Raw genomic sequence first — 57,671 nt, forward strand, 5'->3', positions numbered from 1 at the left:
GACAAGTTCGACCGTGGCCACAACCTGTGTATCTACATGCTGGGTGCGGATCACCACGGCTACATTGCTCGCCTGCGTGCGGCGGCAGCCGCTATGGGCTATGACCCGGAGCAGGTGGAGGTTCTCATCGGCCAGCTGGTGAACCTAGTCAAGGACGGTAAGGCTGTGCGCATGTCGAAGCGCGCCGGCACCGTCATCACTCTGGACGACCTGGTGGAGGCCATCGGCGTGGACGCTGCCCGCTACGCCATGATCCGCAGCTCCGTGGATTCCTCCCTGGATATCGACATGGATCTCTGGGCCTCCCAGTCCAACGACAACCCGGTCTTCTACGTCCAGTACGCGCACGCTCGCCTGAGTTCCCTGGGGCGCAAGGCCGCTGACCTTGGCGTCACTCGTGAGGGTGCCGATCTATCCCTGCTGACTCACGACCGCGAAGGCGACCTGATCCGCACCCTCGGCGAGTTCCCGGCCGTGGTGAAGACCGCGGCTGAGCTGCGCGAACCTCACCGCGTTGCCCGCTACGCCGAGTCTCTGGCCGGCACCTTCCACCGTTTCTACGACGCCTGCCAGGTCCTGCCGAAGCCCAGTGACGACGAGCAGACTGTGGCGGAGAGCAAGGCTCTCTTCGCCGCCCGCCTGTCCCTGGCCGCCGCCGCCCGCCAGACCCTGGCCAACGCGCTGGAGCTGTTGGGCGTGACCGCCCCGGAGCGTATGTAGTTGTCGCTTTTTTGGGGACGCCCACACGTTCCCGCCCCCTGCACACCACACTCACCTAGGAGGTTCCCTTGGATCCGGAGACTCACCTGAACTCCACACCCTTGCGCCGTCGCACGGCTAACACCGCGGAGTTCAATGCGATCCCCGCGCATGTCTACCCGCAGACCCTTCGCCGTGAGACAGCAGGGGAGCACCGGGGTGAGGTCACCATCGCTGGCGTGCCGCTGACCGAGATCGCCGAGACCTTCGGCACTCCCGCCTTCGTGATGGACGAGGAGGACTTCCGCACCCGTTGTCGTCGCCTGGCCAAGGCCTTCGGCGGTGGGCACTTTGTGCACTACGCCTCCAAGGCTTTTCTGTCGAAGACGGTTGCCCGCTGGGTGATGGATGAGGGTCTGTCCCTGGATGTTGCGTCCCTCGGCGAGCTGCAGGTCGCTTTGGCCGCGGGATTCCCGGCCGAGCGCATCACCGTCCATGGAAATAACAAGTCCCCGGAGTTCCTCCGTCTGGCGGTTTCCGAGGGTGCGGAGCTGATCGTCGTCGACTCGCTGCAGGAAATCGAGGCGCTCTCCACCGTTGCTGGCGAGCTCGGCAAGACCCAGGATGTGCTGGTGCGCGTGACCCCCGGTGTGCACGTTGATACCCACGAGTTCATCGCCACCAGCCACGAGGACCAAAAGTTCGGCTTCTCTCTGGCCTCCGGTGCAGCTCACCATGCGGCCATGGCATGCCACACCGCCGACGGCGTGCGTCTGCGCGGCCTGCACTGCCACGTCGGCTCCCAGGTGTTCGAGGCCGCCGGCTTCGCCCTGGCCGCCGAGCGCCTGCTGGGCCTGTGGAAGCAGCTGCTGGACTCCATCGCGACGCTCACGGACGAGCACGCTGTTGACCCGTCTCAAGGTGTTGGTTCGGACGCCCCCACGTTGCTGGATACCCTCGATCTCGGTGGTGGGTACGGTATCGCCTACATGCCGGATCAGGAGGCTCTGGACGTGGAAGAGGTGGCGTCCGAACTAAAAAGCAAGGTGCGCAAGGCAGCAGAGTCGGCCGGCGTTCCCGAGCCGACGCTCAACGTCGAGCCGGGCCGCGCGATCGCCGGTCCGTCGATGATCACGCTGTACCGTGTCGGCACGGTGAAGGACGTCGAGGTTGCCGATGGCATTTCCCGCCGATACATTTCCGTCGACGGTGGCATGAGCGACAACATTCGACCCGCCCTCTACCAGGCGGAATACGACTGCCGCGTGGCTAACCGCGAGGTAGCTGGTGAGCTGCTGCCGACCCGCATCGTGGGCTCGCACTGTGAGTCGGGCGACGTGCTGGTGAACGACGCGCTCGTGCCAGAGGATGTGCGCCCCGGCGACCTGCTGATGATCGGTGCGACGGGCGCCTACTGCTATGCGATGGCCTCCCGTTACAACATGATGACCCGACCCCCGGTGGTGCGCGTAGCGGATGGCGAAGCGCGGTTGATGATTCGCCGCGAAACCATTGACGACGTGTTGGCTTTGGAGGAGTAACCTCCCCGCTAAAGGGCTAAAACAGGGGTAATGGACAGCTTTGTCTAGTCGCGGGGTAGATTGGTGCGATAACCTAAGAAAACGATATCGACAATCCTCTCATCGAGACCCCACAAAGGAGCGACATGACCGAGCAGAAATTTAAGCCAGGCAAGGGAATTGGCCAGACCGTTGGTGTGGCTCTGCTGGGCATGGGTACCGTCGGCGCGGAGGTTCTGCGTCTGCTGGAGGAGCGCAGCGAGGAATTCGCCGCCCGCATCGGTGGCCCGCTGGAGGTTCGAGGAATCGCCGTCAGCAACCTATCCAAGCCCCGCCCGGGCGTGGATCAGGAAAAGCTGACGGATGATGCGCTTTCCCTGGTGAGGCGCGATGACATCGATCTGGTGATCGAGGTTATCGGTGGCATCGACTACCCGCGCGAGGTCGTCCTGGCTGCTTTGCGCTCCGGCAAGTCCGTGGTTACCGCTAACAAGGCACTCATCGCCGCCCACGCTGACGAGTTGTCTGCTGCTGCCGACGAGTCCGGTGTGGACCTGTTCTTCGAGGCCGCCGTCGCAGCAGCCATCCCGGTGGTCGGCCCGCTGCGCCGCTCCCTGGCTGGCGACAAGGTCAACCAGGTGATGGGCATCGTCAACGGCACCACCAACTTCATCCTCGACGCAATGTATAGCCGAGGCGCCAGCTACGACGAGATGCTGGCAGAGGCCACCGAGCTGGGCTACGCCGAGGCCGACCCATCCGCCGACGTCGACGGCTTCGACGCCGCCAGCAAGGCCGCCATCCTGGCTTCCCTGGCTTTCCACACTCGCGTCTCCGGCGAGGACGTGCACACCGAGGGCATCCGCGACATCACTGTCGCCGACATCGAGGCAGCCAAGGCCGCAAACTCCACCATCAAGTTGCTGGCCATCTGTGAGCGCCTGGTCGATGAGCAGGGTAAGGAGTCCGTCTCCGCCCGCGTGTACCCCGCCTTGATCCCTGTTTCGCACCCGCTGTCCAGCGTGTCCGAGTCCTATAACGCAGTCTTCGTCGAGGCCGAGTCCGCCGGTCGCCTGATGTTCTACGGCAACGGTGCCGGTGGCGGCCCGACGGCCTCCGCCGTGCTGGGCGACGTGGTAGCTGTGGCTCGCAACATCGTCCTGGGTGGCCGTGGCCCAGGGGAGTCCACCTACGCTTCTCTGCCTATCGCCAGCTTCGGGGAGATCCGCACTCGCTACCACGTTGACATGCAGGTGGATGACCGCCTGGGCGTGCTGGCCGAGGTTGCGTCCGTGTTCTCTGAGCAGGGTGTTTCGTTGAAGACGGTGCGTCAAGAAGGGTTGAACGACGGTGCCCGCCTGGTCGTGATCACCCACAGTGCGAAGGAACAAGACCTGGAGGAGACGGTAGAGAAGCTCAAGCAGCTCGACGCTGTGAAGCGCATCGACTCCGTCATCCGCATGGAAGGCTAACCCCGGTAGTCGGCTAACTGCGGGCTAAAAACTGAAGGCGCGTTTAAGCGTGCCGGGGAAGCACTACAATAGTGCTTCTACAAAGAACCAACGACTGGGAAGAAACGACAGGGAATAATGACTAACAAGGTTCTGAACCATTGGACCGGCCTGATCAACATGTACCGCGAGCGGATGCCTTTCGCGAAGGACTGGGAGCCGGTGACTCTTAACGAGGGCGGCACCCCGCTGCTGCGTGCGAACCACCTGTCGGAGCTCACCGGCTGCGATGTTTACCTGAAGATCGAGGGCGCCAACCCCACCGGTTCCTTCAAGGACCGTGGCATGACCGTTGCTGTGACCGACGCGTACCACAAGGGCCAGAAGGTTCTGATGTGCGCGTCGACCGGTAACACCTCCGCCTCCGCGGCTGCCTATGCTGCCCGCGCTGGTCTGAAGTCCGCCGTCCTGATCCCGGAGGGCAAGATCGCCCAGGGCAAGCTCGCGCAGGCCGTCATGCACGGCGCGCAGATCATTCAGATCCGCGGCAACTTCGATGACTGCCTCGAGCTGGTGCGCAAGACCACCACCGAGTTCCCGGAAATTGCCCTGGTCAACTCCGTGAACCCGATGCGCATTGAGGGACAAAAGACCGCCGCGTTCGAGATTGTGGATTGTCTTGGTGACGCCCCCGATGTTCACTTCCTGCCAGTCGGCAACGCGGGCAACATCACGGCATATTGGAAGGGCTACTCCGAGTATGCCGAAGATGGCGTGTCCACCCACCGCCCAGTCATGAAGGGCGTGCAGGCTGCCGGAGCCGCTCCGCTGGTGAAGGGGGAGCCGGTCCTGGATCCCGAGACGATCGCCACCGCGATCCGCATCGGTAACCCGGCTTCCTGGCAGCAGGCCGTTGCCGCAAAGGAGGAATCTGGTGGCGACTTCCGTGCTCAGACCGACGAACAAATCCTGGAGGCTTACCGCCTGATCGCAGGTCGTGAAGGCATCTTCGTCGAGCCGGCCTCTGCCTCCTCCGTCGCGGGCCTGCTGGATGCGCACGCCAACGGTGAGCTTTCCGCCGGGCAGCGCATCGTCTGCACCGTCACCGGCCACGGCCTGAAGGATCCGACGACCGCCCTGTCGCAGATGCCGGATCCCACCGTCACCGACGTAGATCCGCACGCCGTTGCAGACGCGTTGGGGCTGAACTAATGGGCGTCGAAATACCTGTTGGGCGCAAGGCGACCGTCAAGGTACCGGCTTCGACCGCGAACCTTGGGCCGGGTTTCGACACCCTAGGGTTGGCGCTGGGTTTGTATGACTACGTGACCGCCGAGGTCATTGATTCGGGCCTGGTTGTCGAGGTTACGGGCGAGGGCGAAGGCGAAGTGCCGCTGGATGAGCGCCACCTGGTTGTTCGGGCACTGCGCACGACGCTGAAGGAAGCCGACGTGACGGTTCCGGGGCTGCGCGTGAGCTGCACGAACTCCATCCCGCAGTCCCGTGGCCTGGGGTCTTCCGCAGCAGCCGCGACGGCGGGTGTGGCCGCGGGCAATGGCCTGGCAGGGTTCACGCTGGATGATCAGGCACAAGTGCAGATCGCCTCGACTTTCGAAGGTCACCCAGACAACGCCGGTGCGTCCGTGCTGGGTTCGGGCGTGGTTTCTTGGACCAACGTCCCGATCGACGGAGTGTCCGCGCCGGACTACTTTGCCCGGCGCATCGACGTTCACCCGGACATCAAGGCCACCGCGTTTATCCCGGATTTCCACGCGTCGACGGAGGCAATTCGCCGCGTCCTGCCATCCGACATCAGCCACCTGGATGCCCGTTTCAACGTCTCCCGCACGGCAGTGATGACTGTCGCGCTGCGGGATGACCCGGAGCTGCTGTGGGAGGGCACCCGCGACCGCATGCACCAGACCTATCGTGCGGAGGTCCTACCGGTTACCGCGGAGTGGGTTAACCGCCTGCGAAACTTGGGTTACCCTGCGTTCCTGTCGGGTGCGGGACCGACCATCATGGTGCTTAGCACCAACCCGGTGGAAGAGTCGTTGATCGAGGAAGCCCGTGGGCGCGGGATGAAGGTTCTGGAGTTGGGGATCGCCGGGCCTGTAGAGGTGGATGTCACCGGATAAGACCGGAAACTAATCCTGGGCGCTAGCCGGAGCGGGATTCTTCTTCTGGCTCCGGCTTTTCTGTATCACTCCGAATAGCATCGGGACGACGGAGAAGGCGACGAGACCGAGGAAGATGGCCTCGATATTGTTGCGCACGAACTCTACACCGCCGAGCAGCGATCCCAGGTAGACGATGCCGCTGGCCCATAGCACGCCACCGATGACGTTAAAGACAATGAACGTGCGGTAGCGCATGCCGGACATTCCAGCTACTAGCGGGGCATAGGTGCGCACAAAGGGTACGAAACGGCACAGGATGATTGTGATCGAACCGTACTTCGCGAAGAACTCCTCGGATCGGTGCAGGTGCTCTTGCTTGAAGAATCGACCGTCCTTTCGGTTGCGTAGCGCGGGGTGGAAACGATGGCCAATCCAGTAGCCCACCTGGTCACCCAGGATCGCCGCGATCGGGGTGATCAGCAGCACCTGCCACAGCGGTGCGAAGCCATCTGGTTGGCTGGCCAGCAAACCTGCTGTGAAGAGCATGGAATCGCCGGGCAGGAAAGGGAAGAATAGTCCGGATTCGATGAAGATTATCGCAAAAATGGCGGGCAGGATCGCCGCTCCGAAGGGGCCAGAACCCGAAAGCAGATAAATTGGGTCGAACCATTGTGGCCCGAGGGCCAGCACAGTTACGTCGGTCATGCAGGAAAACGCTACTCTACTTTGCCCGGTAGTAGTTAGAGCGGCACCTGTTAAAAGCTAGTGATTTTACCCTCAACCAGCCTGGAGTAACTCTTGCACGCACTCTAGGCGCGCATCCTAGACCGTGATGATCTCGAACTTCCCCTCGCGGAAGTGCTGGCGCAGGTCCTTCTTGTCGAACTTATCCACGCTGGTCTTGTCGATATGATCCACGAAGGTCCAGTTCTCCGGCACCATCCAACCGGGCACGCGCTCGCGTAGCTCGTCGGCCAGCTTCCGTGCAGTTTCCGCGGTCCATGCGGTTCCTTCGGCCACAACTACCACTGCCAGTGGGCGTTGCCCCCATTTTTCTGATGGGATGCCTATCACGGCGGCTTCGATGACGGCTGCTGGTTCCAACAAGTAGTTTTCCAGCGCCGCGGAATAAATCCATTCCCCGCCGGAGCGGATGATATCGGACTTGCGGTCGTGAATCGTTAGGTAGCCATCCTTGTTGACGGTCGCGATGTCGCCGGTGCGCAGCCACCCGTCGGGGGTGAAGCGCGAGGCGTCGTCTTCAAAATAGGAGCCTGTCACAGTGTTGCCGCGGACTTGGAGCTCGCCCTCGTTGCGGTCATTGGTATCCAACACATTGTCGTTGTCGTCGACGATGCGATAGCGCATGCCGGCGTGGAAGCGCCCCTGGCTTTCGCGGTACTTCGCACGCGCCGCGCCAGCCACGCCTGCAGGCGGATGGGCAACTGTTCCGACCGGCCCGGTTTCTGTCATTCCCCAGGCGTGGATGATATCCACGCCGAAGCGTTCCTCCCAGGCGTCGATCATGGCGGGGGAGACCTGGGAGCCGCCGACGTAGATTTCCTGCAAGCTCATCTTTTTTGGATGCTGCTTGGCATAGTGCACCAGCAGTCCAGTCCACACGGCGGGTGAACCGTGCGCCTGGCGTGGCATGGCATCGGCAATCACGTGGGCAAGGTGTTCTGGCTCGGCGCTGTGCCCGGTGAACACGATGGGCGCGCCGGCCATAAAAGCCGCCAGCGGCACGCCCCAGCTCAGTACGTGATAGATGGGCACGCAGCATAAGAAGCTGGTGCCGTTGCGGATGCTGAAGCTATCGGCGGCGCGGAGCTGCATGGAGTGCAGCCACAGCGCGCGGTGCGAGTAGACCACGCCCTTCGGCGGACCTTCGGTCCCGGTGGAAAAGCAGATTGCTGCCGGGGCGGTCTCCTCCAGATCCGGCCAGTCGAAGTCGGCGCTGCGTCCGTCCAGGCAGGTTTCCAGGTTGAATACGCGCAAGTTCTCCAGGTGTTCGTCCACCAGCTTCTGCACTGCGTCCGTATGTTCCTGGGCGGCGCCGATCACCAGCACCGCCTCGACACACGGGCAGTCGGCGAGCAGCGGGATGATCTGTTCGCCACATGTCGCGTCGATAACCAGGACCTTGGGTGCTGCCTTGTTGATGATGTGGGTGATCTGCTTGCCCATCAGGTGCCGGTTGATGGGGTTAAATACCGCGCCCATCGAAGCTACGGCGAGCATCACTTCCAGATGTTCTGTGCAGTTCGGCAGCACGGTGCCTACTCGGTCGCCGCGACCAATGCCAAACTCGTCTGTGAACATGTTGGCCATGGCCCCGGCCCGGATACCGATGTGCAGGAAGCTGGTCTGCTCTGCTGTTTCGTCAAAATACGTGGTCACGGTCGTATTTCGGTGAACGCTGGCGCCGTATTCCAGGATCCTTGCTACGGAAAGTGGGATCTCCTGCATCGTCGACTTCATGGTTTTCAGCCTAGCCGTTAGGTAATGGTCGCGCGTGTGGTGCTATGGTTAGCTACGGAAGCCGGTTGCGAGGCTCGTTTTTCCTTTCTTTTCTTTCTTTACGACGCCACCCCGCGCTACACCCGCCACCAGTCGCATCGTGGGACTTTAAGGTGGCAATCTTTCTGGAAGATTCCCGCAATCTTTGGGTTAATTTAAAAACTGTTGTCGAATACGCATGTCTGGCCGATCCTGGGGCTTCGCAGGCTCTTGAAGGGTCATTAAAGGCACAAGACGTGAAAGGACTTTTGTGAGCCTGTCCGATATTTTGGCTCGTGGCCAAGCCAATGGCCTCGCCTCGTTGAAATTGCCGGAGCTGCGCCAGATCGCAGCAGCGCAGGGGCTGAAAGGCACCTCCGGTCTACGCAAGGGTGATCTGATCGCCGCTATCGAATCTGCCGGTACCGGTGGGGGCGGGGGAGCCGCCCCCAAGTCGCGACCGGAAAAGGCACCTGCTTCGCAGGAGGCGCCGGTAGCTGGGGCGCGGGAGGGGCGTCCAGAAGAAAGCGACCGCGAGCGAGGCAACGACCGCGCCGATAACGAGCGCGGTGACAACAACCGCGGTGACAGCAACCGCGGTGAGGATAGCCGCGGTGACAACGAGCGCGGTGACAACGAGCGCGGTGACGACAACCGCGGCAACCGCCGTAATCGTCGCAACCGCCGAAACCGCCGTAACCGTGGGCGCGATAACAACCGCGACAACCGCAATAACAATGGCGGCGACAACAACGGGGATAACCGGGACAACCGGGAAAACCAGAACCAGAAGCCGGAGGAACTGACTCCGGTCGCAGGAATCCTCGACTTCGCCGACGCGAACACCGCCTTCATTCGCACCACCGGATACCACGCTGGCCCGACCGACGTGTACGTGCCGATCAACACGGTGCGCAAGTACGGCATGCGCCACGGTGACGCGATTACCGGCACCATCCGCCCGAAGAACAACAACAATAACGGCGGTGGCCGCGGGCGTAACCGCCAGAAGTACACGCCGATTCACCAGGTAGAGACCGTGAACGGGCTGACCCCGGAGCAGGCGGCGGCGCGACCTCACTTTGCCAAGCTCACCCCGCTGTACCCGAACCAGCGCCTGCGCCTGGAAACCGACCCGAAGACGCTGACCACGCGCGTCATCGACCTCATTATGCCGATCGGTAAGGGTCAGCGCGCGCTGATCGTCTCCCCGCCGAAGGCCGGTAAGACGACGATCCTGCAGGACATCGCCAACGCGATTACCACGAACAACCCCGAGTGCTACCTCATGGTTGTGCTGGTCGACGAGCGTCCGGAAGAAGTGACGGACATGCAGCGCTCCGTCAAGGGCGAGGTCATCGCCTCCACGTTCGACCGCCCGCCGGGGGAGCACACCAACGTCGCCGAGCTGGCCGTCGAGCGAGCAAAGCGCCTGGTGGAGCAGGGCAAGGATGTTGTTCTGCTGCTGGATTCCATTACCCGTCTGGGCCGTGCGTACAACAACTCCTCGCCGGCCTCCGGCCGCATCCTGTCCGGTGGTGTGGATTCCAACGCGCTGTACCCGCCGAAGCGCTTCCTGGGCGCCGCCCGCAACATCGAAAACGGCGGTTCGCTGACGATCATCGCCACCGCGATGGTGGAAACCGGCTCCGCTGGCGACACGGTGATCTTCGAGGAATTCAAGGGCACCGGCAACGCGGAGCTGAAGCTGGACCGCAAGATCGCCGAGCGTCGCGTGTTCCCGGCCGTGGACGTCAACCCGTCCGGTACCCGCAAGGACGAGCTGCTGCTCAGCCCGGAGGAGGCGCGGATCATGCACAAGCTCCGCCGCATCCTGTCCGCCCTAGATCCGCAGGCCGCCATCGACCTGCTAATCAAGCAGCTGCGTAAGAACAAGACCAACCGGGAGTTCATGCTGCAGGTTGCCAGCTCCGCGCCTTTGGCGGGCGAGGACGAGGAGGATTAAACCATGAGTCAATCACCATCAGTCATCGACGATATTCTGGCCGAATACCAGGGCCTGGAGATGCAGCTGGGCGACCCGGAACTGCACAACGACCCGGCCGCCGCCCGCAAGGTCGGAAAGCGTTTCTCCGAGCTGCAGCCGATCATCCAGACCCACGAGAAGCTGCAGCAGGCCCGTGAAGACCACGAGGCTGCGGCGGAGATGGCGTCTGAGGACAAGGAATTCGCCGAGGAAGCCAAGCGCCTGGAGCAGGAGATCAGCGAGCTGGAGGAGCAGCTGACCGACCTGCTGGCCCCGCGCGATCCGCACGACGGCGATGACATCGTCATGGAGATTAAGTCCGGTGCAGGCGGCGAGGAGGCCGCTCTGTTCGCCGGCGAGCTGGCGCGTATGTACCAGCGCTACGCAGAACGCCACGGCTTTAGCACCGAGATCCTGGGGCTGAACGAAACCGACCTGGGCGGCGTGAAGGACATGACCTTGTCTATTCGCTCCAAGCAGCCGTCCCGCGACGGTGCCTGGTCGGAGTTCAAGTTCGAGGGTGGAGTGCACCGCGTGCAGCGCATCCCCGTCACTGAGTCGCAGGGCCGTATTCAGACCTCCGCCGCGGGCGTGCTGGTCTACCCGGAGCCCGACGAGGTCGAGGACGTGCAGATCGACGACAAGGACATCCGCGTGGACGTTTACCGTTCCTCCGGTAAGGGTGGCCAGGGCGTGAACACCACGGACTCCGCCGTGCGCATCACGCACCTGCCGACCAACATCGTGGTGACCTGTCAGAAGGAGCGATCCCAGATCCAGAACCGCGCCCGCGCGATGCAGGTTCTGGCCGCGCGCCTGCAGCAGTTGAAGGAAGAAGAGGCCGAGGCTGAGGCAGCCGAGGGACGCGCAGCGCAGATCCGCACCATGGATCGTTCCGAGCGCATCCGCACCTACAACTTCCCGGAGTCTCGCGTTTCTGATCACCGCATTGGCTACAAGGCCAACAACCTGGACGCCGTCCTCGGCGGCGACCTGGAGGCTCTGTTCGCCGCGCTGAAGGAAGCCGACCGCGCTCGTCGCCTCGAGGCAGAAGGCTAGCTTCCGCTGCTCGGGGCAGAGGCAGGGTAGAACGTTGACCATCAACCAGGCAGTCCGCGAGGCCACTGCGCAGCTGGCCGCGGCGGGCATTGATTCCGCCGCGGTCGAAGCGCGCCTGCTGATGCGTTACCTGCTGGCGGAGCCAGGCGCTGCCGAGGCCGCTGGTGCCGGTGAAGCCACCGAGGCCGCCGCGTCCGCGCCCCGCGCCGCCGTGGATCCCGGCACCCTGTTCCTGCGCGCCGACGATCCCGCCCCGGCCGAATACGGCGCTTGGATCGCCCGCCGCGTCGCGCGCGAGCCCCTGCAACACATCGTCGGCTCCGCCCCCTTCTGCGGTATGGACCTCTTCGTCGAGCCCGGCTGCTTCGTTCCCCGCCCCGAAACCGAATTGCTCGCCGAATGGGCCGCGCGGTTCCTCGCCGGTCGCCCCACGCCGCGCGTGGTCGATCTGTGCTGTGGACCCGGCACGTTGGGGCTCGGGGTGTCTTTTCTTTTTGACGCCCCCATCTCCCTCATCGGCATCGACATCTCTCGCGCAGCGCTTCAGCTGGCCGAGAAGAACGCGGGGCTCGTTCCGCAGGCTAAAGCCAGGTTCATTCAAGCCGACCTGTCTGCCGATGGTCCCGTAGAGTTGTCAGCGATACCCGGTGCAGTCACCGCTAACCTCGAACCCGCGGACGTGGTTGTGTGCAACCCTCCCTATGTCCCGGAATCCACCGAAATTTCCCCAGAGGTCGCCGCGGACCCGCACGCTGCGGTCTTTTCCGGGGCAGACGGGCTGGAACTTATGCCACGGGTGCTGCAGTGGGCTGAGGCGCTGGGGCGCCGAGGTGCTGGCGTCGGTATCGAACACGACGATTCGAACGGCGCGCAGGTAGCGGCGATGATGCAGGAACGCGGGTGGAAAGAAGTGATTCAACACCGCGACCTGGCAGGTCGACCGCGCTTCGTGACCGCCCTGCTGCCGCAGTAATTCGGGCGTTGGGGTTAAGGTAGAGCACGTAATTAGAAAGCAAGGAAGGGCCGCTATGTCGAGAACCGTAGACGCAACCGATCCGCAGAACCGCGAGGCCGCGCTAGACGCCGCGGCGAACGCGGTATCCGGTGGGCGTCTGGTCGTGCTGCCTACAGATACGGTCTACGGCATCGGCTGCGATGCCTTCGACAACGAAGCCGTCGCCGCGCTACTGCGCGCCAAGGGGCGGGGCCCCGACATGCCCGTGCCGGTGCTTGTGCCGAGCTGGTCCACGATCGAGGGGCTCGTGCGCGAGTACACCTACAACATGCGCAAGCTCGTCGAGGCCTTTTGGCCGGGCGGACTATCCATGGTCGTCCACCAGGCTCCCAGCCTGCCGTGGAACCTGGGCGATACCAGAGGCACCGTGATGCTGCGCATGCCCAACCAGCCCATTGCGCTGGAACTGCTGGAGCGCACGGGGCCCATGGCCGTATCTAGCGCAAATATTTCCGGCCAGCCGCCGGCGACGAATGTGCAGATGGCCGAAGACCAGTTGGGTGCGGATGTGACGACCTATATCGACGGTGGGGAAGCGCACCACGGCGTGGCTTCCACCATCGTGGACCTTTCCTCCGGGCGGCCGCGCATCCTGCGTGAGGGCGCTGCGACCACCGAGCGGGTAGCAGAGGTACTGGGCATGAGCAGCGCGGAGCTGCGGGGAGACGTCTAATGGACGTACTTGCCCAGCCGACCATCGGCGCAGGAATTCCCCTGCGCGAGTTGGTGCTGGTGCTATTCGTCGCGTGCTCCGTGACCTACCTGGTCACGGGTGTGGTGCGATCGCTGATCTTGCGTTACGGGCGGATGGCCGCACCGCGCGAGCGTGACATGCACACGGTGCCCATGCCGCGCCTCGGCGGGGTGGCGATGTTCACGGGACTGGTGGTCGCGGTTGTTGTAGCCAACCAGCTGCCCGCATTGACGCGCGGATTTCCGCCGGTCACGCCAGATATGACGGCGGTCATCATAGCTGCCTTTGTCATCGTGGTTGTGGGCGTGGTGGATGACCTTTACGACATCTCCTGGGTGTTGAAACTCGGCGGGCAGGTCGTGGGTGCAGTGGTGATGAGCCTCATGGGTCTGAGCTGGTACCTGATCTACCTCCCCTTCGGGGACGGCACTACGTTGATCCTGGATCAAGTGCAGTCCACCATCCTGACCGCGCTGTTGACCGTGACGATCGTCAACGCCATGAACTTCGTCGACGGGCTGGATGGGCTGGCCGCGGGACTGGGAGCAATCGCGGCGGGCACGATCCTGATTTACTCGCTGACGATTCTGCACGACCAAGGCGGCACGGTAGCCGCCTATCCGCCGGCTATTATTTCCGCCGCGTTGGTGGGCATTTGCCTAGGATTCCTGCCACATAACTTCTCGCCCGCGCGCATCTTCATGGGGGATAGCGGTGCGATGCTGATCGGTGTGTTGTTGTCCGCGGCCTGCACGTCAGCTTCCGGGCGCATTAACGCCGCACTGTACGGTCCGGCGGACATGCTGGCACTACTGTCGCCCATGATCGTGGTGCTGGCCGCCCTGTCTATCCCGCTGCTGGATCTGGTGATGGCAGTGGTGCGACGCGTGTCCCAGGGCAAGAGCCCCTTTTCGCCAGACAAGATGCACCTGCACCACCGGCTGCTGCGCATTGGCCACACCCAGAAGCGCGTGGTTTTGGTTTTGTACACCTGGGTTGGGGTAGTGGCCTTTGGCGCAGTGGGACTGACCGTGCTGCCCCTGCACGTAATGGCAATCTCCTTCGGGGTGCTGGTTGTCCTGGCTACTGTGGCGACGATCGTGCCGCTGTGGCGGGAGAATCGGAAGTCAGACACGGCTCAGGTAAGCTAATCGCCATGAGTGACGCGACTGAGAACAACGGGGCCGCAGAGTTGCCCGAGCTCAACGACGTATCCGGGGCCGCCGACCACGCGGCTCCGCTAAAGGCAGCAATGCGCGCTGGCGCGCTCGCGCTGATTGTGCTGGGAGTGCTTTCGCTGCTGGTGTGGTGGTTGATTAGCGGCACCGCCGGTCTGTGGGGAGCCGGAATTGGCTGGTTAGTCGGCGGCGGATTCATGCTGCTGACTGTGGTGATTGTGCTGTTTAGCTCCAATACTTCGCCCACCGCCACGATGGGGCTGATCCTTGGCAGCTGGATCGTCAAAGCTGCGCTGCTGTTGGGAATTCTGTTCTTCTTGAAGGACAGGACTTTCTACGACACCCCGGCCCTGACCGTGACCGTTATGCTGAGTATGCTGGCCGTGCTGGTCATCGAAACCCTGGCCGTCACCCGTACGCAGAAGCTCTACATCAGCTAGCCAGTAGATAGCTGGTTGATAGTCGGTCGAGAGCCGGTAGTCAATCTTTGGCGCTGCTCGGAGGCACTGGCAGGAAGCAAAACATTGTTCAACCAAAAAGGTTGGATAACACGACCAAGTGGGGGGACCCACGGCGCGTCTCGCTTAGCGATTAGTGAATCAATACTGATATTGTTTTAGCGGGCCTTTTATTGGCACACGTATGTGTGAACAGTAGATACGGCACCGGCTGATTATGTAGGGACGTGCGACGGAGTCCCTCAATATCGGCCTAACTCTTCGAAAAGAGACCTCCATCGCACCGCAGTGATTCAATGCAATCTTGCGGCCCAATCACGGGAGAGAACGCTGAGCGTAACAACCTTGGCCATGAAGGGCGAATTCCACGTACCTTCATTGGAACACGAATTCTTCCCGGGGCAAGTGGATAGCGACCACCTGTGGTTCAGTGAGTTTGCTGGTGGAGCGTTTGCGCTCGACCGCCTCATGGTCATCCGTATTGTGATGATTCTTCTGGTCTCCGCATTCTTCTTCTTTGCAATGCGGAAGCCGAAGCTGATTCCGAGCGGCGTGCAAAACGTTGCTGAGTACTTTTTGGACTTCGTTCGGATTCACATTGCGGAGGATGTCTTGGGCAAGAAGGAGGGGCGCCGGTTCCTACCGATCATCGCCGCAATCTTCTTCACCGTCCTTGCCGTCAACATGTCGACGATCATTCCGTTCATGAACATTTCAGCCAGCGCTCGAGTGGGTCTGCCACTGGTGCTGGCTGTTGTTGCGTATATCGCATTCATTTACGCGGGTGTGAAGCGCTATGGCTTCGGCAAGTACATCAAGTCCTCGCTGATCATTCCTGGTTTGCCTTCTTGGCTCCACTTCATCGTGGCGCCGATCGAGGCATTCTCCACATTCGTCCTCCGTCCGGTAACGCTGACGATTCGTCTGATGGCGAACATGTTGGCTGGACACATCATCCTCGTCATGCTGTTCAGTGCCACGAACTTCTTCTTCTGGCAGATGAGCGGTTGGACTGCGGCTGCTGGCGGCACGATTATCTTCGCGATCGCCTTCACCCTGTTCGAGCTCATGGTGATCTTCCTGCAGGCGTACATCTTCGCCCTGCTGACCTCCGTGTACATCGAGCTGTCCCTCCACGCAGACGAGCACTAATTCGCCCCTTTTAAGTACTCAAAATGACTAAGCCGGACAACAATAGAAAAGCTGCAACCGGCTGGTTCTCAGAAAGGTAATGGAAACCAAATGAACGACATCTTCCTCATCGCGCAGGACACCACCACCAAGTTCCAGGGCTTCGGCACCATCGGCTACGGCCTGGCTGCTATCGGCTCCGCCATTGGTGTGGGTAACGTTGCAGGTAAGACCGCTGAGGCTATGGCTCGCCAGCCCGAGATGGCCGGCCAGCTGCGCACCACCATGTTCCTGGGTATCGCTTTCGCCGAGGCTCTGGCTCTGATCGGCTTCGTCGCCGGCTTCCTGTTCTAATTTCAGTGCGATTGGCCGCTCGTTAAGAGCACTTTCTAACCACCGCACCAGAATCGAAAGCTGGAGACTATGACGAACACCTTTTTGTTAGCAGCTGAGAAGCTGCCGATGGAGGAGTCGGTAAACCCGCTGCTTCCTCCGCTGTACGACATCGTCTGGTCCATCATTCCTTTTGCAGTCATCCTGTTTGTCTTCTGGAAGTTCGTACTTCCGAAGTTCCAGGAAGTGCTGAATCAGCGCGAGGATCAGATCGAGGGTGGCATTCGGCGCGCCGAATCCGCCCAGGCAGAGGCTAAGGCTGCCTTGGAGAAGTACAACGCTCAGCTTGCTGAGGCCCGCACTGAGGCCGCCCAGATTCGCGATGACGCCCGTTCCCAGGGCCAGAAGATCATTGCGGACATGAAGGCTCAGGCAACCGAAGAGTCCAACCGTATCGTCGAGTCGGGACACAAGCAGCTCGAGGCACAGCGTTCCGCTGTTGTTTCCGATCTGCGCAAGGAGATGGGCGAGAACTCCATCAACTTGGCTGAGCGCCTGCTGGGCGAGCAGCTGTCGGACGACGTAAAGCGCTCGGGCACCATCGATAACTTCCTCGCCGGACTGGATAACGTCGGCGCATCCGGGAAGTGATCGGTATGCACGCAGCGAGCCGAGAGGCAATTGAGCGCCTCGAAAAGACCCTGGACCAGGGTCTGAACGAGACCTCCGACAAAGTGGGCACCGGTGTAACCACCGGCACCGAGCTTTTCGACGTTGTCGATCTGCTCGACAGTGACCGCGGCCTGCGTGTCGCGCTGATCGATCCGGCGAGGGATGCCAACACCCGCGCGCAGCTGGCCAAGAGCCTGCTCGGCGGCAAGGTATCTGCCTCGACGGAAGAAATCGTGTCTGCTGCTGTATCCCAGACGTGGTCCAACACTCGCGATCTGCGCGACGGACTAGTCAAGCTGGGCCGCCTGGCCCTGCTGCGATCCGCCGACGCCCAGGGGCAGCAGGACCGCGTCGAAGAAGAACTGTTCCAGCTGGCTCGAGTCATCGAGCGCGAGCCGGAGCTGGAGCTGAAGCTGGCCGACCGCGCCGCATCCCCGGATGCTCGCCGCGACCTGCTGGCCAAGGTTCTGTACGGAAAGGTCACCTCTACGACCGAGGCTCTAGCGCTGCAGGCCATTGGCCGACTGCGCCAGCGTCCAGTCGAGGAGCTTGACTCTTTGACGGAAGAGGTAGCCGCACTGGAAGGGCGCACCGTAGCGCGCGTCCGTTCCGCAGCTGCCTTGGGTGAACAGCAGAAGTCGACTCTGTCGGACAAGCTGGAAAAGATTTACGGTCGCAAGATTGCGGTCCACTCCGAGGTTGATACCAGCCTCCTCGGCGGTGCCGTGATCCGCGTTGGGCACGAAGTTATCGACGGAAGCACTGCAGGTAACCTGCGGCGCCTCCGCGCGTCGATCGCTTAGGGCGTCAATAAAAAGACGTCACGGGCACAGCGAAACAGTCAGAATTAAAGACTAAAAAGACCGAGCAAGATAGTAAATGCTGGAAGACGAAACCGAGAGCAGGAAGAACATGGCGGAGCTGACGATCTCCTCCGACGAGATCCGTAGCGCGATTGCGAACTACACCTCGAGCTACTCCCCGGAGGCCTCCCGCGAGGAGGTCGGCGTGGTCACGGCGGCTGCAGACGGTATTGCCCAGGTAAGCGGCATGCCCTCTGTGATGGCTAACGAGCTACTCGAGTTCCCAGGCGGCGTGATTGGCGTCGCACAGAACCTCGACACCGACACCGTCGGCGTCGTGATCCTGGGTAACTTCGAGACCCTCAAGGAGGGCGACGAGGTCAAGAGGACCGGCGAGGTCCTGTCCATCCCGGTCGGGGAGAAGTTCCTCGGCCGCGTTATCAACCCACTGGGTCAGGCCATCGACGGCCTGGGCGACATCGAGTCCGAGGAAGAACGCGCCCTCGAACTCCAGGCGCCCTCCGTCCTGATGCGTCAGCCCGTCGAGGAGCCGATGCAGACCGGCATCAAGGCTATCGACGCAATGACCCCGATTGGCCGTGGTCAGCGCCAGCTGATCATTGGCGACCGCAAGACCGGTAAGACCTCGGTCTGCATCGACACCATCCTGAACCAGCGCGACAACTGGGCAACCGGCGACCCGAAGCAGCAGGTTCGCTGCATCTACGTTGCCGTCGGCCAGAAGGGCTCCACGATCGCTTCGATCCGGAAGACCCTGGAGGACCACGGCGCGCTGGAATACACCACCATCGTGGCAGCACCGGCATCCGACTCCGCCGGCTTCAAGTGGCTGGCACCGTTCACCGGCGCCGCACTGGGGCAGCACTGGATGTACCAGGGCAAGCACGTTCTGGTTATCTACGATGATCTGACCAAGCAGGCAGAGGCCTACCGTGCGATCTCCCTGTTGCTGCGTCGTCCGCCGGGCCGCGAGGCTTACCCGGGTGACGTCTTCTACCTGCACTCCCGTCTGCTGGAGCGCGCTGCGAAGCTCAACGATGAGCTGGGTGGCGGTTCCCTGACGGCACTGCCGATCATCGAGACGAAGGCAAACGACGTTTCCGCCTTCATTCCCACCAACGTTATTTCCATTACCGACGGTCAGGTGTTCCTGGAGTCCGACCTGTTCAACCAGGGCGTCCGACCGGCTATCAACGTTGGTGTGTCCGTCTCCCGTGTTGGTGGCGCCGCACAGACCAAGGGTATGAAGAAGGTTTCCGGCTCCCTGCGTCTGGATCTGGCCGCATACCGCGACCTGGAGGCCTTCGCAGCCTTCGCTTCCGACCTGGACCCGGCTTCCAAGGCACAGCTGGAGCGCGGTAAGCGCCTGGTCGAGCTGCTGAAGCAGAAGGAAACCCAGCCGCAGTCCGTCGAGGATCAGATGGTTTCCATCTACCTGGCTGGCGAGGGCGAGTTCGACGACGTTCCGGTCGAGGACGTTCGCCGCTTCGAGGCCGAGCTGCTGGAGACTCTGCACGCCAACCACAGTGGCGTGTACGAGCAGATCAAGGGTGGCACCCCGTTCAACGACGAGTCTAAGGCCGAGCTGGCCGGTGCTGTTCGCGACTTCAAGCAGGGCTTCCAGACCACCGATGGCACCCCCGTCATCAACGAGCCTGAGGCTCGTCCGCTCAGCGACGACGAGGTCTCGAAGTCTCAGATCACTGTCTCCCGCAAAGCAAAGTAACTGCGGAAGGTAAGTGAGCACAGTGACCACCAAGAACATTAATGAAACAGAAGGGAGGCGATAGTTATGGCTAGTCTTCGCGAGCTGAGGACACGCATCAAGTCCGTGAACTCAACCAAGAAGATCACGAAGGCCCAGGAGCTCATCGCCACCTCGAGGATCACCAAGGCCCAGGCACGCGTTGACGAGGCCGAGCCCTACGCGGATGAAATCACCCGCGTGGTTCAGCGCCTGGCTTCCGCCAGCACCCTGGATCACAAGATCCTGCAGGAGCCGGCAGACGCTTCCCGAGCTGCGATCCTCGTGGTTTCAAGTGACCGTGGCATGTGCGGTGGCTACAACAACAACGTCTTCAAGAAGACTGCAGAGCTGCGCAAGCGCCTGGAGAACGAAGGCAAAGACGTTGTTCTGTACGTCTCTGGTAACAAGGGAATTTCCTACTACAACTTCCGTGGTGAGGACATCGCAGGCTCTTGGTCGGGCTACTCTCAGGATCCCGACTATGCAGCTACCCACGATGTTCGCCGCCACCTGATTGATGGCTTTATCGCCGGTTCCGAAGGAACCGCCAAGTGGCGCGAGGGCCTCAATGTGGAAGAGGGTCAGGGAATTCAGGGATTCGACGAGGTACACATCGTGTACACCCGCTTCGTATCCATGCTGAGCCAGACGCCAGAGGCACACCGACTGTTGCCGATCGAGACTGTGGTTGAGGAAGAGAAGCTCGAACTCGGTGAGGACCTGGTTTCGGATAAGTCCGACCACGTCTCCGCCGACTACGACTTCGAACCCGACCCGGACACCCTGTTGAAGGCTTTGCTGCCGCAGTATGTCTCCCGTGGCATCTTCGCAGCAATGCTGGAGTCTGCGGCGTCGGAATCCGCAGCGCGTCGTACCGCGATGAGCGCCGCAACCGACAACGCAACCGACCTGGTCAAGCAGCTCTCCCGAGTTGCCAACCAGGCTCGTCAGGCCCAGATTACCCAGGAAATTACAGAGATCGTCGGTGGCGCATCCGCGCTCGCCGATAGCGGAGAAAGTGATTAAGTATGACTACAGCAAACATGGTTCAGCCTTCCGCTGAATCGGCTGTTGCGGGCCGCGTCGTGCGAGTTATCGGCCCGGTCGTCGACGTGGAGTTCCCGCGTGGCCAGCAGCCAGCACTGTTCAACGCACTGACCGTCGAGGTTGACCTCGAGGCAGTGGCAAAGACCATCACCCTGGAGGTTGCACAGCACCTCGGGGACAACCTCGTGCGCGCCGTGTCCATGGCCCCCACCGACGGCCTGGTCCGCGGTGCAGAGGTCACCGACACCGGTAAGCCGATTTCCGTGCCCGTCGGTGACGTCGTCAAGGGCCACGTCTTCAACGCCCTGGGCGACTGCCTGGACGAGCCGGGCCTGGGCCGCGACGGCGAGCAGTGGGGCATCCACCGCGAGCCGCCGGCATTCGACCAGCTCGAGGGTAAGACCGAGATCCTGGAAACCGGTATTAAGGTCATCGACCTGCTGACCCCGTACGTGAAGGGCGGCAAGATCGGCCTGTTCGGTGGTGCAGGTGTGGGTAAGACGGTTCTCATCCAGGAGATGATTACCCGTATTGCCCGTGAGTTCTCCGGTACCTCCGTGTTCGCCGGTGTTGGTGAGCGTACCCGTGAGGGCACCGACCTCTTCCTGGAAATGGAAGAGATGGGCGTGCTGCAGGATACCGCGCTTGTGTTCGGCCAGATGGACGAGCCGCCGGGAGTCCGTATGCGCGTGGCTCTGTCCGGTCTGACCATGGCGGAGTACTTCCGCGATGTTCAGAACCAGGACGTGCTGCTGTTCATCGACAACATCTTCCGTTTCACCCAGGCCGGCTCTGAGGTTTCGACCCTGCTGGGTCGTATGCCTTCCGCCGTGGGCTACCAGCCCACCCTGGCTGATGAGATGGGTGTGCTGCAGGAGCGTATTACCTCGACCAAGGGTCGTTCTATTACCTCCCTGCAGGCCGTGTACGTGCCGGCCGATGACTACACCGACCCGGCACCGGCTACGACCTTCGCCCACCTGGATGCGACCACCGAGTTGGATCGTTCCATCGCCTCGAAGGGTATTTACCCCGCAGTGAACCCGCTGACCTCTACCTCTCGAATCCTCGAGCCGGGTATCGTCGGCGAGCGTCACTACGAGGTTGCCCAGCGCGTGATCCACATCCTGCAGAAGAACAAGGAGCTGCAGGACATCATCGCCATCCTGGGTATGGACGAGCTCTCGGAAGAGGACAAGATCACCGTTCAGCGCGCACGTCGCCTGGAGCGCTTCCTGGGCCAGAACTTCTTCGTTGCGGAGAAGTTCACCGGCATCCCGGGCTCCTACGTGCCGCTGGCCGACACGATCGATGCTTTCGAGCGCATCTGCGACGGCGAGTTCGACGCTTACCCGGAGCAGGCCTTCAACGGTCTGGGTGGCCTGGACGATGTCGAGGCCGCTTACAAGAAGATGACCGAAAAGTAAGGGGTTAAGCACATGGCTGAGATTGCCGCACAACTGGTTTCCGTGGAACGTCCGCTGTGGGTTGGAACCGCAACGTCCGTTACCGCGCAGACCACTGAGGGCGAGATCGGCGTGCTCCCTGGTCACGAGCCCCTGCTCGGCCAGCTGGTCGAGAACGGCGTCGTTACCATTCGGACCAACACCGGTGAGAAGCTGGTCGCGGCGGTACAGGGCGGGTTCCTGTCCGTGTCCGACAAGAAGATCACCATCCTGGCGGATTCTGCAACGTGGGCTAACGAGGTCGACGTTGCGGATGCCGAGGCTCGCGTACAGTCCGCTGAGACTGAGCACGAGAAGGCCGTCGCCGAGTCCGAGCTGCGCGCTGTGAAGCGTTTGGACGCAAGCTAGAACTAGCTTTTAAGTCCCTTTTAAAACGGGTCCCGCTTAATTCTTAAGCGAGATCCGTTTTGCTTTATCTAAAACCCCTCCATGCCTGTAGGTTAAATGTATGGCGTGGTTGTTGTATTTCCTTGCGGCGGTGGCGCTGTTCGTTGTCATCGCTGTGCTGTGGCGTTTTTTTACGCTGCGTTCCCAGGGCTATCCCGTGGTTGTGCGACGCCTGCCGAATTCCGATGGCAGGCATTGGCGCCACGGGATTTTGAAGTATTCGGGCCAGGCCGCGAAGTTCTATAAGTTGCGTAGCCTGCGCCCCGCCTCCGACGTTGTGTTGACCCGCCTGGGCACCAGCATCGTGTCCCGCCGAGACATCACGCCGCGCGAGTCGGCTTTCCTAGAGGATCACGTCCACGTCGTTGAGGTCGTTCACCGCAGTACTCACTGGGAGATCGCCCTGGATAGCTCCGGCGATACTGCCCTGGTTTCGTGGTTGGAATCCGCGCCCTCCGAGCGCCGCATACCCCGTCATTGATTCGCCGTTGGCCGCAGTAGCGTAGGCTGAACAACCATGCGCTTAGTCATTGCTCGCTGCTGTGTCGATTACGTTGGTCGTCTGGAGGCTCACCTGCCTCCCGCCGATCGCTTGATCCTGATCAAGGCTGATGGTTCCGTTTCGATCCATGCCGACGATCGCGCGTACAAACCGCTCAACTGGATGATGCCGCCGTGTTCCCTCGAGGTTGTCGAGGCTAACTCTTTTGATGGTGGTGACGCCCCTACGGAGTATTCGGAACTAGAGAACGAAGGGGTCGAGCAGCTGTGGATCGTCACGAATCCAAAGGGGGAGCAGCTGCGAATCCAGATCTTCGAGATCTTCTCAGATACGGAGCACGACCTGGGGGAGGACCCGGGTCTGGTTAAGGATGGCGTGGAGGCGCACCTGCAGGAGCTACTGGCGGAGCAGATCGAGATTTTGGGCGAAGGCTTCTCTTTGGTCCGCCGCGAGTACCCGACGGCGATTGGTCCGGTGGACATCCTGTCCAAGGACTCGACGGGCGCCACGGTGGCGGTGGAGATCAAGCGCCGCGGTGGCATCGACGGCGTGGAGCAGTTGACCCGCTACGTGGAGCTGTTGAACCGCGACGAACTCCTAGCCCCGGTGCAGGGCGTGTTCGCCGCGCAGGAGATCAAGCCGCAGGCCCGCACACTGGCGGAGGATCGCGGTTTCCGGTGCGTTACCCTGGACTATGAAGCAATGCGGGGAACGGATTCCTCGGAACTGCGGCTTTTCTAGAAAGCCAGCTTTGGCCTTAAACCGGCGATCATTTTCGCCCGCGCGGTGCGTGGGTTGCCAAGCAGAAAGGACACTTCAAGGTGACTAATCCTTCCAATATCCCTCCGTCGCGTTTCGTGGCCGGGGCTGTGGATCTGGGTGCGGTTAAGCAGCAAGCTGAGCAGCGCGCGCAGGCGCAGGCCGCACAAGCTCAGGCGGCCCAGGCGGCTCAGTCGGCTCAGACTGCACGGGCGCAGGGAGCACCCGGCCAGCCGAGCGCAGGCGCCCCGGGCGCTGCAGGGCCTGTGACTTTCGTTAGCACGATCACCCCAGAAAACTTCGAGTTTGACCTGGTGGTGCGCTCTACCCAGGTGCCGGTGGTGGTGTTGCTCGGCTCCGCCCGTTCGGAGGCTTCGGAGCAGATGCGCCAGGACTTCACCAACCTGGCCGAGTCCCAGCAGGCGCCCACAAAGTGGCTGTTCCGCTATGTGGATGTGGATGCCACCCCGGAGGTCGCTCAGGCCTTCGGCGTGCAGGCGATCCCGACCGTCATCGCGCTGGCCGCTGGTCGCCCGCTGACCAACTTCGAGGGCGGCCAGCCCGCCGCCCAGCTGCACGGCTGGGTCGATGCGGTCGTGCAGGCTGTAGACGGCAAACTGCGCGGTCTGGCGCCGGAGGAGGACCCGGCCAACGCGACCGGTGGTGGCGTTGGTGCGGGCGCGGACGCTGCTAACCCAGATCCGGACGCAGGCGATCCCCGCTTGGTTGCGGCCGCCGAGAAGCTAGAGCAAGAGGACTATGCGGGCGCCATTGAGGAGTATGACGCCATCCTTGCCCACCCCGCACAGGCCAACGAAGAGCTCGTAGCCGAGGCCCGCGCGGCGCGTGCCAACGCCTTGTTGATGCAGCGACTGTCCATGGGCGGGGACGAGTTCGCGGAATCCGATCGTCTGCTGCTGGCCGGGGACAAGCCCCAGGCTTTCGACCTGCTGATCGAGGAGCTGCGCCCCTCCGCCGAGGGAAGCGCGGATCACAAAAAGCAGGCGAAGGCTCGCCTGCTCGAGCTATTCAGCCTTTTCGACCCGGCGGACCCGGAGGTTATCGCGGGCCGCACCCGCATGGCCTCCGCGCTGTTCTAGACGCCATCGCCAGCCAGGCGCGCGGGCGGCGCAAGCACCGGCGCTGACGCTCGCCACCTCAGGCGCGACACTCGCCGCCGTGGCCGCGAGTGCTGAGCCGGGCTTAGCCCTCCAGCACGAACCAACGCGCGGAGTGCGCCGGGATCTGCAGCACGGCGGAAGTGGCCATGCCGTGCGAACCGGTGTCTTCGGTGTGCAGATCACCGCTGACGCGCCCGGCGCCCTCGTACTGCACATCGTCCGTATTCAGTACCTCGCGCCACGTTCCGGCCCGCGGCAGGCCGATGCGGTAGTTCTCCTGGGTTGTGCCCGAGAAGTTAACGACGCACGCCAGTTCGCGCCCACGGTGGCGTCGAATGAAGGAAAGAACGTTATTGGTCGAGTCGTCGCTGGCGATCCACTGGAAGCCCTCCGGGGAGTGGTCCTGTCCCAGCGCGGGCTCGGAGTGGTAGAGCTTATTTAGCTGGCTAGTCAGGGCGCTGAGGCCGCGGTGGTATTCGCCCTCCCAGCCTTCCATGTCCTGCCAGTCCAGGCCGCGGGACTCGTTCCACTCCTTAGTCTGCCCCCATTCCTGTCCCTGGAACAGCAGCTTCTTGCCCGGGTGCGCCCACATGAAAGCCAGGTAGCTGCGCACCATGGCGGCCTTGTCCCAGGCGGAACCGGCGGGCATGCGCGACCACAGGGTGCCCTTGCCGTGCACGACCTCGTCGTGGCTGATCGGCAGCACATAGTTCTCGGAGTAGGCGTAGACCATGGAGAACGTGATCTCGTTGTGGTGGTAGCTGCGGTAGGCCGGGTCGCGCTGGATGTACTCCAGGCTGTCGTGCATCCAGCCCATATTCCACTTCAGGCTGAATCCCAGGCCGCCCTCGTGGGTGGGGGCTGTCACGCCGGGCCAGGAAGTCGACTCTTCGGCGATCGTCAGCGAGCCCGGGCATTCGCGGTGCACGGTGGCATTCATTTCCTTCAGGAACTCCACGGCATCCAGGTTCTCGCGTCCACCGAACTCGTTGGGCAGCCAGTCATCGCGGGAGTAGTCCAGATACAGCATCGAGGCCACGGCATCCACGCGCAGGCCGTCGATGTGGAACTCCTTGCACCAGTACAGAGCGTTGGCCACCAGGAAGTTGCGGACCTCGTTGCGGCCGAAATCGAAGACGTAGGTGCCCCAGTCCGGCTGCTCGCCGCGGCGGGGATCGGGGTGCTCGTAGCAGGCCTCGCCGTCGAAGCGGCCCAGCGCCCAGCCGTCCTTGGGGAAGTGCCCGGGAACCCAGTCCATGATCACGCCGATGCCGGCGCGGTGCAGCGAGTCTATGAGGTAGCGTAGATCGTCCGGCCCGCCGTAGCGGTTATTCGGCGCGTAGTAGCTGGTGACCTGGTAGCCCCACGAGGGTTCGAAGGGGTGCTCGGACACACCCATCAGCTCTACGTGGGTGTAACCCAGGTTCTGTACGTATTCCACCAGCTCCACGGCCAGGTCCCGGTAGCTGCGCCCCTTGCGCCAGCTGCCCAGGTGCATCTCGTAGATGCTCATGGTCTCGTCAACGCCGGTCGCGGCGCGGTGAGCCATCCATTCGTCGTCGGACCAGGTGAACTCGCTGTCGGCCACCACGATGGAGGCGGTAGCGGGGGCGGGCTCAGCCAGGCGTGCCATCGGATCGGCCTTATCTAGGCGCACGCCGTCACCGGTGGTGATGGAGAACTTGTAGCGGGCACCGGCGCCTACCCCCGGAAGCCACAGCTCCCAGATTCCGCTGCTGCCCAGCGCACGCATGGGGTGTTGGTTGGCGTTCCAACCGTTGAAGTCGCCGATCACGGACACTCCCGCGGCGTGCGGTGCCCATACGGAAAACGCCACGCCGCCGTCCACTGGGTGCGCGCCGAGGACCTTCCACAGCTCTTCGTGGCGACCCTCACCGATGAGGTAACGATCCAGGTCGCCAACCGTAGGCAGGTGGCGGTAGGGATCCTCCAGGGTGGAGGTGTTGCCACCGGCCCAGGTGACTTCGAAGGTGTAGGTGTCCACGAAGTAGTCCACGTTCACACTGAACAGCGCCGGGTATTCCTCCGCCGGCGCCATCGGCAGAGGCTCGCCACCGTTGATGCGTACGGCCACGGATTCCGCCCCGCATTGCACGGTACGGATGGTGGTGGTTCCGTCGCCGTCGTCGTGTGCTCCTAGTACATCGTGTGGAGCGTGGTGCCTACGTTCTGCGAGCCGGTGGTAATCGTGGTTCATACCCGACGATTCTACCTGCGGGGATCGTATTCTTCCTGGGCTCGCATGCATACGCGCTCGCGCTCACCCTCACCAAGGGTGGGCAGGCGGAAGATGTGCGCCACCTGGAAATCCGGGTCCAGTCGCACGTAGTTGTTGGCGCCCCAGGTGTAGGTTTGGTTGGTCGGTAGGTCGGTGACCTCGAAGTGCGCGTCTTCCGGCTTGCCCAGGCCAAGAGCCTCGGTATCCAGGTTCACGGATCCCTCGACGATCGCGTTCGGGTTCAGGTTCACCACAACCAGGACCGCATTGCCGGTCACACCGTCGACCTTCGAATACGCGATGAGGTCGTCGCTCGTCGTTTCGTGCAAGCGCAGGGTGCGCTGTTGCTGTAGTGCCGGGTTTTCTTGACGCCACAGGTTCAGATCCCTGATCCATTCAGCGCAGTTGTCGACGGAGTAGTCGCGCGGGCGCAGCTCGTACTTCTCGGAGTCCAGGTACTCTTCCGAACCTGCGTGGACCGGTGTGGATTCGTAGATCTCAAAGCCGGAGTACACGCCCCACAGTGGGGACATGGTGGAGGCCAGGGCAGCACGGATGGCGAACATCGCCCGGCCACCGGTCTGCAGGGATTCGTGCAGAATGTCCGGAGTGTTGACGAACAAGTTCGGGCGGAAAACGTCGGCGTAGTTGGCGATGTCCCCGGCGAACTCTTCCAGTTCTGCCTTGGTGGTCTTCCACGTGAAGTAGCTGTAGGACTGCGTGAAACCGGCCTTGGCCAGGCCGTACAGGCGCGCCGGGCGAGTGAAGGCCTCGGAGAGGAAGACCACGTCCGGGTCGGTGGCGTGGATCTCGGCGATCAGCCACTGCCAGAAATTAGCGGGTTTGGTGTGCGGGTTATCCACGCGGAAGATTCGCACGCCGCGGCCTATCCATAGGCGCACGACCTTCAGCACTGCGTGGTACAGCCCCTCGGGGTCGTTGTCGAAGTTCAGCGGGTAGATGTCCTGGTACTTCTTCGGCGGGTTCTCCGCGTAGGCGATGGTGCCGTCCGGCAGTACGGTGAACCATTCTGGGTGTTGCTGCGCCCACGGGTGGTCGGGGGCGCACTGCAGCGCCAGATCCAGAGCCACCTTCAGCCCCTGGTCGTTGGCCGCCGCGACGAAATCCTCGAAGTCCGCGACAGTGCCCAGGCTCGGGTGGACGGCCTCGTGTCCGCCATCCTTGGAGCCGATAGCCCACGGAGAGCCGACGTCCTCCGGGGTGGGGGTCAGAGTGTTGTTCTTGCCCTTGCGGTTGATCTCGCCGATCGGGTGGATTGGCGGCAGGTACACCACGTCGAAGCCCATGCCCGCGATGCGCGGCAGGTCGGCAGCTGCGGTGGCGAAAGTGCCGTGCACCGGGTTGCCCTCGGCATCCCAACCGCCGGTGGAACGGGGGAACATCTCATACCACGCGCCCACACCAGCGGTCTTTTCCTCCACCAGCACGTGGAACTCCGGACCACGGGTCAGCAGGTCGCGCAGCGGGCGCTTCTCCAACGCTTCGCGCACCTCGGCGGACAGGGCGGTGGCAAGGCGTTCGTCGACGCTCAAGGATTCATCACGCAGCTGTCCCGGAACGGAGGCCACCAGCTCGCGGTGCTTGCGGGAAGCTTTTTCCGACGCCCGCTCGAACAGCCGCGCGCCGACCTCAAAATCGTTCGCCAGGGCTTGTGCATCCTGACCCGCGGCTACCTTCTTGGTGATTGCGTTGAACCATGTGGCAGCTGGATCCGACCAGGCGTCAACACGAAAGGTCCACATACCCGGCACATCAGGAACGAACACGGCATGGCGACGGTCGACGTCATCAGGGTCGGGCGACATGGTGATCTTCGCGCGACCGCCCTCGGCGCCGGCGGGGCGGCGGACGACAAGGGTGGCAGATATAGCATCGTGCCCCTCGCGCCAGACGCTGGCGCTGACCGGAAAGACCTGGCCGACGATGGCCTTGGCGGGGGTAGCTCCGTGGGAGATAACGGGGGAGATGTGGTCGATGCCGAGGCGGCCGGTCATGGGGGAAGCTCCTTCAAATGGCAGTTGGTGAATCCGTAGGCAGTTGGTGTTGGTGCTTACACAGCAAGCCTATGTTGTTGGCACACTTCGCGCGGATTATGAGGCACCATGGGGGAGTGAGCGACAATGTGACGAACCTGATTTCCACCCCGGCAACCGCCCAGGTCGACGAGGACGACCTGATCATCAACATGCGCGGCGTATCCGTCGTACGCGACGGTCGGGCGATCCTGGCGCCGATGGACTGGCAGGTAGAGCTGGACGAACGCTGGATCATCGTCGGCCCGAACGGCGCGGGCAAAACCACCCTCATGCGCCTGGCCTCGGCACAGATGTTCCCGACCACCGGCACGGTGAAGCTGGTGGGCGAACAAGTAGGCAAGGTGGATCTGCGTGAGTTGCGCACCGCGATTGGCATGAGTTCCTCCGCGCTGGCGCAGCGCGTGCCGGGGGAGGAGAAGGTCGCGGACATCGTCATCTCTGCCGGCTACGACGTGATGGGCCGCTGGCGCGAAGACTACGACGAGATGGACTACGAGCGCGCCATCGAAATCCTGGAAAGCGTCGGCGCCTACCACCTGGCCGAACAGACCTGGCGGACCCTCAGCGAGGGCGAACGCAAGCGGGTGCTGATCGCCCGCGCCCTGATGAACGACCCCGAACTGCTGCTGCTGGACGAGCCAGGTGCGGGGCTGGACCTCGGCAGTCGCGAGGACTTGGTGGCGCTGCTGTCCGATCTAGCGGCGGACGCGGACTCCCCGACGATCGTGATGATCACCCACCACGTAGAGGAAATCCCACCGGGATTCACCCACGCGCTGCTGCTGGACGAAGGGGAAGTCGTCGCCCAGGGAATCCTGGAAGACGTAATGACCAGCGAGAACCTGACCCGTACCTTCCACCAGCCAATCGAAGTTAAGCACGAGGACGGCCGCTGGTTCGCCCGCCGCAGCCGCAGCCGCCGGGGCAGCCACCGTTCGCGCGGGGATCAATAGCGGGAAGATCGGTAGACTCTGCCCCATGAAGGAAAACCGTTTGGGCCCAGTGCAGCCACGCCACGCGTCAACGGTGATTCTGTTGCGCGATACGTTGTCGGGGATCGAGGTGTACGTCCAGGAGCGCGCCTCGACCATGAAGTTCTGCGCAGAAATGACGGTTTTCCCAGGCGGCGGGGTGGATTCCCGCGATATGCCGGGTGACGTGGACGGCGATGGCCACATGTCCCCGGCCATCAACTGGCAGGGCGCGGAGGTCAAGTGGTGGGCCAAGCGCCTGCAGAAGCCGGAATCCATGACCCGCGCCCTGGTTTGTGCGGCGGTGCGTGAGACCTTCGAGGAAAGCGGCACGTTGCTGGCCACCCACCGCGATGGCTCGCCGGTGGAGGACACGACCCCCTACCAGGAAGAGCGCAAGTTGCTGGAAAACCACCAGCTGAGCTTCTCCGACTTCATGAGCAACAACGACCTGGTCCTGCGCTCCGATCTGCTGCGCCCCTGGGCAAACTGGGTCACCCCGGTGGAACAGCCGATTCGCTACGATACGGCCTTCTTCGTCGCCGCCATGCCGGAAGGCCAGCAGACGAGTGCTGGCACCCCCGAGGCGACGTCGACGGGTTGGTTCCGCCCCTCCACGCTGTTGGATGGTTGGCGCTCCCGCAAGATCTCCCTGATGCCGCCGACGTGGGCGCAGCTGAAGCTGTTGGATACCTTCCGCACGGTCGAAGAGGTCCTGGATTTTTCCTCCAACCTCTCCGTCGACCCCGTGTTGGCCGAACCTGTCGACGAGCCGTACATGGCCGAGTACTACCTGATGGAACAGCAGATGTACGGCGCGCCCGCCCGCCAGTTCGCGCCGGGCATGAAGTTCGCGGTCGACCCAGCTGACCTTCCCACCAACCCCTTCGCCAGCCGCCCCCATTCCTACGAGCAGTAGGTGCGCATAGGACATGGCCTTTTCTTCTGCCGAGCTGTCTTTTCTGCTCGCCGATTGCGCCGCTGGCTCGCCCCTTATTAATGACGCCACCACGTACCAGCTGACCAAGAAGTCACTGGTGCAGGACCTTTCCCAGCTGCGCAAAGCTCACGGCGAAAACGCCCGCGCCCTGGTGGAGCTAGTACAGGCCCGCCGGGCAGGAAAGCTGCCGGAGGACTGGCTAATGGATAGTGAATCCACCCAACAGGCCACCCCGCCGATCGTGGCGGCCTGGCGCGCTGAAGTGCTGAAGGGTGCCGGGGTGGAAGCTGCCGTGGACGTCACTTGCAGCATCGGCACCGAGTTGCACGCGCTGGCTGAAGCAGGGCTGCGCGTGCTGGGCGGGGACCTGGACCAGCAGCGCCTGCGCATGGCGCGTTTCAATATGCCGGAGGTTCCGGTGGTGCGCATGGATGCGCTGCGCCCGGCCTTCGCGTTCGCGGGTGCCCATAAATCGGGTGTGGTCGTGGCGGATCCGGCACGGCGCAACTCCTCGGGGCGCATCGCCAAACTGGAGGATCTGCAGCCGCCGCTGCCGGAGCTCATGGACTGCTACGACAACTTGGTGGTCAAGTGTGCCCCGGGGATCGACTACTCCGAGTTCGACGGCCATGTGGAGGTCGTGTCCGTCGATGGGGGAGTAAAGGAGACCTGCCTGTACTCACCCGGCATCCTTGGGCGGGGGCGCCGGGCGGTGGTGATGGGGGCGTCATCAGTTAAAGAAACAGTGAGCAGCGACGACCCCGAGACCGATCGTGTGGGCGCGGCAGGGCGCTACATCGTGGACCCCGACGGTGCCATCGTGCGCGCCGGGCTGGTGCGCCAGTATGCGGCGCGGCACGGGCTGTGGCAGCTGGACCCGCACATCGCGTATCTGACCGGCGACGAGCTGCCCGCGGGCGTGCGTGGGTTCGAGGTTCTAGAAGAGGTGCCGCTGAAGAAAGCGCGACCCGCGTTGGTGGGGCTGGGCGCGAAGAGCGTGGAGATCCTCGTGCGGGGCGTGGACGTGGATCCGGACGAGCTGCGGAAGAAGTGGAAGTTAAAGAAGGGCGCGGGCAGTGCGGGCGCTACTCACAGTGGCGCCAGCGCGGCGGATTCCGGGTTCTCTGTGGTGGTTACTCGCGTCGGTGAGGGCGGCGCGGCGAAGGCTGTGGCCTACATTTGCCGAGCACGCCACTGCTCGCGGGGGTAGTTCTAAAACAATATAGGAAAGTTGTGGCGATGATCACCCGGTGGTAGGTACTATGGTGCCAAATCACAATACCCAAGCAGGAAGGTCAACGAATGTCGAACATCGTTGTTCTGGTTAAGCAGGTGCCGGACACCTACTCCGAGCGCAAGCTCACCGACGATGACTTCACCCTCGACCGCGACAGCGCAGACGCTGTCCTGGACGAAATCAACGAAAACGCTGTGGAGGCTGCACTGCAGCTGAAGGAAGCTGACAGCTCCCGTAACGTCATCGTCCTGTCCGTCGGCCCGGAGCGCGCAACCGAGGCGCTTCGCAAGGCACTGTCCCTGGGCTGCGACGAAGCCAAGCTGGTTGTCGACGAGAACCTGGCTGGCTCCGACGCACTGGGCACGGCATGGACCCTGTCCAACGCTCTGAACCAGATCGAGGACATCGAGCTGATTATCGCCGGTAACGCCTCCACCGACGGTGGCGCTGGCTCCGTTCCGGGTCTGCTGGCTGAGTACCGCCAGATCCCGGCTCTGACCCACATGGAAGAGCTGAACGTTGAGGGTGGCAAGGTCACCGGTAAGCGCGTCACCGAAGAGGGCGTGTTCGGCCTGGAGGCTCCGACCCCGGCCATCGTGTCTGTGACTGAGAAGTCCAACACCCCGCGCTTCGCTGCCTTCAAGGGCATCATGGCTGCCAAGAAGAAGACCATCGAAGAGCTGTCTCTGGGCGAGATCGGCGTGGACGCTGCAAACGTTGGCCTGGCAAACGCCACCACCTCCGTTTCTGCTTCCACCCCGAAGCCGCCGAAGTCGGCTGGTGAGATCATCAACGACGAGGGCGAGGGCGGCAAGAAGCTGGTCGAGTTCCTGGTCAAGGAAAAGCTGGTTTAAGGGAAGTAGGGATTTAAGGACATGACCAACGTACTAGTACTGGTTGAGCACGGTGAGGGTCAGCTGAAGAACTCCACCGTCGAGCTGATCACCGCTGCACGCGTGTTCGGCACCGTCGGCGCCGTTGTTGTTGGCGCTCCCGGCACCACCGAGAAGCTGCAGGGCGCCCTGGCCGAGGCTGGCGCAGAGACCATCTACGCCGCAGAGTCCGATCAGGCAGAGTCCCTGCTGATTACCCCGGAGGTCGACGCACTGTCCGGCCTGGCAGCACAGCTGCAGGTTCCGGTCGTCGTATCCGCTACCGCAACGGGCAACGAGGTTGCCGGCCGTGTTGGCGCCCGCGTTGCTTCCGGTGTTCTGTACAACACCAACAACATCACCGCTGAGAAGACCGCTGAGATCAGCATCTTCGGTGGCGCTTACACCGTTACCGCTTCCGCCGCTGGCGCTTCCCCGGTCTTCACCCTGGCACCGGGCTCCCTGGATCCGGAGCCGCAGGCTGCTGCTGGCAACGTCCAGCAGGTTGAGCTGCCGGCCGCTGGCCCGACCGCCGTTACCATCACCTCCTTCGCACCGGCTGAGGCCGGCGACCGTCCGGATCTGACCGAGGCCAACATCGTGGTCTCCGGTGGTCGTGGCGTGGGCGGCCCGGAGGGCTTCACCGACGTTGTCGAGCCGCTGGCCGACGTCATGGGCGCTGCTGTTGGTGCTTCCCGTGCGGCTGTGGACGCCGACTACTACCCGGGCAAGTTCCAGGTCGGTCAGACCGGTGTTACGGTCTCCCCGAACCTGTACATCGCACTGGGCATCTCCGGCGCTATCCAGCACAAGGCTGGTATGCAGACCTCCAAGACCATCGTCGCTGTGAACAAGGACGAAGAGGCTTCCATCTTCGAGATCGCAGACTTCGGTGTTGTTGGCGACCTGTTCAACGTTGCACCGCAGGCTACCGAGGAGCTGAAGAACCGCAAGTAGTTCTTCGCCCTAGGCTTTAAAGCCGCCCTGTCGCCTCTACTGGCGCGGGTGGCAGCCATTAGCCGGCGCCCTTTCGCTTAGCTTTACGCTGGCGAGAGGGCGCCGGTTTTTCTTGCGCCCCGTTCGGCGCTACGCGTCCTGCTGCCGGATGTAGTCGTCCATGTACGGCAGCGTGAAACGCACGTGGCCGAATCCCGCCGGCTCGATCAGATCGCGCGTGATCAGGCGGCTACGCCAGGTGGATAGGCCCCTCGGCTCCACGCCCAGGTGGGCGGCGATGTCTCCGGTTTTGGCAGTTCTTGTCTCAGGGTTCGTGGTCGTTGCCGATTCTGGTTCGCGCACCCCCTCGTCGGCAATAATCGCAGCCATCGCGCGGAGGAAGTTCATTTCCCCCTCCGGCAGGCGGCTGAGTGCGGGCCGGTGAACGTGGCTAGTCATGCGGTCGATAGCCCGCTGGGAGGCAGTCTCCACGTGTGCGGCTTCGATGGTGCCCGAACTGTCGATCCCGGCAGCAGCCCAGGACAGTGCGCCAACCACTTGGATGAGGTAAGGGTATCCGCGGCACATGTCGGTGGCGCGGATTAGGGCGTCATCAGTAAAAGGGCGACCAGAATCCGCGGCGGTGATGGCGAGGGTCTTCGAGACTTCCTCGGTGGGCACCGCGTGGAGGTCTACGCGGAAAGCGCGGCGGAGAAACGTGGTGCCCTCGTGCTGCAGTAGCGTGTCCACGCCGTGAGGCAGGCCCGCGCAGACCAGGGCAATGTCGCGCTCGTCGCGCATGAGGTCCTGGACCGCGGTGGCCAGTCGGTGGAGTTGGTCGAGGTCGGCGGATTGCAGCTCGTCGAGGGTGATGAGGATGCCGGCGCCCGTGATCGCGTCGGAGAGCTCGCGCAGGCGGGTGATGAGTGTCGGCACACTGCGGAGTTCCTCGGCCCGCGAGTGCGCTTCCGTGCGGAAGCTGCCCACGCCGGTTATGGAGGCCCCGGAGAGCTTGCGCTCCGGGGGCTGCTCGATACTTGTAATGGCGGTGGGGATAGTCGTTTCGACCAGCTCGGAGATCATGTCGCTATTCGGGTAGGCGCGCAGGACGATCCAGCCCTGGGTGCGGGCCTTGTCCTCGATCTCGTTGAGCAGTACCGTTTTACCCACACCACGTAGACCACTGGCCAAGATCGTGCGGTGCGGGGAGCCGGGGCCCTCGGCGAGGCTGAGCTCGAAATCCTGCAGCAGCTCTGCTCTGCCTGCCAGGTAGTACGGCGACGTGCCGAAGCTGGGGCGGAAGGGGTTGCGCGGGCCGGGTACGGTGGCTTGGTATGAGGGTTCGGACATGCTTCACACCATAGTGAAAAGCCTGGCGTTTTTGTTAGATCTGTTAGATTCTGGTGGGCTTGTTAGAAGTGTTAGATCCGGAATCTTTCGATCCGGCTGTCCCCTTGTCTTTGCGTCGAGGGAAGTAGGGTAGGGGACGTGAACATGGAAAACCACGCAGCGAAGAGCCCGGCGCCCGGCACGTCGGCTGATGTGACGGGCGGCGCAGGTACTGGTGGCGCGGAACCCGGCGGAGCAGCTGCGCAGGGACGCCTGTACGTGGACAACGCGGCGTCCCAGGCGCTGCGGCCCGAAGCGCAGGAGGCGATGGATCGCGCTGCGGGGCTGCTGAACCCCGCAGGCCAGTACAAGACCGGCCGCGATGCCCGTCGCAGCCTCGAGGACGCCCGCGAGCAGATCGCCGAACTCCTCGGCGCGGATGCAGCTGAGGTGATCTTCACCGGCTCCGGCACGGAGGCCGACAACATCGCCATCCAGGGGCTCGCGTTTGGATCGAAGGCCCACCGGGGCGCGCACGTGATCGCCAGCTCCGACATTGAACACCCCGCCGTGGTCGAGTCCGTCGATTGGCTCACCGCGGGGCCGCTCGACCTGGGGTTTGAGCGTGCGGTCCTTCCTGTGGACGCCGCCGGTCGCATCCGTGCCGAAGACTGGATTGCCGGGCTAGAACGCGGCGCGGACGCGCCCAGCGACCTGGCGCTGCTGACCTGCATGTGGGCCAACAACGAAACCGGCGCGATACAGCCGGTGGAGACTCTCGCCAGCTTCGCCCGCGACAATGGCGTGCCTTTCCACACCGACGCAGTGCAAGCCGTCGGCCACATCCCCGTCGACTTCCACGCCCTCGGCGCCACCACACTGGCCGCCAGCGCCCACAAGTTCGGCGGCCCGAAGAACACGGGCCTGCTGCTCGCCCGCCGAGACGCGGATATCTTAAGCCCCGTGCGCGGAGGCGGACAGGAGCGAAAGCTCCGCTCCGGCACCGTGAACGTGCAGGGTGCGGTGGGATGTGCGGCGGCGCTGGCGTCATCAATAAAAGAGCTAGAACAAGCAACCGCCAGAATGCGCGTGGCGCGCGAGACGCTACGGGCGGCGGCGCAAGGCATCGACGGTGTGCGGATCTGGACTCCCGAGGTTGGCGCGCTGCCCGGGCACCTGCACATGAGCTTCCCCGGCGCGGAGGGAGACTCGCTGATCATGCTTTTGGACGCCGCCGGGGTGGACGCATCGACAGGCTCTGCCTGCAGCGCCGGGGTGAACCGCGCCAGCCACGTGCTGACCGCCATGGGCGTACCAGTGGATGTTGCCCGCGGTGCGCTGCGGATAACCCTGGGCGCGGACATCACCGACGAAGAAGTCGGGTATCTGGCGGGCATCCTCCCGCGCGTGGTCGAACAGGCCCGCGCCGCCGGAATGGCCTAACCGGCGGGTACCCGAGTAGGGTGCCAAACATGCGAGTAGTAGCAGCAATGAGTGGCGGTGTGGATTCCGCCGTGGCGGCCTCCCGAGCGCTCGAAGCCGGACACGAAGTGATCGGCGTACACCTGGCACTATCCCAGTCTCCCGAGGCCGTGCGGGCGGGCTCGCGCGGGTGCTGCTCCCTGGAGGACTCCGCGGACGCGCGCCGCGTGGCCGACAAGCTGGGGATTCCGTTCTACGTGTGGGACTTCTCCGACCGCTTCAAAGCCGACGTGATCGACGACTTCGTGGATTCCTACGCCATCGGCGAGACACCCAACCCGTGCCTGCGCTGCAACGAGAAAATCAAGTTCGAGGCGTTGCTGGACCGTTCCATCGCGCTGGGGTTCGATGCGGTGGTGACGGGCCACTACGCCCGCCTGCACGACGGCGTGATGCGCCGCGGCGTGGACGCGAACAAGGATCAGTCGTATGTGCTAGGCGTGCTGACCGACGAACAGCTAGCGCACTGTATGTTCCCGGTCGGCGACACGATCAAGCCGGAGATTCGCGAAGAGGCGAAGGACCGCGGATTCGGCGTGGCCTCCAAGCCGGATTCCCACGACATTTGCTTCATCCCCGACGGGCAGACGCAGGCGTTCCTGGGCAAAAAGATCGGCCTGCGGCCGGGGCTGATGAAGGACCAGGACGGGTCGACCGTCGCGGAGCACGACGGGGTATACGGCTTCACCATCGGCCAGCGCAAGGGGTTGGGGCTGCCGCGTGAAGGCCTGGACGGCAAGCCGCGCTATGTGACGGATATTGACGCCGCCACGGGCACCGTGACTATCGGTCAGCGCGACGACCTACGCGTCGGCGGGATCACGGCCGACCGGCTGAAGCGCCTGGACCCTGCCGTACACGGCCGCGAATTTGAGTGCGAGGTCCAGGTGCGCGCCCACGGTGGGGTAGTGCCCGCCACCGCGCGGCTGGTGGACGACCCGGAGGGGACTACGCCGGCGGGGCGCGTCAAGAAGGAGGGCGAGAGCCCGTGGCGCCTAGAGCTCGACCTGCACGAGCCGCTGCAAGGCGTGGCGCGCGGGCAGGCCGCCGTGGTGTACCAGCCAGACGCCGACGGTGACATCCTGCTGGGCAGCGGAACCATCCGCGCTACCGCGCCGTGGGACGACGCCGGAGCTGCTGGCAATACGGGCGAGCTCGCAACGCCAGCAGAGGCGTAGTACGGCGATGGCAAGAGACACCGCGCAGCCGGAGCCGATCGAGCGACTGGGCTGGTGGGAGAACACCGTCACGGATCACGCGGAGGTGCGCGCCGCGATCCAGTCCGCGCTGACCCGCACCTGCGACGTGGACGAGGACACGGGCGCGCCGCCGGTATTGTCGTTCCCGCGCTGTGGAAAGGCGGGGGATCTCACGGCGCTGACGGCCAGCTTCGCGCAGCTGCCGATCCGCGCTAATCCGCGCGGGTGGGAGCTGACGGCCCACCCGAGCCTGGAATCTCGCCGCATGGACGGTTGGGTTCGCGAGGCCACGGATGCCGCCGAGGAGCTGCTGGCGGGCAAAGTCGAGCGCCTGATGTTGCACGTCACCGGCCCCTGGACCTTTGGCGCGGAGGTGGAGTTCCGCGGCCATCCCGTGCTGCGCGACCGGCCGGCGTTTAAGGACTGCGCGCTGCACCTGGGCTTCGGCGTGGAGCAGGTCGCCGGCGCGTTGTCGGCGACTCTCGGCTGCGAGGTCATTATTGCCCTCCACGAGCCGCGCGTTCGCGAAGTCATGGGCGGCCTGCCTGGCGCCACCCGCTTCGACACGATCCCCGCCGTCGACCGCGAGTTCATCTACGGGGTGTGGCAGCGCTTCCAGCAGCAGGTCGCGCGCCCGGTGGTGCTGGATACGGGGTCTTTTATCGATGACGCCCTCTCGCACGCGCCCGGCTTCCACCGCATCGTGGTGCCCGCGGATCAGTTGCGGACAGTCAGCGGAAAAGACCTGGTCGGCGGGATGATCGGACGCGGACAGGGAATCGGCTGGGCGGTGAATACTGACCAGGGGAATGCCAACGTGGAGTCCGCCGCGGGCGAGATCGCCCGCGCCGTTCTGCGCCAGTGGACGCAGTGGACCCTGCCCGCCGACGAGCTGCCGGGAATGGTGGACGTCGTGGTGCCCGAGGGCAAGCGCACCGCGGCGCAGTCCTCCGTGGCTGCAGCTCGTGCCCGCCACGCGGCGGCCTTACTGTGGAGCAATTGATACTTTGCGAGCGCACGCCGGCAGCGACTAAGCGCGCCTGACCACGGCACAGACCCGGCGCGCTAGAACTCCTCGTAGACCGCCGGGTCCTGGTTCTTCCGGCGCCCGTCCGGGCGGCCCAGTGCGGTGATCGCCTCGATCTCCGCGTCACTCAGGGTGATATCCAACGACTCCAAGTTCTCGCGCTGCCGGTCCGCCGAGGAAGCCTTCGGGATCGCCAACACCCCGCGGCCGCGGTGCCACGCTAGAACGACCTGGCCAGGAGTTGCGGAGTGGGCGTCCGCAATTTCAGCAATGACCGGCTCCTCCAAGACCGCGCCGCGCAGCAGTGGCGACCAAGCCTGCGTGACTATACCCAGCTCGCGGTGTACCGCAACGGCCTCGACCTGTGGGAAATGCGGGTGTAGCTCAATCTGGTTGACCACGGGATATTCGCCGGTGGCGGCGTGGACGGCCTCCAGGTGATCGGGCAGGAAGTTGCACACGCCCACGTGGCGGATCAGCCCGCGTTCCCGCAGCTCCAGCAGCGATTCAAAGGCCTCCACGTAGAGGCCCTGCTGGGGATTCGGCCAGTGGATGAGGTGCAGGTCGATGCGGTCCAGGCCCAGGCGGAAAAGGGATTCTTCGACGGATGCGACAGTGTCTTCGTGGCGCTGGTATCGGCCGGGCAGCTTGGAAGTGACGATCACCTCGTCGCGGCGGATCGCGCCGGCAGGGGCCGCCATGTCAGGCGCGCCGGCGGCACCGGTCGCCGCGCGGACGCCCGCGCCCACCGCGCCCTCATTTTCGTAGTTGTAGGCCGTGTCAATCAGTCGGTAGCCCGCGCGGATGCCCGCGGCCACGGAGTTTGCGCCCGCCTGGCCTTGCATCTTGTACGTGCCGAGCCCGATCTCCGGGAGGGAAAGTGCTGTGGTCTGAGTCATTCGATCCTGCCTCTCTACTCAGTTCGGTTTTGCGGCGTTTGGTTTGCGCCGTGTTCCAGCAGCTCCTTGAAGCCTGCCTCGTCCAGCACCGGCACGCCCAGGTCCTCGGCCTTCTTCAGCTTGGAGCCAGCCTTTTCGCCCGCCACCAGGAAGTCCGTCTTCTTCGACACGCTGCCCGCAGCCTTGCCGCCGCGAGCCTCGATGGCTTCCTTCGCCGCCGTCCGACAGAAATCCTCCAACGAGCCGGTGACCACGATCGTCAGGCCCTCCAACAGTGTGGAATCCACACCGTCCTCTGCGCCGGAAGCGTCTCCGGCCTCCTGGCGCATCCGCACGCCAGCAGCCGTCCAGCGGTCTACGATCCGGCGATGCCAATCCACCGCGAACCACGCGGAGATCGACTCCGCGATCGTCTCACCCACACCGTCGATGCCGGCCATGTCCTCCACCGTGGCAGAAGCGATGTCCTCTACCGACTCGAAGTGCTTCGCCAGCGCCTTCGCTGCAGTCGGCCCAACGTGCCGGATCGACAGCGCAACCAGCACCCGCCACAGGTCCGCCTCCTTCGCGGACTGCAACTTCTCCAGCAACGTCTCGCCGGACTTATTCAACTTCCCGGCTTTCGTCGCATACGAACTGGTCTTTTCCAGGTCCTCCGCGCTGAGGTCGAACAGCTCCGACTCGTCGGCCAGCACCCCGGAATGGATCAGATCATAAGCACCCTTTTCCCCTAACGCGTCGATATCAAACGCCTTGCGGGAAGCCAGGTACGTCAAGCGGGTATGCAACTGGCCAGGACAGTATTGAGTGTTGGGGCAGCGCCAGTCGGCGTCCCCAACCTTCGAAGGAGCCAACCGGGTGCCGCACTCGGGGCAGAACGTCGAGAACAGGAAAGGCCGCTCCGCACCCGTGCGCTTGTCCTCGACCGGGCCCAGTACCTCTGGGATGACCTCGCCGGCCTTGCGGATAGTGATCGTATCGCCCAGCATCACGCCCTTGCGGTGCGCCTCCGTGGGATTGTGCAGCGTGGCCATCGAAACCGTGGAGCCCGCGACGTACTTCGGCGCCATGACGGCATACGGCGTAGCACGGCCCGTGCGGCCAATGCCGACGCGGATGTTGTGCAGTGTGGTCATCGCCTCTTCCGGCGGGTACTTGTACGCGATCGCCCAGCGCGGGGCGCGGCTGGTGTGGCCGAGCTCCAGCTGCTCTTCCAGGGAATCGACCTTAACGACCAGACCGTCCATCTCATGCGCCGCGTCGTGGCGGTGGTTGCCCCAGTACTCGACCTGCTGCTGGACCTCCTTGGCGGAGTGCACCTGCTTTGTGTACGGGCTGACCGGCAGCCCCCACGCGGCAATCGCGCGGTACGCATCGTGCTGGGAGGCTGGGGAGAAGCCCTCGCGCGCGCCGATACCGTGGCAAATCAACTTCAGCGGGCGCTTCGCCGTATCCGCGGAGTTCTTCTGCCGCATCGCGCCAGCCGCGGCGTTACGAGGGTTGGCGAACATCTTCAGCCCCTCGGCCTGGCGCTGGGCATTCATGGTGGCGAAGTCCTCGACGTCGATGAACACCTCGCCGCGGATTTCCACCAGGGCGGGTACGGGGAACTCGTCGGTGCCGTGGAGGGTATCCGGGATGTCGTCGAGCGTGCGCGCGTTGTGGGTGATGTCCTCGCCCGTCGTGCCGTCGCCGCGGGTCAGCGCGAGTTCCAGCTTTCCGTCGATGTAAAGGAGGTTTATGGACGCCCCGTCGATCTTCAGCTCCGTCAGATATGTCTTCGCGGGGGTGCGGTCCAGCCAGCCGGCGAGTTGCTCTGTATCGAAGACGTTATCCAGACTGAGCATCTGTTCGCGGTGGTCGACGTTGCGAAACGGGCTGCTGGTGGGCGGGGCCGGGGCGACTTCCGTGGTAGGGGATGGGCCGGTGACAACTTCGGGGTGGGCTTGCTCCAGGTCTTTGAGCTCCTGCAATAGTGCGTCGAAGTCCGCGTCCGAGATCTCCGGGTCGCCGTAGTAGTAGAGCTGCCGGTGGTGACGCACCTGGTCAGCGAGTTCTTGCCAGCGGGAATGAGTACTCACCCCCGCCAGTCTACTGACGTGCTAGTTAATTGCGGCGCGCGGCGACGAAGACCGCCACGACGATGATTAGGACGATAGCCAGGAGTCCCAGGCCGATTAACAGGATCGTGTTGTTCTGGGGTGCGTTGTCGATGTTCTCGGCGCGCACGTCGGGGTTGGCGTTGGAATTGCCGGCGCCCCCGTCGTTGTCGCTGGATGGCTCGGTAGAGGGTGCCGGTCCGGGTTCGAGGGTTTGACGCCACTCCGGTCCATCGACCTTGTCGCCGTCCAAGGCAGTCGACAGGCGGAACTCGATGTCCTTATCCTGCTTTCCGTTCTCATCACCTCCATCAAGGGTGACCATGACGTACCACTGACCGGCATCTGTGGCTTCATCCTGCGACGTGGATCCTTCGCGGTTGCGGTAGAAGACGTACGGTGTACTCACAGCGCGTGCAGTGACGGGAATATCATCGTCCAAGGATTCCGCATTCGAATAAGACGTGTGGGTGCGTCGTGGCGAGGCGACGAAGACTTGGCCGGAGCGGTAGGAATCAGTCTGCTTCTTGTCGAATTCCACTTCCGCGAGGGGGCGCTGGCCCCAGTCGACGTTCATGCGGTAGAACTTCGTCTCCCCGGGTACCAGGGTGTCGGACACCGTGCCCGGGGTGATTTCGGTTGCCGTGTTGTACGACGTGCCGCCAGGGGTCGGCTTCGGCTCGGAGCTGGGAACCTTGACCTTGTCCCTGTCTTCGCCCTCTGGGACTTCACGATCGTTCTTCGGGCCAGCTTCGGAACCGTCGACCTGGGGCTCGAAACCGATGACGATCTCCACCGGCAGTTCGCTATCAAATTGGGTGCCAGCGCCGTTGATCTTTACGCGGTACTTTGTCGGGTCGCAGCCATCTTCGGGGTCGATGGTCACAGACTCTCCTTCGGGCGGATCTGGCCAACTTGTAGTGGAGGAAGAGCCACCGCCCTCGTCACTGCAAGAGTCGTTCGTGTACTCCACCCGGGTGCCGTAGTAGTGCGTGTCTTCATCCTCGAATCCACGCGGAGCCGCATTCACGGAGATTCGAGCTTTCTTGCCTTCCGGGATGCTGATGCTGAACCATTTGTCATCGCCGTCTTTTACGCTGTCGCGCGGGCTGGGCAGGAAGCTTTGGTAGAGGCCTTCGCCGAGGTAGAACCCGTCGGTGGCGTTGCTGGCTAGTTGGACGGGTGTGCCTGCGGATTCGTAGTCGCCGGCGACGCGTTGGTCGGCGCTGTCGTTGTTGTCTTTGCTGTCCTCTGCGTTGGCGTTGACGGCCAGGGTGGGCAGTAGTGCCAGGATGGTGAGGAATGCCAGCAGGGCGGTGGTCAGGCGCCAGGTAGTGGCGGGTGGGCTTTGTGGCTGTATGGCCTGTGGCTTTTGTCTCTGGCTGATGTGCTGAGCCGATTCAGCGGACAACAAAGGGAATCAACGCCTTCCTTTTTCTATCTCTACTTTGTCTTTGTTTCTGCCTTGGTGCGTTCACTTCGTTCGGGCTGCGCCCTACGGAACCCACGCGCGTTTATAGATGTTGGACGCAAAGCGATCACACAATGTTCCCAACGCAATAAAGGTTCCCGGTCATAAGAATCTGTGGTGAAGGAAATACTAGGGAACAAGGCGCCTATCCGCAGGAAAACGCTTTCTTGTGGCTGGCGAGGTCCTGCACTGTTATTAGGCCTGCTACTTGCGACGCACGGTGGTGAGGTAGAACGCCCCGGTAGTAATCAGGGCGGTAGCCAGGAGCCCCAGGCCGATGAACAGGAATCTGTGGTTCGGGGAGGCCTTGATGCTGGAACCTCCGTCGCCGTTGTTGTCGCTGGGTGCCGCCGCGGATGGTGCTGGTCCGGGCTCTAAGGTTTGACGCCACTTGGTGCCATCGTTTGGCCTGCGGTGTTCATAGCCAGCATCGAGGATAACCATGACGTACCACTGGCCGGCATTGGAGGCTTCTTGGAGTCCCAGGTTCTTATTCCGGTTGTCGTAGAAAACGCGGGGAGTAGCCAAGTGTTGTGCAGTGTGGGGACGATCCTGCTCCAGGAGTGCAAAGGTGGTTGCGGATGTACACTCGCGTTGCGGAGAGGCGATGGAGATCTGTCCAGAGCGGTAAGAACCTGTGTTGTTCTTATCGAATTCCACCTCCGCGATCGAACGTTGGCCCCAGTCGACGTTCACGCGGTAGTACTTCGTTTCACCAGGTACAAGAGTATCGGAGACTGTTCCTGCGGTGATTTCCGGCGCTTGGCTGTAGGACGGACCACCGGGAGTCGGCGTCGGAGTTGGGTGAGGCACCTTGACCTTTTTAAGGTCATCGTAATCCGGAAGCTCTTGGTCGCTTGTTTGATCTGCTTCGCTACTGGCGACTAGAGGTTCAAACCCAACGACAATCTCGACCGGTAATGCGTCGGTGGATGGATTGCGGGGGTTGCTGACTCGCACTCGGTACTGCGACGGATCGCAGCCTTCTTTGGGCTTGATAATGAGGGTGCCGGCCGAGGCGGGTGACGGCCAAGTTTGGTTGTCCAAAGACCCCTGCCCGCTATCGTTGCAATCGTCGTTTCTGTAATTCAGTCTGGCACTGTAAGTACGTGAAGTACGTGATTCATCGTTCCTGAGGTGCGGGGCAACGAAATTTGCGGCGATGAGGGCCTGAGTGTTGGCGTTGATTTCGGCGTTAGCGTTGATTGCCAGGATCGGCACGAGCGTCATGATGGTGAGAAAAATCAGCAGCGCGGTGGCCAGCCGCCAGGTGCGAGGTGCGCTTGCCCTGTTCGTCCCAGCGCTTTGTAGCCCAGCGCTTTGTAGCCCTGTCCTGTCTGACGTGGGATCCGAACTAACAGAAAACAAGAGAATCAGCGCCTTTCTGGTTTCTGCTTCGGTACGTTTAGCTAGTTTGCTGTGCTGGGATTGCTGGCCTTGTTCGGTCCGCTGGATTGCGGGTCTTGTTCAATTTGCCTGAGGTGCGATTCACGGAGCCAACGGACAATTTCAGAAGTGAGACGCAACGCAACCGCACAATGTTCCCGGCGAAGAAAAAGCTCCCAGAGAGATGAAAGTGTGGTGAAGAAAAACCGTTTTCTTCTCGAACACCGCGAGGGGGTGTCCGGGGACAGTTATAGAGTGGTCAGCATGACTGCACCGCATTTTGACCCGGCACACATGCTGAGCTTCGACCTGGAAACCACCGGCGTAGACCCAAAGACCGCCCGCATCGTCACCAGCGCACTGGTGACGATCAAGGGACGGGAAAGAAACGACATTGAAATGCTCGCCGACCCTGGCGTGGAGATTCCGCAGCAGGCCTCTGACGTCCACGGCATCACCACCGAGTACGCCCGCGAACACGGCCAGGATCACGACGAAGTGCTGGCCAAAACCATCGAAGGGATACGCGAGGCATGGCGCGCTGGTGCCACGCTGATCGTGTATAACGCTGCTTACGACCTCAGTGTGCTGCGAGCGTTGGAGCCGAGCTTCACCGTCGACGGCCCGGTGTTCGATCCCTTTGTCGTAGATCGGGCAAAAGATCAGTACCGCAAAGGCAAGCGCACGTTGGAAAGTGTGTGCGAGCACTACGGTGTGGTTCTGGACAATGCACACGAGGCGACGGCAGATGCGGTGGCTGCCGCTCGTGTGGCATGGATGCTGGCGCGCAAGTATCCCGAAATTGTGCAGATGTCGACGGATGAATTGATGCTTGCTCAGGCCACGTGGTTCTACGAATCGCAGAAATCTCTGCAGGAATGGTTCCAGAAGAAAGGCAAGGACGTGCCGGTCAACACCGCGTGGCCACTAGCGGAGTGACCCCAGCCCGCGGAACCCCCTAGCCCGCGGAACCCCTAGCCCGCGGAACCCCCTAGCCCGCGGAACCCCAGCCCGCGGAACCCCAGCCCGCGAGAAGGGAAGGGAAGGCAGCGGCGAGCCGAGTCCGCGCCGCGCGGCCGCTACTTGCGGCGCACGGCGGTGAAGTACACCGCCACGGCTGCAGCCAGGATCACCGCTAGGATTCCCAGGCCGATGTAGAGGATGGTGTTGCTCTGGGACGCGTTGTCGATGTCCTTGGCTTGCGCGGCAGCTTCGTCGCCGTTGTTGCCGTCGCCGTTTTCTGCGCCATCACTGTTGCCACTGCCGTCGTCGTTGCTGCTGCCGGGCGGGTCTTGGGATGGTGCTGGCCCGGGCTCTAGGGTTTGACGCCACTCCGGTCCATCGACCTTATTGCCCTCCAGGGCGGTCGACAGGCGGAACTCGATGTCCTTATCCTGCTTTCCGTTGTCTCCGTAGCCCTCGAGAGTGACCATGACGTACCACTGACCGGAATCCGAAGCTTCGCCTTGGGATACGTTTCCTTCCTTGTTGCGGTAGAAGACGTACGGCGTACTCACAGCTCGTGCAGTGACGGGAACATCCTTATCGAGGGACTTAACAGTCTCCTTAGAAGTAATTGTGCGACGGGGAGATGCGACGTAGATGTCCCCATTTCGGGAATCGTTCGAGTGTTTCTTGTCGAATTCCACTTCCGCGAGGGGGCGCTGACCCCAGTCGACGTTCATGCGGTAGAACTTCGTCTCGCCGGGCACCAGAGTGTCGGACACTGTGCCCGGGGTGATTTCGGTTGCCTTGTTGTACGACGTGCCACCCGGGGTCGGCGTCGGCTTAGAGCTGGGAACCTTGACCTTATCCTTGTCTTCGCCCTCTGGGACTTTACGATCGTTCTTCGGGCCGGCTTCGGAACCGTCGACCTGGGGCTCGAAACCGATGACGACCTCCACCGGCAGGTCGTGGTCAATTTCGGTGCCGGAGTGGTTCAACTTCACGCGGTACTTCGTCGGATCACAGTCCTCTTCTGGATCGATCGTTACAGTTTCCGCCTCCGGCGGCCCGGGCCAATTAGATCCGGTGTAGTAACCGGATCCGCTGTGGTCGCAGGTTTCGTTCTTGAACTCGACGTCAACGTTGTAGTAGATGTGGTCGCCGCCCTCGAAGCCAACCGGCACCAGGTTCGCCGAGACCTGAGCTTTCTTGCCTTCTGGGACGCTGATGCTGAACCACTTCTCGTCGCCTTCTCCTCCATTGGAGTTATCGCGCGGACCGGGTAGGGAGCTTTGGTAGAGGCCTTCGCCGAGGTAGAACCCGTCGGTGGCGTTGTCCGCTAGTTGGACGGGGGTGCCTGCGGATTCGTAGTCGCCGGCGACGCGTTGGGCGGCGTCGGCGAGGGCTTTGGAAAGTGCGTCGGTGTCATCGGCGGAGGAGTAAGTGCCGCCGGAGACTTCGGAGATGCATTGGAGTTCTTTTTGGGCTTTGTTGTCGACTTTGAATCCGACGGTGTGGATGGCGAGGTCGATGCCGTCGCCGGCGATGTCTTTGGCTACGTCGCAGACTGGTGGTGGGGCGCAGGTGTCGATGCCGTCGGAGACGAGGATGATGTTGCGTTTGCCGGAGTCGCCGAGTTCTTCGGCGGCTTTCTTGATGGCGTTGCCGATGGGGGTGTAGCCCTTGGGCTGGAGGCCGTTGATTTTGTTGTTGAGGTCTTCGGCCTTGTTGTTGCCTAGGGGTGCGAGGGTGGTGATGTCTTGGCAGCCTTTGGCGCGGTTGTCGGGGGCGTTGGATTCTTTGGATCCGTAGGCGATGATGGCGGTTTGGGTTTTGTCGGCGAGGGTGTTGATGGTGTCTGTGGCGGCTTTTTTGGCTGCGTCCATGCGGGTGCCGCCGTCGTTGGTGTCCTTTTCGGCCATGGAGTCTGAGGCGTCGAGGACGATGGCGACTTTGCCGTCGCCTCCGGCACCTGCGGCGCCACCGGTGCCGTCGCCGCCGGTGTTGTTGTCCTCTGCGTTGGCGTTGACAGCCAGGATGGGCAGTAGTGCCAGGATGGTGAGGAATGCCAGCAGGGCGGTGGCCAGGCGCCAGGTGGTGGCGGGTGGATTTTGTGGCTGTATGGCCTGCGGCTTTTGTCTCTGGCTGATGTGCTGAGCCGATTCAGCGGACAACAAAGGGAATCAACGCCTTCCTTTAGACATAGGTATATACGAGTTTTCAAGTGTGGGATGCGTTACATCGGCGCAATGTTCCCGATACGAAAATATTTTCCGTTGCGGATAGAGAGTCTAGGAAAAGAAGCGGGTTTCCGCATGAAAAGGGCGTTTTTTGGCCACGGTGTAACTGGCACGGACTCCGCATGGTCTCGCAGGTCAACGGCGCTTGGGCTGCTACGCGACGACCCAGCCCGATCCTATGGCACAGGTCATTTGTTACTTATCTTCTCGAAGTAGCACAATGAAGGTGTTGAGGTCTATTCCTTCGCGATCTTTGTGACGCCCCCACCCGCTCCCACCAGAGCCAATGGACGGCGTGGTCGCGCACGGGGGAGAAGGCCGGCGCTTTCAAGTGAACCTATTAAAGATAGTGAAATGGAGCACCAGGGATCCATGGATGACAAGAACAATCCCCAGGGCGCAGAACCCAATGGCGCTAATGGCGCAGAGCTCAATGGTTCCGGGCTCGGCGGCACCCAGCCCGTCATCGCCGGAGCCGCGGTTGCCACCTCTCCGCAGATCGCTGAGTCGAAGCGGGAGAAGAAGGACAACACCCACTGGCTATACATCGGCGTGATCGTCGCCGTGATCGCCGGCATCATTTTCGGCCTCGTGGCACCCGATGTCGCAAAGGGGTTCAAAGAGCTCGGAACCACCTACGTCACGCTGATCAAAATGATCATCCCGCCGGTGATTTTCTGCACGATCGTGCTGGGAATTGGCTCGGTGAGGTCTGCGGCGTCAGTAGGTAAAGCAGGAAGCATGGCACTGGCCTACTTCATCACGATGTCCACCTTCGCCCTCGCAGTAGGCCTAGTCGTGGGAAACCTGCTGCAGCCAGGCGATGGGCTGAACATTGGAAAAACCGGCGGCTTCGACGCCAATAAAGGGCAAGAGACCGGGTTCGTACAAAGCATCATTCCTGAAACCTTCTTCAGCGCCTTCACCTCAGGCAAGATTCTGCAGGTACTGCTAATCGCCCTGTTGGTCGGCTTCGCAACGCAATCCATGGGCAAGGCCGGCGAGCCGATCCTGGGCTTCGTGGCCGCTCTGCAGAAGCTGGTCTTCAAGATCCTGTCCTGGATCCTGTGGCTGGCCCCGATCGGCGCGTTTGGTGCGATGGCTGGCGTAGTCGGCGGCACTGGTATTAAGGCAGTGCTGCAGCTCGGCATCTTGATCCTAGGCTTCTACATCACCTGCATCATCTTCATCTTCGTGATCCTGGGAACCATCTTGCGGGTCTTCACCGGATTCAACATTTTCAAGCTGGTGAAGTACCTGGGGCGCGAGTACCTGCTTATCTTCGCTACCAGTTCCTCTGAGTCCGCGCTGCCGAACCTGATGCGCAAGATGGAACACATCGGCGTGGACAAGTCCACGGTCGGAATCGTCGTGCCGACGGGCTACTCCTTCAACCTGGACGGCACCGCGATTTACCTGACCATGTCAGCCATCTTTATTTCGGACGCGATGAACGTGCACCTGAGCATGGGGGATCAGATCAGCTTGCTGATCTTCATGATTATCGCCTCCAAGGGTGCCGCGGGTGTGTCCGGCGCGGGTATCGCAACCCTGGCTGTCGGTCTGCAATCGCACCGTCCGGAGCTGCTGGACGGCGTGGACATCATCGCTGGCATCGACCGCTTCATGTCTGAGGCCCGCGCCCTGACCAACTTCTCCGGTAACGCAGTGGCCACTCTGCTGGTTGGCAAGTGGACGAACACAGTGGACAAGGAACAGGTCAAGCGGGTGCTCAATGGCCAGGATCCGTACGTTGGAACCGCAGATGACCATGATGTCGACCTCAAATACCCGTCGGTGAAGAACCCCGCCACGGAGCACCTGCAGCCCACCCCGCAGGTCAACCTGGACGACTACCGCCAGCAGTAAGCGCCAGCGCCATTGGTGTTAAACCGCGCAGAGGTGTTACCTCAGGGAAGTTGGCGCAGGGGCGTTGGCGCAGAGCTGGTAGCGCGGCCGCAGCCTTAGCAGTCGCAGTGGCGGCTGGGGCGGGGCAGTAACGCCGGGGCTCGCGACTGTGGGGGTGTGGGGACCGCCGGGTAAGGGGGATCACCGGCGGGGCTATACTGAAGCGCATGTCACATGAAGCTTCGCATCCTGTCAGCGGGGGAAACGGCGCGGAATACCTGAAGAAGATCGTTTCCGCGCCCGTCTACCGAGTCGCAACGAACACGCCACTCGAGCACATGGAAACGCTGTCGAAGCGCATTGGCAACGAGATTCTGGTCAAGCGCGAAGACCTGCAGCCCGTCCACAGCTTCAAAATCCGCGGCGCATTCAACCGCATGGCCCAGCTCACGGAAGAAGAGCGCGCCCGCGGAGTCGTCGCGGCCTCCGCTGGAAACCACGCCCAGGGCGTAGCGCTGTCCGGCACTGAGCTAGGCATCCGCACCGTGATCGTGATGCCGGAAGTCACCCCCAGCATCAAAATCGATGCGGTTCGCAGTTTTGGCGGGGAAGTGCTGCTGCACGGCGCCAACTTCGACGAGGCCAAGGCCAAGGCCATGGAGCTTTCCGAGGCTGAGGGCATGGTCTGGGTAGCCCCCTTCGACGACGAAGCGGTAATCGCCGGCCAAGGCACCGCCGGGCTGGAAATCTTCCAAGCCCGCCCGGACGTCGACCGCGTCTTCGTCCAGGTCGGCGGCGGTGGACTGGCCGCTGGAATCTCCGTGCTGCTCAAAGAACTGAATCCGAACATCAAGGTCATCGGCGTGGAGCCGGTGGAATCCGCCTGCCTCACGCACGCGCTCGCCGCCGGAAAGCCCGTAGCCCTCGACCACGTAAGCCTCTTTGCCGAAGGCGTGGCCGTCAAGCAGATTGGCGCCGAAACATTCCGGCTCTGCCGCGAATACCTCGACGACGTCATCACCGTCAGCTCCGACGAGATCAGCGCCGCCATCAAGGACATCTTCGACGACACGCGAGCCATCGCCGAGCCCGCCGGCGCCGTCGCCCTCGCAGGCCTGAAGCGCTACGCTGCCACCCACCAACTCGAAGGGGAAACTCTGGCGCACGTCCTCTCCGGCGCGAACGTCAACTTCCACTCCCTGCGCTACGTCTCCGAGCGCGCGGAAATCGGCGAGGGCGGTGAAGGCATCTTCGGCGTGACCATCCCCGAACGCGAGGGAGCCTTCCTCGAGTTCTGCAAACTGCTTGGCCACCGTGCCGTCACAGAATTCAGCTACCGAGTCGGCCAACGCGACGGTGAAAAGCCCGCCCGTATTTTTGTGGGCGTCAAGCTAAAAAACGGCGAGGATGAGCGCAAAGCCATCACCGCAGACCTCCGCGAAGCAGGCTACGGCGTGGTCGACCTGTCAGACGACGACGTTGCGAAGGAACACGTCCGCTACATGATCGGCGGAACGCCCGGCCAGCACGTCGACGAGACCGCCTACAGCTTTGAATTCCCCGAAAACCCGGGCGCGTTGCAGCACTTCCTGGAAGTGCTGGGCACCCGCTGGAACATCACCGGCTTCCACTACCGCAGCTTCGGCATGGACCACGGTCGTGTGCTGGCGGCGTTCGAGGACGTCTCCGGCGACCCGGAATTCCAGGCCCACCTGCAGCAGCTGGGCTACCACGCCACGGACGTGACGGACAGTCCTGCGTACGACTTCTTCATCAGCGCCGAATAGAGCGTGCCGCTCGCTGGCGCTAGCTGAACAGCGCGCCGAAAATCGAGCCGAGCTGGCGCAAATGCTCCACCTCGCTGACCAGGAAGTCCGGCCCACCCGGCCTGCCGACGATCAAAAGCAGATCCGTCCCGGCGATCGGAGTGCCCGCCAGTGCGGAATCCATAACGGCCCAGTTCTCGGGGATCCAGTCCTCGCGTTCGGGGTTCAGCACGCGCGCTTCGGTCAGCGGGGGCTGGTCGAGCTCCTGGCCATTGTCCTCCGGCGCGGCAGACGAAGCCGCCACCCGGTGTGTCCGCGGAGACGTTTCCAGCACGACCGCCCAGCCTGCCGTCATGGTGCGGGGCAGATCCTGCATGAGGATCTCTAGCGCTTTTTCTATATGACGCCGCTGCTCCGCCACCCCGGACAGCATCTGAATCTGGCCGCGTCGGTCGACTGTGCCTGAAAAGGGGCGGATCGAATCGACAAAGAAACCATCGAGTTCCTGCGTGGCCGTGATCAGACTGTCGGGCAAATGCCCGGTGGGGAGGGACACGACAATGTCGTCGACCACTGTGTTTGGCTCTTCGAGTTCAGCCTGACCAACGATATCGACGCCCCGGATGTCCCCGCCGACGGTGCCCAACGCCATGGCCAGCAGGCCTAGGGAGCCAGGGGTATCGGGCATACGGACACGCATAAGGAAAGACATGGAACCGATACTAGCGCCACCTGAAGTCCACGGGGGCTGGTTGGCTTGACTAGAGTGGAACCCATGTCTGAGATTTCGCGCGAAGATGTTGCCCACCTGGCCCGCCTGGCCCGCCTGGACCTGGGGGAGCAGGAGTTGGATGAATACGCAGCTCAGATCGACGGGATTGTCGATCACGTGGCCGCGATCAGGAAGGTCGACGCCGAAGGTATTGAGCCGCTGAGCCACCCCACCCAAAACGTTGACGGAGACGTCGCCGTCATGCGGGAAGACGTAGTCGTGCCGAGCCTGACGGCGGAGCAGGCACTGGACCAGGCGCCGAAGCAAAGCGAGCAGCGCTTCGAAGTGCCGCAGATCCTGGCGGACTAGACCGGCTGGGGCGGCTGGCGTCATAAAAGGCAACAGCGCCGAACAAAACACGCACGCCAAACAATCAATCGTTAGAAGAAGGAACTTCAGGAACACTCATGGCTGAGAATAAGTACATCGTCGGTTCCCGGGACGACTCGGACTTCACCACCTGGACCGCCGCGGAACTGGCGGAGAAGATCCACGCGCGCGAGATCAGCTCTCAGGAGGTTACGCAGGCCCACCTGGACCGCATCGGCGAGATCGACGGCGACATCAACGCATTCCTCCACGTCGGCGCCGACGAAGCGCTGGCGGCGGCCTCGAATGTCGACGACGCACTGGCCGCCGGCGACCAGCCGACCAGCAAGCTGGCCGGCGTGCCGCTGGCGCTGAAGGACGTCTTTACCACCACCGATGCTCCGACGACGTGTGCCTCCAAGATGCTGGAAGGCTACATGAGCCCCTACGACGCGACCGTCACCATGCGTCTGCGCGCCGCCGGCATCCCGATCCTGGGCAAGACGAACATGGACGAGTTCGCCATGGGCTCCTCCACCGAGAACTCCGCCTACGGCCCGACGAAGAACCCCTACGACCTAGAGCGCACCCCGGGTGGCTCTGGCGGCGGCTCGTCGGCAGCCCTGGCCGCGGGCATGGCTCCGCTGGCCATCGGCACGGACACGGGTGGCTCCATCCGCCAGCCCGCCGCGCTGACCAACACCGTCGGCGTGAAGCCGACCTACGGCACCGTCTCCCGCTACGGCCTGGTGGCCTGCGCTTCCTCCCTGGACCAGGGCGGGCCGACGGCGCGTACGGTTCTGGATACCGCGCTGCTGCACGAGGTTATTGCGGGGCATGACGCCAACGACTCGACCTCCTCCTCCCACGCAGTCGCGCCGGTCGTCGATGCCGCGAAGCAGGGAGCTTCCGGGGATCTGAGCGGCGTGAAGCTGGGTGTGGTCAAGCAGTTCCAGCGCGCAGAAGCCTTCCAGCCCGGCGTGCTGGAGGCGTACAACGCGAACCTGGAGCAGCTGAAGTCCCAGGGTGCAGAGCTAGTGGAGGTCGACTGCCCGAACTTCGACCACGCACTGAACGCGTACTACCTGATCCTGCCGTGTGAGGTCAGCTCCAACCTGGCCCGCTTTGACGGTATGCGCTACGGCCAGCGCCGCGGCGACGACGGCAGCCGCTCCGCCGACCAGGTGATGAGCCTGACCCGCGCCGAAGGCTTCGGCTCGGAGGTCAAGCGCCGCATCATGCTGGGCACCTACGCTCTGTCCGTCGGCTACTACGACGCGTACTACTTGCAGGCCCAGCGCGTCCGCAACCTGATCTCCCAGGACTTCGCCAAGGCCTACGAGCAGGTCGACGCGATCGTCGCTCCCGTGACGCCGTCCACCGCCTTCAAGCTGGGCGAGAAGACCGACGACCCGTTGGCAATGTACATGTTCGACCTGTTCACCCTGCCGCTGAACCTGGCGGGCGTGTGCGGCATGTCCGTGCCCGGCGGCTTCGCCAGCGACACCGGCCTGCCGACGGGCCTGCAGATCATGGGCCCGGCGCACGGCGACGACCGCCTGTACCGCGTCGGAGCCGCCTTCGAAGCAGGCCGCGCCTAACCGCCCGAGCCGGCCTGGCCGGGCGGGCGCTTCCATCCAGGCAAAGCCTCGCCGGGGGCTAGGGCACTGAAATGGCCAGGGCGCTGGCAGGCGCCCTGGTCCAGACCGGCAGCGTTTGGCCGGGCGCGGATCCGCGTATGGTGGGGGACATGGGTAGGATTCCCGAACTTTACACAGGCGACGGCTTAGTCGAAGACCCCGACGGGTCCCGGCGCTGGGGAGTGCTCGGCGCGGCGGGGCTGTTCCTCGTCACCGACGACCAGCACGTGCTGATGCAGCACCGCGCCAAGTGGACCAACCGCGGCGGCACCTGGGCTCTGCCCGGGGGAGCGATCGACGTCGGCGAATCACCCACCGACGGTGCCCTGCGGGAGACGTGGGAGGAGACGGGCGTGGGGGCGTCCTCAGTAAAGGTACACAGAGAAATCGTGACCTCCACCGTGCCCGTCAAGGCCGCCTACTGCCGCCTGCCCGTCCGCGACGACGAACGGCACCTGTTTGCCGACATTGAAAAGATCGTCGAGCGCAACGGGGATCCCCGCCAAGCCCTGCGAGAATTCCCCGTCCGGCACCCCAACCTGGATGCCTCGCTGGATGCGCACGGAATCTTCGGACTCGGCGGAACGTTCTGGTGGGAATACGAAAACCCGGAGATCACCGAGTGGACGTACACCACCGTCCTGGCCACCTGTACCGAACACCTGGAACTACACCCCACCGCCGAATCACTGGAGCTACTGTGGCAGCCCATCGACCGGCTGGAAGAACTGCCACTGATGCCGGAGTTCAAAGCCAGTTTGCCGACCCTGCGGGCGGCAGTAGACTCCCTCTAGTGAAATACCCCGCCCTGCCGCTTCCGCTCCCACAAGCATGGCGCGCCCTGGTGGCGCTGTGCATCGGCTTCTTCATGATCCTGCTGGATCAGACGATCGTGGCCGTCGCCACGCCCGCGTTCCAGGCCGACCTGCAGGCCGACTACGGGCAGGTGCTGTGGGTCACCAGCGCGTACCTGCTGGCATTCGCGGTACCCCTGATGGTCACCGGCCGACTGGGCGACCGCTTCGGGCCGAAAAACCTGTACATCGCGGGCATGACGATCTTCACGCTCTCGTCGCTGGCCTGCGGACTGGCCGGCAGCATCGAAGCGCTGATCGCCGCCCGCGCCGTGCAGGGTATTGGCGGATCTTTATTGACGCCCCAGACCATGAGCGTGATCAACCGCATCTTCCCGCGCGACAAGCGCGGGGCAGCACTGGGCATCTGGGGAGCCACGGCGGGAATCTCCACGCTCGCCGGACCGCTGCTCGGAGGCTTCATCACCCAATACGCAACCTGGCAGTGGGTGTTCTTCATCAACGTGCCCATCGGCGTGCTGTCCGTCGTGATGGTCGCCCGCTGGGTACCGCGGTTCCAGCCAACGGAAGAACGCATCAACCTGCCGTCGATCGTCCTGTCCATGGTGGCGATGACCATGGTCATCTACGGCATCCAGGAAGGCGACCCCGCCGGCTGGGCGCCGTGGATCTGGGCGCTGCTGCTCGGAGGCGTGGCGATGATGGCGGCATTCGTCTGGCTGCAGTCGCGCCTGTCCGCAGGCAGCGCGCTAGTTCCGATCGCCCTGTTCGCACGCCGCCATTTCGCCTTCGGCAACGCATCCATCTTCACGATGGGCTTCACCATCGCCGGCATGATGGTGCCAGTGATGATGTTCCTGCAGGAAGTTCACCGCTTCAGCCCAATGAAAGCCTCTTTCGTCGTGACGCCCATGGCCATCATCGCTGGCCTCATGGCGCCCTTCGTCGGCAGGCTGGTCGACCGATATGAGCCCCGACGCTTCGCAGTACTGGGGTTCTGCCTCATGGCCACGGGCGTGGCCGCGTTGGTGTTCTCCATGCGACCCGAACGGCCTCTGTGGATGATGATCGGCGCGTTCGTGATCCTCGGGTTCGGAAACTCCTTCGTCTGGGCTCCGAACTCCACCACCACCCTTCGGGACCTGCCGCCCCAGTTTGCCGGCGCGGGCTCTGGAATGTACAACGCCACCCGGCAACTCGGCGCCGTCACCGGAGCCGCCGTCATCGCCGCCGTCGTGCAAGCCCGCGTCGGCGTGGTCGGCCCCCAGGCCTTCGGGGACTCCCTGCTGCCCGCGGTAGTCATGCTGATGCTCGGCGCGGTGGCCTCCGGCATGGCTCGGTCAGAGGTCGGTCGGGGAGGCGAGTAGGCGTCAATAAAAAGGCTTCCAGTTCCGCCCGGCAGATCCGGCAGCGTGTCGCTACACTTTAAAGCATGCGTATTGCGACCTTGACCAGTGGTGGAGACTGCCCAGGATTGAACGCCGTCATCCGAGGCATCGTGCGGACAGCGGCCGAACAAGGCCATACCGTCGTCGGATTTGAAGACGGCTGGCAGGGACTACTGGAAGACCGTCGCGTGCAACTGTACGACGACGACTTCATCGACCGGATCCTGCGACGCGGCGGCACGATCCTCGGTACCGGACGCCTACACCCCAACGACTTCATGGCCGGCATCGATCGCGTGAAAGCCAACCTCGCGGACGCGGGCATCGACGCCCTGATCCCCATCGGCGGCGAAGGAACCCTGAAAGGCGCACGCTTCCTGCACGACAACGGCGTGCCGGTCATCGGCGTGCCGAAAACCATTGACAACGACGTCAACGGCACCGACTACACCTTCGGCTTTGACACCGCCGTTGCCGTAGCCACCGACGCCATCGACCGCCTGCACACCACCGCCGAATCACACGACCGCGTGATGATCGTGGAAGTCATGGGCCGCCACGTCGGCTGGATTGCGCTGCACGCGGGCATGGCCGGAGGTGCGCACGAGATCCTGATTCCGGAATTCCCCTTCGACATCGATGACGTCTGCCGCCGCATGGCTCGTCGATTCCAGATGGGGGAGAAGTACGGCATCATTGTCGTGGCCGAGGGGGCGTTGCCAAAGGAAGGCACCCTCGACGTCGCCGAACGCGAAGTGGACCAGTTCGGCCACGAGAAGTTCCAGAACATGTCCGCGCTGATCGCCAAGGAGATTGAGAACCGACTGGATACCGACGTTCGGTCGACCGTTCTGGGACACATCCAGCGCGGCGGAACCCCCACGGCGTTCGACCGAGTGCTGGCCACCCGGTTTGCCGTGAACGCCACCAAAGCCGCGATCAGGGGAGAATTCGGCAAGGTCGTTGCGCTCAAGGGTGGCAGCATTGAACTGATCGACTTTGAAGAGGCCGTCGGCACGCTGAAGGAAGTACCAGAAAAGCGCTACGCCACCGCGCGCTCGCTCTTCGGCTAGCGGACGCCGGCAGACGCCGCAGTGGTGGGGTGCGCGACCGGCCAGGTGCGGCGCGATGGCGC

At 63.0% G+C, this 57,671-nt stretch carries 49 protein-coding genes (1 of these 49 only partly in view); 38 read left to right on the plus strand and 11 right to left on the minus strand.

The features are described from left to right. The 5 genes from argS to thrB all read left to right on the plus strand — a co-directional run. A protein-coding gene (argS, locus tag CRD15_RS07225) for an arginine--tRNA ligase (protein WP_034978399.1) crosses the window boundary here: on the plus strand, positions 1–720 show its end. It extends 951 nt beyond the left edge of the window; only the last 720 of its 1,671 coding nucleotides appear in the window; its start codon lies off the left edge, out of view; it ends in the stop codon at positions 718–720. Positions 721–788: 68 nt separating this feature from the next. After that, positions 789–2,240 carry a diaminopimelate decarboxylase gene (lysA, locus tag CRD15_RS07230; protein ID WP_034973672.1) on the plus strand — a complete coding sequence of 484 codons (1,452 nt, stop codon included), beginning with the start codon at positions 789–791 and terminating at the stop codon, positions 2,238–2,240. A gap of 125 nt (positions 2,241–2,365) precedes the next feature. Beyond that, entirely contained in the window at positions 2,366–3,691 is a 1,326-nt protein-coding gene (locus tag CRD15_RS07235; protein ID WP_187402229.1) for a homoserine dehydrogenase, read from the plus strand. Positions 3,692–3,808: 117 nt separating this feature from the next. Further along, positions 3,809–4,882: a threonine synthase gene (gene thrC / locus CRD15_RS07240; RefSeq protein WP_034970873.1), complete on the plus strand. Its 1,074-nt coding sequence runs from the start codon at positions 3,809–3,811 to the stop codon at positions 4,880–4,882. Beyond that, on the plus strand, positions 4,882–5,808 hold the full coding sequence (thrB, locus tag CRD15_RS07245) for a homoserine kinase (protein WP_034992133.1): 927 nt from the start codon (positions 4,882–4,884) through the stop codon (positions 5,806–5,808). Before thrC ends, thrB begins: the two co-directional genes overlap by 1 nt. Before the next feature lie 9 nt (positions 5,809–5,817). On the opposite strand, the gene CRD15_RS07250 is transcribed toward thrB, so the two are convergent. Then, a complete protein-coding gene (locus CRD15_RS07250) occupies positions 5,818–6,495 on the minus strand; it encodes a DedA family protein (RefSeq protein WP_187402230.1) in 678 nt (225 codons plus the stop codon). 117 nt (positions 6,496–6,612) lie between these two features. After that, complete coding sequence (locus tag CRD15_RS07255; RefSeq protein WP_187402231.1) at positions 6,613–8,271, minus strand: long-chain fatty-acid--CoA ligase; 1,659 nt, start codon at positions 8,269–8,271, stop codon at positions 6,613–6,615. Between the two features lie 289 nt (positions 8,272–8,560). Between CRD15_RS07255 and rho the strand changes: the two genes are divergently transcribed. The 17 genes from rho to CRD15_RS07340 all read left to right on the plus strand — a co-directional run bounded on the left by rho (position 8,561) and on the right by CRD15_RS07340 (position 24,648). Next, the gene (gene rho / locus CRD15_RS07260) at positions 8,561–10,255 is read left to right on the plus strand and encodes a transcription termination factor Rho (protein WP_035008555.1); all 1,695 of its coding nucleotides are present in this window, start codon (positions 8,561–8,563) and stop codon (positions 10,253–10,255) included. Positions 10,256–10,258: 3 nt separating this feature from the next. Then, on the plus strand, positions 10,259–11,335 hold the full coding sequence (gene prfA / locus CRD15_RS07265; RefSeq protein ID WP_034970868.1) for a peptide chain release factor 1: 1,077 nt from the start codon (positions 10,259–10,261) through the stop codon (positions 11,333–11,335). A 34-nt stretch (positions 11,336–11,369) separates the two neighbouring features. Beyond that, positions 11,370–12,308, plus strand: a complete 939-nt coding sequence (locus CRD15_RS07270; protein ID WP_187402232.1) for a HemK/PrmC family methyltransferase — start codon at positions 11,370–11,372, stop codon at positions 12,306–12,308. Between the two features lie 55 nt (positions 12,309–12,363). Beyond that, positions 12,364–13,023: an L-threonylcarbamoyladenylate synthase gene (locus tag CRD15_RS07275; protein ID WP_034970866.1), complete on the plus strand. Its 660-nt coding sequence runs from the start codon at positions 12,364–12,366 to the stop codon at positions 13,021–13,023. Further along, a complete protein-coding gene (locus CRD15_RS07280) occupies positions 13,023–14,195 on the plus strand; it encodes an MraY family glycosyltransferase (RefSeq protein ID WP_034970865.1) in 1,173 nt (390 codons plus the stop codon). Before CRD15_RS07275 ends, CRD15_RS07280 begins: the two co-directional genes overlap by 1 nt. 5 nt (positions 14,196–14,200) lie before the next feature. Then, positions 14,201–14,662, plus strand: a complete 462-nt coding sequence (locus CRD15_RS07285; RefSeq protein ID WP_051891959.1) for a hypothetical protein — start codon at positions 14,201–14,203, stop codon at positions 14,660–14,662. Positions 14,663–15,031: 369 nt separating this feature from the next. Further along, the gene (gene atpB / locus CRD15_RS07290; RefSeq protein ID WP_034970863.1) at positions 15,032–15,832 is read left to right on the plus strand and encodes a F0F1 ATP synthase subunit A; all 801 of its coding nucleotides are present in this window, start codon (positions 15,032–15,034) and stop codon (positions 15,830–15,832) included. A 90-nt stretch (positions 15,833–15,922) separates the two neighbouring features. Then, positions 15,923–16,165 (plus strand): ATP synthase F0 subunit C, encoded by a 243-nt coding sequence (locus CRD15_RS07295; RefSeq protein ID WP_005292984.1) that lies wholly within the window; start codon positions 15,923–15,925, stop codon positions 16,163–16,165. A gap of 69 nt (positions 16,166–16,234) precedes the next feature. Continuing rightward, entirely contained in the window at positions 16,235–16,795 is a 561-nt protein-coding gene (locus CRD15_RS07300) for a F0F1 ATP synthase subunit B (protein ID WP_034970862.1), read from the plus strand. Positions 16,796–16,800: 5 nt separating this feature from the next. Further along, positions 16,801–17,619 carry a F0F1 ATP synthase subunit delta gene (locus tag CRD15_RS07305; RefSeq protein WP_034970861.1) on the plus strand — a complete coding sequence of 273 codons (819 nt, stop codon included), beginning with the start codon at positions 16,801–16,803 and terminating at the stop codon, positions 17,617–17,619. A 109-nt stretch (positions 17,620–17,728) separates the two neighbouring features. Then, on the plus strand, positions 17,729–19,366 hold the full coding sequence (gene atpA / locus CRD15_RS07310; RefSeq protein ID WP_034970968.1) for a F0F1 ATP synthase subunit alpha: 1,638 nt from the start codon (positions 17,729–17,731) through the stop codon (positions 19,364–19,366). A 66-nt stretch (positions 19,367–19,432) separates the two neighbouring features. Next, the gene (locus CRD15_RS07315) at positions 19,433–20,413 is read left to right on the plus strand and encodes a F0F1 ATP synthase subunit gamma (RefSeq protein WP_034979177.1); all 981 of its coding nucleotides are present in this window, start codon (positions 19,433–19,435) and stop codon (positions 20,411–20,413) included. A 2-nt stretch (positions 20,414–20,415) separates the two neighbouring features. Next, a complete protein-coding gene (gene atpD / locus CRD15_RS07320) occupies positions 20,416–21,861 on the plus strand; it encodes a F0F1 ATP synthase subunit beta (protein ID WP_034970859.1) in 1,446 nt (481 codons plus the stop codon). A 12-nt stretch (positions 21,862–21,873) separates the two neighbouring features. Next, entirely contained in the window at positions 21,874–22,248 is a 375-nt protein-coding gene (locus CRD15_RS07325) for a F0F1 ATP synthase subunit epsilon (RefSeq protein ID WP_034970858.1), read from the plus strand. A gap of 100 nt (positions 22,249–22,348) precedes the next feature. Continuing rightward, positions 22,349–22,768: a DUF2550 domain-containing protein gene (locus tag CRD15_RS07330; protein ID WP_034970857.1), complete on the plus strand. Its 420-nt coding sequence runs from the start codon at positions 22,349–22,351 to the stop codon at positions 22,766–22,768. A gap of 36 nt (positions 22,769–22,804) precedes the next feature. Next, positions 22,805–23,530: an endonuclease NucS gene (gene nucS, locus CRD15_RS07335; protein WP_034978427.1), complete on the plus strand. Its 726-nt coding sequence runs from the start codon at positions 22,805–22,807 to the stop codon at positions 23,528–23,530. A gap of 80 nt (positions 23,531–23,610) precedes the next feature. Beyond that, complete coding sequence (locus CRD15_RS07340) at positions 23,611–24,648, plus strand: tetratricopeptide repeat protein (protein WP_187402233.1); 1,038 nt, start codon at positions 23,611–23,613, stop codon at positions 24,646–24,648. A gap of 103 nt (positions 24,649–24,751) precedes the next feature. On the opposite strand, the gene glgB is transcribed toward CRD15_RS07340, so the two are convergent. Together glgB and CRD15_RS07350 are read right to left on the minus strand one after the other, a co-directional pair. Continuing rightward, the gene (glgB, locus tag CRD15_RS07345; RefSeq protein ID WP_187402234.1) at positions 24,752–26,887 is read right to left on the minus strand and encodes a 1,4-alpha-glucan branching protein GlgB; all 2,136 of its coding nucleotides are present in this window, start codon (positions 26,885–26,887) and stop codon (positions 24,752–24,754) included. An 11-nt stretch (positions 26,888–26,898) separates the two neighbouring features. After that, positions 26,899–28,923, minus strand: coding sequence for an alpha-1,4-glucan--maltose-1-phosphate maltosyltransferase (locus tag CRD15_RS07350; RefSeq protein ID WP_034970853.1), 2,025 nt, complete (start codon positions 28,921–28,923; stop codon positions 26,899–26,901). Positions 28,924–28,994: 71 nt separating this feature from the next. Here CRD15_RS07350 and CRD15_RS07355 point away from each other — a divergent pair, with 71 nt between their 5' ends. From CRD15_RS07355 to CRD15_RS07375, 5 genes are all read left to right on the plus strand, one after another. Continuing rightward, positions 28,995–29,918 carry an ABC transporter ATP-binding protein gene (locus CRD15_RS07355; protein WP_155269764.1) on the plus strand — a complete coding sequence of 308 codons (924 nt, stop codon included), beginning with the start codon at positions 28,995–28,997 and terminating at the stop codon, positions 29,916–29,918. Positions 29,919–29,943: 25 nt separating this feature from the next. Further along, complete coding sequence (locus CRD15_RS07360; RefSeq protein ID WP_034970852.1) at positions 29,944–30,855, plus strand: NUDIX hydrolase; 912 nt, start codon at positions 29,944–29,946, stop codon at positions 30,853–30,855. A 13-nt stretch (positions 30,856–30,868) separates the two neighbouring features. Then, a complete protein-coding gene (locus tag CRD15_RS07365) occupies positions 30,869–32,086 on the plus strand; it encodes an SAM-dependent methyltransferase (RefSeq protein ID WP_187402235.1) in 1,218 nt (405 codons plus the stop codon). A gap of 92 nt (positions 32,087–32,178) precedes the next feature. Beyond that, on the plus strand, positions 32,179–32,967 hold the full coding sequence (locus CRD15_RS07370) for an electron transfer flavoprotein subunit beta/FixA family protein (RefSeq protein WP_034970850.1): 789 nt from the start codon (positions 32,179–32,181) through the stop codon (positions 32,965–32,967). A 21-nt stretch (positions 32,968–32,988) separates the two neighbouring features. Continuing rightward, a complete protein-coding gene (locus CRD15_RS07375; RefSeq protein ID WP_034970849.1) occupies positions 32,989–33,942 on the plus strand; it encodes an electron transfer flavoprotein subunit alpha/FixB family protein in 954 nt (317 codons plus the stop codon). A 129-nt stretch (positions 33,943–34,071) separates the two neighbouring features. Here CRD15_RS07375 and CRD15_RS07380 read toward each other — a convergent pair whose 3' ends face one another. Further along, complete coding sequence (locus tag CRD15_RS07380) at positions 34,072–35,271, minus strand: ATP-binding protein (RefSeq protein ID WP_034970848.1); 1,200 nt, start codon at positions 35,269–35,271, stop codon at positions 34,072–34,074. A 138-nt stretch (positions 35,272–35,409) separates the two neighbouring features. On the opposite strand from CRD15_RS07380, the gene CRD15_RS07385 reads away from it, so the two are divergent. Genes CRD15_RS07385 through CRD15_RS07395 form a run of 3 tightly spaced genes read left to right on the plus strand, consistent with a single transcriptional unit; the run spans position 35,410 to position 38,934 of the window. Further along, a complete protein-coding gene (locus CRD15_RS07385; RefSeq protein ID WP_237744215.1) occupies positions 35,410–36,693 on the plus strand; it encodes a cysteine desulfurase family protein in 1,284 nt (427 codons plus the stop codon). Positions 36,694–36,722: 29 nt separating this feature from the next. After that, positions 36,723–37,910 (plus strand): tRNA 2-thiouridine(34) synthase MnmA, encoded by a 1,188-nt coding sequence (gene mnmA, locus CRD15_RS07390; protein WP_034970847.1) that lies wholly within the window; start codon positions 36,723–36,725, stop codon positions 37,908–37,910. A gap of 7 nt (positions 37,911–37,917) precedes the next feature. After that, complete coding sequence (locus tag CRD15_RS07395) at positions 37,918–38,934, plus strand: hypothetical protein (RefSeq protein WP_187402236.1); 1,017 nt, start codon at positions 37,918–37,920, stop codon at positions 38,932–38,934. Positions 38,935–38,996: 62 nt separating this feature from the next. On the opposite strand, the gene CRD15_RS07400 is transcribed toward CRD15_RS07395, so the two are convergent. The 4 genes from CRD15_RS07400 to CRD15_RS07415 all read right to left on the minus strand — a co-directional run bounded on the left by CRD15_RS07400 (position 38,997) and on the right by CRD15_RS07415 (position 44,240). Beyond that, the gene (locus tag CRD15_RS07400) at positions 38,997–39,857 is read right to left on the minus strand and encodes an aldo/keto reductase (RefSeq protein ID WP_034979166.1); all 861 of its coding nucleotides are present in this window, start codon (positions 39,855–39,857) and stop codon (positions 38,997–38,999) included. Positions 39,858–39,871: 14 nt separating this feature from the next. Next, positions 39,872–41,938 (minus strand): NAD-dependent DNA ligase LigA, encoded by a 2,067-nt coding sequence (gene ligA, locus CRD15_RS07405; protein ID WP_187402237.1) that lies wholly within the window; start codon positions 41,936–41,938, stop codon positions 39,872–39,874. Between the two features lie 25 nt (positions 41,939–41,963). Then, a complete protein-coding gene (locus tag CRD15_RS07410) occupies positions 41,964–43,370 on the minus strand; it encodes a hypothetical protein (protein ID WP_187402238.1) in 1,407 nt (468 codons plus the stop codon). Between the two features lie 261 nt (positions 43,371–43,631). Further along, entirely contained in the window at positions 43,632–44,240 is a 609-nt protein-coding gene (locus CRD15_RS07415) for a hypothetical protein (protein WP_187402239.1), read from the minus strand. 837 nt (positions 44,241–45,077) lie between these two features. Here CRD15_RS07415 and CRD15_RS07420 point away from each other — a divergent pair. After that, the gene (locus CRD15_RS07420; protein WP_051873802.1) at positions 45,078–45,752 is read left to right on the plus strand and encodes a 3'-5' exonuclease; all 675 of its coding nucleotides are present in this window, start codon (positions 45,078–45,080) and stop codon (positions 45,750–45,752) included. A gap of 140 nt (positions 45,753–45,892) precedes the next feature. Here the strand turns inward: CRD15_RS07420 and CRD15_RS07425 are convergent, their stop codons facing one another. Next, a complete protein-coding gene (locus tag CRD15_RS07425; protein WP_237744533.1) occupies positions 45,893–47,935 on the minus strand; it encodes a VWA domain-containing protein in 2,043 nt (680 codons plus the stop codon). Positions 47,936–48,370: 435 nt separating this feature from the next. Here CRD15_RS07425 and CRD15_RS07430 point away from each other — a divergent pair, with 435 nt between their 5' ends. Together CRD15_RS07430 and ilvA are read left to right on the plus strand one after the other, a co-directional pair. Continuing rightward, entirely contained in the window at positions 48,371–49,867 is a 1,497-nt protein-coding gene (locus CRD15_RS07430; RefSeq protein ID WP_080716026.1) for a cation:dicarboxylate symporter family transporter, read from the plus strand. Positions 49,868–50,073: 206 nt separating this feature from the next. Continuing rightward, complete coding sequence (gene ilvA / locus CRD15_RS07435; protein WP_051891950.1) at positions 50,074–51,633, plus strand: threonine ammonia-lyase, biosynthetic; 1,560 nt, start codon at positions 50,074–50,076, stop codon at positions 51,631–51,633. 19 nt (positions 51,634–51,652) lie between these two features. Here ilvA and CRD15_RS07440 read toward each other — a convergent pair whose 3' ends face one another. Next, positions 51,653–52,324 carry an amino acid-binding ACT domain protein gene (locus CRD15_RS07440; protein WP_034979161.1) on the minus strand — a complete coding sequence of 224 codons (672 nt, stop codon included), beginning with the start codon at positions 52,322–52,324 and terminating at the stop codon, positions 51,653–51,655. 63 nt (positions 52,325–52,387) lie between these two features. On the opposite strand from CRD15_RS07440, the gene gatC reads away from it, so the two are divergent. From gatC to CRD15_RS07465, 5 genes are all read left to right on the plus strand, one after another. Beyond that, positions 52,388–52,693 carry an Asp-tRNA(Asn)/Glu-tRNA(Gln) amidotransferase subunit GatC gene (gatC, locus tag CRD15_RS07445; protein ID WP_187402240.1) on the plus strand — a complete coding sequence of 102 codons (306 nt, stop codon included), beginning with the start codon at positions 52,388–52,390 and terminating at the stop codon, positions 52,691–52,693. Positions 52,694–52,791: 98 nt separating this feature from the next. Then, on the plus strand, positions 52,792–54,294 hold the full coding sequence (gene gatA / locus CRD15_RS07450) for an Asp-tRNA(Asn)/Glu-tRNA(Gln) amidotransferase subunit GatA (RefSeq protein ID WP_034975171.1): 1,503 nt from the start codon (positions 52,792–52,794) through the stop codon (positions 54,292–54,294). Between the two features lie 71 nt (positions 54,295–54,365). Then, complete coding sequence (locus CRD15_RS07455) at positions 54,366–55,127, plus strand: NUDIX domain-containing protein (protein ID WP_155269863.1); 762 nt, start codon at positions 54,366–54,368, stop codon at positions 55,125–55,127. After that, entirely contained in the window at positions 55,127–56,515 is a 1,389-nt protein-coding gene (locus CRD15_RS07460; protein WP_187402241.1) for a DHA2 family efflux MFS transporter permease subunit, read from the plus strand. The genes CRD15_RS07455 and CRD15_RS07460 overlap by 1 nt, the downstream gene beginning before the upstream one ends. A 65-nt stretch (positions 56,516–56,580) precedes the next feature. Then, entirely contained in the window at positions 56,581–57,609 is a 1,029-nt protein-coding gene (locus tag CRD15_RS07465) for an ATP-dependent 6-phosphofructokinase (RefSeq protein WP_187402242.1), read from the plus strand. Positions 57,610–57,671: the final 62 nt, after the last annotated feature.

This window comes from Corynebacterium sp. LK28, from assembly GCF_014335105.1.
In the GTDB taxonomy this organism is placed as follows: domain Bacteria; phylum Actinomycetota; class Actinomycetes; order Mycobacteriales; family Mycobacteriaceae; genus Corynebacterium; species Corynebacterium macclintockiae.

Bases quoted from the DNA above. Each gene is read 5' to 3' on its own strand.
- CRD15_RS07235 (WP_187402229.1), top strand. From the start codon at position 2,366: ATGACCGAGCAGAAATTTAAGCCAGGCAAGGGAATTGGCCAGACCGTT.
- thrC (WP_034970873.1), top strand. From the start codon at position 3,809: ATGACTAACAAGGTTCTGAACCATTGGACCGGCCTGATCAACATGTAC.
- thrB (WP_034992133.1), top strand. From the start codon at position 4,882: ATGGGCGTCGAAATACCTGTTGGGCGCAAGGCGACCGTCAAGGTACCG.
- CRD15_RS07250 (WP_187402230.1), bottom strand. From the start codon at position 6,495: ATGACCGACGTAACTGTGCTGGCCCTCGGGCCACAATGGTTCGACCCA.
- CRD15_RS07255 (WP_187402231.1), bottom strand. From the start codon at position 8,271: ATGAAGTCGACGATGCAGGAGATCCCACTTTCCGTAGCAAGGATCCTG.
- prfA (WP_034970868.1), top strand. From the start codon at position 10,259: ATGAGTCAATCACCATCAGTCATCGACGATATTCTGGCCGAATACCAG.
- CRD15_RS07275 (WP_034970866.1), top strand. From the start codon at position 12,364: ATGTCGAGAACCGTAGACGCAACCGATCCGCAGAACCGCGAGGCCGCG.
- CRD15_RS07280 (WP_034970865.1), top strand. From the start codon at position 13,023: ATGGACGTACTTGCCCAGCCGACCATCGGCGCAGGAATTCCCCTGCGC.
- CRD15_RS07285 (WP_051891959.1), top strand. From the start codon at position 14,201: ATGAGTGACGCGACTGAGAACAACGGGGCCGCAGAGTTGCCCGAGCTC.
- atpB (WP_034970863.1), top strand. From the start codon at position 15,032: ATGAAGGGCGAATTCCACGTACCTTCATTGGAACACGAATTCTTCCCG.
- CRD15_RS07295 (WP_005292984.1), top strand. From the start codon at position 15,923: ATGAACGACATCTTCCTCATCGCGCAGGACACCACCACCAAGTTCCAG.
- CRD15_RS07300 (WP_034970862.1), top strand. From the start codon at position 16,235: ATGACGAACACCTTTTTGTTAGCAGCTGAGAAGCTGCCGATGGAGGAG.
- CRD15_RS07305 (WP_034970861.1), top strand. From the start codon at position 16,801: ATGCACGCAGCGAGCCGAGAGGCAATTGAGCGCCTCGAAAAGACCCTG.
- atpA (WP_034970968.1), top strand. From the start codon at position 17,729: ATGGCGGAGCTGACGATCTCCTCCGACGAGATCCGTAGCGCGATTGCG.
- CRD15_RS07315 (WP_034979177.1), top strand. From the start codon at position 19,433: ATGGCTAGTCTTCGCGAGCTGAGGACACGCATCAAGTCCGTGAACTCA.
- atpD (WP_034970859.1), top strand. From the start codon at position 20,416: ATGACTACAGCAAACATGGTTCAGCCTTCCGCTGAATCGGCTGTTGCG.
- CRD15_RS07325 (WP_034970858.1), top strand. From the start codon at position 21,874: ATGGCTGAGATTGCCGCACAACTGGTTTCCGTGGAACGTCCGCTGTGG.
- CRD15_RS07330 (WP_034970857.1), top strand. From the start codon at position 22,349: ATGGCGTGGTTGTTGTATTTCCTTGCGGCGGTGGCGCTGTTCGTTGTC.
- nucS (WP_034978427.1), top strand. From the start codon at position 22,805: ATGCGCTTAGTCATTGCTCGCTGCTGTGTCGATTACGTTGGTCGTCTG.
- glgB (WP_187402234.1), bottom strand. From the start codon at position 26,887: ATGAACCACGATTACCACCGGCTCGCAGAACGTAGGCACCACGCTCCA.
- CRD15_RS07350 (WP_034970853.1), bottom strand. From the start codon at position 28,923: ATGACCGGCCGCCTCGGCATCGACCACATCTCCCCCGTTATCTCCCAC.
- CRD15_RS07355 (WP_155269764.1), top strand. From the start codon at position 28,995: ATGTTGTTGGCACACTTCGCGCGGATTATGAGGCACCATGGGGGAGTG.
- CRD15_RS07360 (WP_034970852.1), top strand. From the start codon at position 29,944: ATGAAGGAAAACCGTTTGGGCCCAGTGCAGCCACGCCACGCGTCAACG.
- CRD15_RS07365 (WP_187402235.1), top strand. From the start codon at position 30,869: ATGGCCTTTTCTTCTGCCGAGCTGTCTTTTCTGCTCGCCGATTGCGCC.
- CRD15_RS07370 (WP_034970850.1), top strand. From the start codon at position 32,179: ATGTCGAACATCGTTGTTCTGGTTAAGCAGGTGCCGGACACCTACTCC.
- CRD15_RS07375 (WP_034970849.1), top strand. From the start codon at position 32,989: ATGACCAACGTACTAGTACTGGTTGAGCACGGTGAGGGTCAGCTGAAG.
- CRD15_RS07380 (WP_034970848.1), bottom strand. From the start codon at position 35,271: ATGTCCGAACCCTCATACCAAGCCACCGTACCCGGCCCGCGCAACCCC.
- mnmA (WP_034970847.1), top strand. From the start codon at position 36,723: ATGCGAGTAGTAGCAGCAATGAGTGGCGGTGTGGATTCCGCCGTGGCG.
- CRD15_RS07395 (WP_187402236.1), top strand. From the start codon at position 37,918: ATGGCAAGAGACACCGCGCAGCCGGAGCCGATCGAGCGACTGGGCTGG.
- CRD15_RS07400 (WP_034979166.1), bottom strand. From the start codon at position 39,857: ATGACTCAGACCACAGCACTTTCCCTCCCGGAGATCGGGCTCGGCACG.
- CRD15_RS07420 (WP_051873802.1), top strand. From the start codon at position 45,078: ATGACTGCACCGCATTTTGACCCGGCACACATGCTGAGCTTCGACCTG.
- CRD15_RS07430 (WP_080716026.1), top strand. From the start codon at position 48,371: ATGGATGACAAGAACAATCCCCAGGGCGCAGAACCCAATGGCGCTAAT.
- ilvA (WP_051891950.1), top strand. From the start codon at position 50,074: ATGTCACATGAAGCTTCGCATCCTGTCAGCGGGGGAAACGGCGCGGAA.
- CRD15_RS07440 (WP_034979161.1), bottom strand. From the start codon at position 52,324: ATGTCTTTCCTTATGCGTGTCCGTATGCCCGATACCCCTGGCTCCCTA.
- gatC (WP_187402240.1), top strand. From the start codon at position 52,388: ATGTCTGAGATTTCGCGCGAAGATGTTGCCCACCTGGCCCGCCTGGCC.
- gatA (WP_034975171.1), top strand. From the start codon at position 52,792: ATGGCTGAGAATAAGTACATCGTCGGTTCCCGGGACGACTCGGACTTC.
- CRD15_RS07455 (WP_155269863.1), top strand. From the start codon at position 54,366: ATGGCCAGGGCGCTGGCAGGCGCCCTGGTCCAGACCGGCAGCGTTTGG.
- CRD15_RS07465 (WP_187402242.1), top strand. From the start codon at position 56,581: ATGCGTATTGCGACCTTGACCAGTGGTGGAGACTGCCCAGGATTGAAC.